Here is a 55,035-nt window from a genome sequence, read left to right as displayed (position 1 = left end):
TCGCCCCTGACGCGCCGGTATCCTTCGAAGGTCGCCTGATGCCCGATCCACAGGATTTGACTATTTCTCACGACGCCGGTCCAACCGGGCTAGCTGTGCTGAGTCTGCTGCTTTTTCTCCTTACCGATCTCCTGCGCTACGTGGAACGTCGAAAGACAAACGACCGCCGCCGAAACCATGACGAGCCAGAGCCCCCAACCGATCGAAGGGCCCACGGTGCGCCCCATGAACTCCGTGGCCTGGTCGGCGACGTCGAAGGCATTTGGAATCGAGATAAAGAGACACAAGGCGCCAACAACCGGGCCCGCCCAGCGGTCACCGTACTTGGGGCGTCCGTTCCTCGAAATGAGGCTGAAAATGCCGACCGCGGAGATAGCGCCGAGTATCAAGGTCAGGACCCCGTCTCCATCCACGCCAGCCTTGCTGATTGCGAAGATGGTGACCCACGGGCCGAGGCTGCCGATGCAGATGCAGATGCTTGCAATGAGCGCGACGACAAGCTTCGGGTAGTAGCTCGGCCTGGCCGGCGGCCCTGCAATGTACTGCGAAGGGTACGTCGGTGGAGGCTGCTGCGGCGGAGGGTAGAACGGCTGTTGCGGCTGATTTTGGCCGTATGACGATTGAGGCTGCGGCGGCGGCCCTTGCCAGCCTTGGGGTGGCGGATAACCGGGTCCGGGCTGTTGATTGTTCGGGTCTTGCGGGTCGGGTGGGACAGTCGTCACCGGATGATCCCTCTCTGAATCAGACGCCACTATCGGCGAAGTAGCCGCAGTCTAAAATCCACGTATCATCCACTCACGCAAGGCCTTTCCTTTGTCATTCAAATGATCGACATCGCAGCCGGGTGTACGGCACCGCAGCAACACGACTAGTGTCCTAAGCCGACCGAAGCCCCCACCTGCTGTTGCGGGAGGGGGCTCCGTCTGTCTAGTAGTGGTAGCGGGCCGCGATGATGACTAAGGACCCGTCGGCCACCTCGTACACCAGCCTGTGTTCCTCGTCGATCCTGCGAGACCAGTAGCCCTGCATGGCGTACTTGAGTGGCTCAGGTTTTCCTATGCCTGAGTACGGGTCGCGTTTGCAGTCTTCGATGAGGTCGTTGATGCGTTTGAGTTTCTTGCGGTCGGTGACCGACCAGTGGGTGTAGTCGTCCCATCCTTCGTCGGTGAAGGTGATGTTCACTCGATGAGTTCTCTTTCGGTGTATTCACCGCGGCGGGCCTTTTCCATGCTGGCGAGTAGTCGTCGGGCGTTGGCCGGCGACCTGAGGAGGTAGGAGGTTTCCACGATCGCGTCGTAGTCGTCTTTGGAGATGAGGACGGCGTTTCCGCGTTTTGAGACGATTTCGATGGCGGTGTGGTCTTCGTTGACCTGTTCTACCAGTGGGAATAGGTTTCGTCGGGCTTCTGTGGCGGTGATGGCGGACATGTGGACCCCTGGCTTACGAGAGTTGGTACTACTGCGACTGTGTGTGGTACTGGATTAGGTACCATGATAGTACCGCATCCGGTCCATGCAAAGCGTCTACTCCGTTTGACTAGAAAGTGTCTACCGCGCTAGACTAGAGTCATGATTGCGGAACAACCAACACGAAGAATCAAGAAGCTCCTACAAGAAGCGGGCTTCTCGCCACAACGCACCGTAGGTAGCCACACCTACTGGACCGGCCCCAACGGAACGGCCGTCTCCATCCCCGACGGACACAACACCATCTCCCCCGGCGTAGTCCGACAAGTCCACAAAGCCATCGAACAATCCAAGAACTAGCCCCACCGGTCCGGGGCCGCAAGGCCCCGGACCACCCCAGCAACACCGACCCAGACTCCCGAGCAAAGGAAGATTAGATGTCTACTTACAGGGTCGAGGTGACCCGAGAAGGCAAATGGTGGATGGTCGCCATCCCCGAACTTGACGGACTCACCCAAGCCCGCCGACTCTCCGAATCCGACTTGATGGCACGCGAATACATCGCCGTCACCACAGGAACCGCTCTAGCCGACGTCACCGTCGATATCACCGTCAAAGTCGACGGCATCGACGCAGGGAACAGAGCCGCCGAGATCAGACGCGAGCGCGAAGCAGCCGCGAAACTCGAAGCTCAAGCCCTCGCAGAGTCGAAGCGCCTCGCGCACGACCTCGCCGATCTAGAGGTTCCAGTCAGGGACATTGGCGAACTTCTAGGTGTGACGTTCCAACGAGCGAGCCAATTGGTCAACTCGTAACGCGCACGTTCTGCAATCATCGGACGCGCCCCCACCGCAATGGTGGGGGCGCGTTGCGTTGCGGCCGGTGCACGACCGCGACCAGCGGAAAGACGAGGATCCGGTACAAGTTGCGGGACTCCATAGAAGGAGGGACACGCAACACGTCCGCGAAACCACAAATGCCCCCTCCAATGGGATCGGGGGGGCATTTGCTCGGCTGCGACTCATGCAGGCAATGTGGACCAATCGCTCTGCACGGCGCGCACCCGAGGCCGTCGGTCAAACGAGCGCCGGCGGATTCACCTCGGGTAGATCATCGACGCAGATCAGCGGACGCGAGAAGCTCATCGAGCTGCCGCTGATCTGCGTCGATGCCGGCGAACTCGTCCAGATCGACAGGATTGAGACCGTCGGTCGCGGGTCGAACCGCTGAACCAGCACGTCGCCTCTTTGGATCTGGCCGACGCGCGCCGCAACCGGGGCAACGCTGCGTTGCGACCGCTACGAACCTGCCGCAACAGTCGCAACGCAGCCGTGTCATGCCGACGGTCCTGCCGTCAGCAAACACGTATCCGGGCAATGCGTCACGCGGCGAAGTCTCCCTCACCCTGCATCTCCCGAAGCTCTCGAAACCCCCCACGGGCCAACGCCCGACGCTCCGCCTGGCGTTGACGCTCCAACTCCGCTGCGGCCTGAGCGCGTTCGACTGTCGCCCGATGGTAGGGGTCAATCCACTCCTGAGACCGCTCGTAGTTTTCGCGTGCCTCCGCATTTACGGCTGCTTGCCTGGCGAACTCCTCCTCGAGTTCGGCAGCCTCACGCTCGCGACGGCGCCGCTCGTCAGCCTCCGCACGCTCAGCGGCTTCGCGTTCTTCGGCTGCCCAGCGCTCTCGGATGGCATCCACCGAGTCTTCGTCGAGTTTCAGGACATGATCGGCCTCCGCCTTCTTCGCCGCGGTGACTTCATGTTGCGCTGCTGCTGCGGCCTGGGCGCGCTCGACACTGGCACGGTGCCAGTCGCTTCGGTATCCCTCTGACATGCGTTGTCGTTCTCCTACTTCTGTTCAGTGGGGGGGGTGGCGTACTTCTCGAATCCCGGTGGAACTTCAGGGATGTCCCTATGACCTGCGCCCCTGTTCACGTACGGCTGGATCGACAGGAGCCGTTCGCGGCACACCCTGTACGCCCTCAGTGCGCCGGCGATCCGTTCAGGAGTCGCGGCGTTGCGTTCCACAAACCGGACTACGTCCTTGCATTCCCATATCGCGCTGTTCATGTTCTGCTGGGCGACGTTGAAATCGGGGATCGCGTAGTCGCTGCCGAGGTACTCGTACGCCGCCACCTACGCCGCCTCCTGCGACCCGCTGGTCGCCCGCGAGAGGAGATCGGCGATCTCATGCATCGCGCTATCCATGCTCTCCTGATAGCCAAAGGCCAGTTGCAGCTTCAGTTCATGGTCACGAAGCAGTGCGGGCGGTCGATACAAGGCGTCACCCAACCGCTGAACGATTGTGGTGCCATTCAGTGGCAGATCGCCATGCCGAGCGGCGAAGGCCCCGACGGCGGCAGCGACCCACGCACTGGGATCTTGCTTCTCGAAGAGCTGCCCACGACGTACGACAGAAGTGGGTCCACCGTCTTCAACGTTTGCTGTCCGTTCGGGGTCGAACGGAATCGCCCCCTCGACGACTTCACCGTCGTTGACGAATGGAACTCCGCCACCGACCAGTGCGCGTGCCGCCTGGTCAACGACGGAATTGTGCTCACAGATCGCATCGTGCAGGCGTTGGAGGCCGCCCATCGCGGAGACGTAGGCCGCCATGAGGTCGGTGTCGTCGTATCGCGCCAGTAGCGCCTCCACATCCTCGTGTGCTTGGTTGGCGCGCTGAGCATTGCCGGGTGCGTTGGTCATGCCACCTCCGGTTCGACGATGCGGTCTCGCATGTAGGCGAGGAGGTCGGACTTGGCGTATCGGACACGCGATCCGGGTCCGGACGTCCTCCAATATCGGGGCCCGGTCTTCTTGCAACGCCAGTAGGTCAATGTCGGTGGGCTGACGCCAAGAAACTCAGCGGCCTCAGCAGTGTCCAGTGAGTCGGACATGGGTGTCCCTCGCTCGGGTGAAAGTGACTTCGTCGGGCCAGCAGACGCCAGATGCCCGGTGCCTCCATTCTCCCAGGTTTCAAAGTCGGCTCTTTATGCACGAAGCGACGGCGTTAGACAGCGTTCGAGGCTGTTCACAAACGACCGAATGTGAACCGTCCGCGCGTTCAGCGGTTTCCGCAGGACCGAAGGTGTCAGAACTCTTTTCCGAAATCTATTGATTTTGGACATGGGAAGTGACACGATGGGTGCATGCCAAGGACATCCGACGAAGCCGCGAAGCTCTTCGAGCTCAACCCCGATGGCGATCCCGCCGTAGTTGGTTACGCCCGGATCAGCACCGGCGGCCAGGATCACGCTCTGCAACTTGATGCTCTTCGCGCAGCGGGCTGTGGGCGGATCTACATCGACACCGTCAGCGGCGCGACCGACAAGCGACCCGCCCTCGGCGCTTGCCTCGACCACCTCCGCGAGGGCGATACTTTGACCGTCTGGAAGCTCGACCGCCTCGGTCGATCGATGATTCACCTGGTTCAGACGGTCGAAGGTCTCCTGACCCGCGGTGTCGGATTCCGTGTCATCACTCAGTCAGGCATCGACACAACGACCTCTGACGGCAATCTGGTCTTCCAGATCTTCGCGGCGTTTGCCGAGTTCGAGCGGAACCTTATATCCGAGCGAACCCGCGCCGGCCTTGATGCAGCTCGAGCCCGTGGACGCAAGGGCGGACGGAAAGCGTCCCTCTCCCCCAACAAGGTCAAGGTGGCCCGGCAGATGCGCGACAACGGGCTGACTCTCGATGAGATTGCCGCCGAACTCGGCGTATCTCGCTCGTCCGTCTACAGGCACCTCCGAACAGACGCGGCAGAAGGAGAGGCGCCATGACATGAGCCAGCCACACCGCACGACCCGAATCCGAGATCATCACTGTTCAGGAGGAGTTCACATGGCCACCAACGTCTCAACCGTCCTGACACCTATCGCGGGCATCAGCACGATCACCATCAACACCTCTTGCGCGGCCCCCGCCTCGAGGACGTCCATCGCAGCCTCTCGGCCTAGCGATACACGCGCATGGCTGGCCGGGCGTGCGTACTTCCACAAGCTGGTCGCCGACGCGAAGTAGGGATCTGCACCCAGTCCGCCCTTTTGAAGCTCAACCAATCGAGGGTCACTCCCCTCTCGCCATCGAAGGAGACCACTATGTCCGCAGCTCTCGCTCTCGTCCCCTCCACCAACCTCCACTTCGAGTCTGTCGAGACCGTCAACCATGAGTTGTCCTTCGCGGTCGAGGATGGCCAGGTTCAGATCGGCATCGATTCCTTGGAGGACTTCTCGGGGGTCACCGTCTACTGCAACGCGACCGATGTCGACGCACTGATCCGCACGTTGCAGCAGGTCAGGAACACCCTGTAGTTCCCGCACCGACAAAACGAGACCCACCCGGAAGCTAGCCGGGTGGGTCTCGTTTTGTTTGTACCCCATGATCCCGACAAGGGACTAGGAATACCAGCCTGAACTGCGGTTACTACCTCAGGGTTCGTGTGTAGCCGCGGGCTGCCATGTCGTGGAGCCGTGCGAGGCGGGTCATCGCTTCCGGGACGTCCTGGGTGACGATCGTCCCGACGGACACCCCCAACCCCAGCGGGGACAGGGCGTCGTCGATCAGCTCGCCGGCGGTTTCCCGGCCCCAGTTCGCCCACTTCTGCGAATAGGTGTCCGCCCACTGCGCCATCCGCTGTTCCGGAGTGCCGCCCTCGGGGACGGTGGCGTATTCCTGGAACGTTTGGCGGGCTTCCGGCGCCATGTTCGCGAGCATGTCCGCCTCCGTTAGATGCCCGGGGGTGGACGCGAGTTGGGCTTCGTCGACGGCCTTGCGGGCGCCGTTGAGGACCACCTGACCTGCGGGTGCGACGGCCGGTTGCCCGAGCATCGTGGCGAGCGCCGGCAGCAGGTTCTCACCCATGTCGATGAGCTGCTTGAGCACCTCGAACCCCTCGGGGTTGAGCATGTACTCGTCTTTGCCGGTGCGGTTGCGGACGATGTGATCGCCCGGGGGGACGTTGCCGCCGGTGTCCCGATCCAACGGGTCGCCGTAGAGGCGGTTGACGATCTCGTCGGCCTCCGCCATACGTTCCGCGTACTTACCGGGGAACGCGGACACCTGCACCGCCTGCGCTGCTGCGCCGCGGTCCATGCTCTGCCAGTCCTTGGTCATCAACTGGTCGAAGAACATGCCGGCCGACGCGCGGGGGTTCATCCGCTGTTCGACCGTGCCCCACGCGCCGTTGTTCCGCTGCTGGAACAGGCCCACGGAGTCGAAGTCGGATCCGATCGCGTCGTGCGGGAAGTCCAGCGACTCCGGGACGGAGTTGTTGGCGTACATCCGCATCCCGGACTCCACCAACGCGGTCGCGACACCGATAGCAGCAGCATCCGGGGGTAGTCCGCGATCCTTCGCCGCAGCGACGATCTCGCGGGCATAGTCCTCCTGCGAACCTCCCCACTCACCCAACGCGGCACCCGACGACCCCGAGGACCCGTCCTTCGCCGCAGCCGAACCGCGAACCTTCGCGATCGCGGCCTTGGCGATCGTGTCGAACGCAGCCTTCGGAACCCGACCGAAATCCCCCAACCCGGGGAACGGATTCGGGATGGTTGACCCCAACGCGTTCAGCGGCTTCTCGAACAGATCAGCCGCAAGGTTCCGGAACTTGTTGGTCACAGCCTTCGCGGCACCAGAGACCATCGACCCCAGCCGGGCCAGCAGCCCCTTCTTCTCGTCCTCCGACAACTCCTTGAGGGGGTTGTGGGAGGCGATGTGAACGTGGTTGCGGTGCTCCGAGTTGGTTGGTTCCCCGAAGTTGAACGGCTGACCTTCGTCGATGTTCTGCCATCCGTTGAGGGGCCAGTGGATCAGCTCCGCCAGGTTCGAGCCGTAGTTCTCGTAGAAGAACCGGGCCGCCTCATCCATCTCCGGGGTGCCGGCGTCGCCGCCGTTGGAGATGTCGACCGCCTTACCTTGGCCGTGGAGGTCGTTGGTGTCCCGGAAGGTCGAGGTGATCGACATGCCCGGGAACTTGTCTTCGACGATGGAGACGATGGATTCGACGATGCCGCCGTTCGCGAAGCCGCCCATGAACTTCCGGGCACCATCAACGCCACCGGACCTGGCGGCTTCGTTGGCCTTGTCGACGAAGTCCGGGCCAACAGCACGCGTCCACTCCGGCCGCATCACCGCTTCACCGCCACCAACAGCGATCAAACGATCATCCACACCCGGGCTGTAGCCGGACATGACACCGACCGTGCCGCCCTTCGCGAACGCCGGAGTGTCGGACGGAACGTTGATACCACCGATCGTGGTCAGTTCCGGCAGACCGATCTTCGGCCCAATTGCGTTCCAGAACCGGACAATCCCGTCGTTGTAGACGGTGTCGATCACCCAGTTGATCGGCCCAGCGAGCTTCCCCTTCAGGGAATTCCAGATTTCACCGATCTTGGCGGTGCCTTCGTTGAACTTCGTACGGAGGGTGTCGAGGCCACCCGACAGGCCAGGGAAGTGGGTGGTGATGATGTTGCCGACACCTTCACCGATCTTCCCGGGCAGGTCCGTCCAGGAGGTGACCGCGCCGTCGGTGATGTAGCTGGTGAAGTCGTCGGCCAGGCCGCCGAGTCCCTCTGTGCGTAGCGTGTTCCACGCTGGTGCGATGGTGTTGTTCCAGCCGTCGGACACGCCGGAGGTGAGGCCGGACCAAGCGCCGGACGCGATGTTCCCGACGTTCGTCGCGAACCCGGATCCGATGTCACCGATCCGCCCGGTGAACCCGTCCCACGCTGGGCGGATGGTGTTGTTCCACCCGTCGCCGATGGAACCGGTGAGGTCCTCCCACTTCTCCCGCCAGGCGTCAGGGTCGCCGATCAGCGACGACCCCTCTGTCCTGGCTTCCTGCCAGCCGGTCGTGTCGATGCCGGAGGCGTCGCCCTGGAACACGCTGACCCCGGCGGGGGTGAATCCGTCCTTAGCGCTGACCTCAGGGCCCTCGAACGTGCCGCTGCGCGAGATGCGGCCCTCCGGTGCAGGGTCGTTCTTGGTGGAGTCCCCGGGTGCACCAGTGCCGTCCCAGGCGCCGCCACCTATCCAGTCAACGGTCTTTTCCCACCACGAGCCGTTCTTCTTGACTTCCTCACGCCGCTCGCGGTCGTCGGCGGCCCGCTCCTCAGGAGTGCGGGTGTCCCGGCGCGGGATGAAGCCGGCGACGGTCTTGATGGTTGCCGCGATGGCGTCGACGATCTCCTGGAGGTCTTTGAAGAACGCCCGGATGTTGCGTTGCCCTTCGGGGGTGCCCCAGGTGTCGGACCACCGTTTCGTGGCTTCCTCGATGGAATCGAGCCACGAAGCACCGACCTCGTCGGAGCCCCTGAAAAGGCCATTCGCCATGCCGCCGAGGTTCTTCGCGATCCGCCACAGCTGCGAGAAGGTGTCCACCGCGTCCTGCATGAACTTCTTGAGGTCGCCGCTTCGGCGCATCTCGGAGATCATGTCGGCCCAATTGCCTGTGCCGTCCTCGAACGCGCTGGTCACGTCGGGTAGCAGTTCGGACCCGACGGCGGTGATGTCGAGCAGTGCGCGGCCGAGGTTGCCGACACCGTCGAGTAGCGGCCCGAGTGCGGTGGTGGTGTTTTCCAGGATTGCGGAGATGTCGCCCTGGACCTGGTCCCCGTTCAGCCAGTCCATCGCGGCCCGCAGCCGGCCATTCAGGACATCAGCGAGACCGCCCAACCCTTCGGTCAGGATCGGCATGTAGGTCGTCGCCAGGCGCTCAAGGGTCGGCCCCATATCCGCGAACAGAGAATCCTGGACCGCGAACTTCAGCTCACGCCACGCATCCCGCATCCCCAGAATCGAGTTGACGAACGCCTGCGCGTTCGGCGACAGCCGCGCCATCGCCTCGTCGAACTCTTTGGCTTTCGTGCCCGATTCGGTGAGTGCTTCGTTCAGCGCCTCCTGGGCTTCAAGGATCCGCTGCTGCGCATCCGCGTTGGCGTCAGCGGCGTCACGGCGGGCCCGGTCCAGGTCGCGTTGCGCCTCAACCTCCGCGTCCGCAGCCGCGGTGACCTTCTCCTTCGCCGCGACAACCTGCTCCGACCCTTCGACGCCGGCCAAGGTGGCGGCCTGCGTCTCCTGCCGCAGGTCGGCGTTGCGTTCCCGCACCTCCGCCAGCCGCTGAACGGCCTGGTCGTAGTCGTTCTTCGCCTCACGACGATCCAGCCCGGAGACGGGGTCGCCGTCCTTGCCGAGGTTCCGGATCCGTTCGGCGGCCCGCTCCACCGCGATGATCGCCGATTCCTCGTCGACCGCGGACCCCTTGAGCGCGAGGTTCAGGTCCTCGATCTGCTCCTTCGCGTCCTTGCGGGCGCGGGTCAGGTCTTCCTGCGCGCGAACCGAATCGGCCTGCGCGGACTGCACACCCTTCTCCGCGCGACGGATCGACTCAGCACCCTGGTCTGCAGTCCGGGCGGCCTGCTTCCGGGCATCATCAACCCCACGCTGCGCCTTGACAGCGGCCTTCGCGGACTTCTCCGCCTCCTCGCCGCTGTCTTTAGCCTGGTCAAACCCAGCTTTGAGGGCGTCTTTGACGCCATGCGTCCCGAGCGCGAGGGTTCCGATTGTTGCCGCGGCAGCGGCACCCATCGCCGGCAGGAGCGCGACCACGCCGGCGGCCTTCACCAACTGCCCGACCAGCGGAATCAGGGACACACCCGCCAGGCCCATCAACCCGACCCTGGCGACACCAGCGAGGGACCCGAGGCGGCCGACGCTGCTGATCGTCCCAGACGGGATCGGCGGGAGTCCGCCGAGATCCCCGTGCAGGCCGGCGACCAGGGCTCGAAGCTGCAGCAGATGCGCAACAGCGCCAGCGGCGTCGAGTTCGACCGGGATGCGGATCGGCGCACCGGCGACCGCCCGGAACGCATGCAGCTGCCCCTGCGCGAAAACGGTGTCGAGGCGGAGCTCGGCGGTCAGATTTCCGCCGCTCAAGGCGGCCTTTTGGCCCTGAAGCTTGGAAGTGTCGAGATCCAGACGAACCTTCGTCGACAACGCCGGCATCCCCGCAAGCGCGGACCTCGCCTTGGTGCGGAACGCCGCGACGGATCCCGGTTCGAGCGGGATCTTCAACGCCGGGGCGTTGACGCCCTTAACCGCCGTCTTCAGATTGGTCCGGAACCCCGCCATGTTGACGGAGACTGGCACCTTCACCGCGGGCGCCTTGTGGGCCTTTACCCGCGTGTCGATCGTCTGGAAGACGTCGCCGAAGAACGGCTGGATCTCAAGTCTGGCAGTACCTGCCGAGAACGCTGGCCAGGACAATGGGCACCTCTGAGGTTCGTCACCCGCCCGCCGGGGGGGTACGTGGTGGCGCGCGACATCAGAGCGGGAGGCGTCTGGCGCGCGAAATGATGTGGTGGTTTGCCCGTGGCCGCGAGAAGCACCGAGAACCGGCACCACATGCCAAGAAGACGGGCATTATACGGACCAATCTTACCTTGTCAACCGGTCGGCTCTTTATGCGACGAAATGCGCGATTAGACACTGTTCGATACGTTTCGATTGTGGACAGCGGAAGATGTTCCAAGTAGGCCGTACCGTCAACGGCGGAGGAGGCAAATAGTGGGCCCGCCGACTCACGATCGTCTGGGTATGCGGCGTCGTGTTCCGCAGTCGCCACAGGAGATCACCGCGACCCGTCGTGAGACTGCTCGGATCATCGCCCCGTTCCCGCGAGAGATCCGCCTGTGCCTTGAGGCTGGTCTAGAACCACCAACCGACTGAACCCGGCACCGCGGCGTGGTTTCCTGGAACGCACCGGCGCACGATGGGGGCTCTGACATGGACGAACCCAAGTACGACAAGGCCACGCTCGCGTTACTCCGCGAACAGGCGAAGATCCGTGCCGAACATCCGGAACGCCCGCCAGTGACTTGGTCCAAGTTCTGGGATGACGAGTGCTTCTCTCCACCGGGGACTCCGCGGCCAGCGCCGCAAACGGTCTCCGGCCTGATCAACCGTCTACAGCTGTCCCGCGCCACGCAGGCCGAGAAGGAGTCCGGCATCCGCGAATGGCTCGCCAGCAATGAACCAACTGACTACTTCCGCCGCGACCTCGAGCGCAAGGGACTGCTCCACCTGCTCCCCGATTGACCACCCTCGCGCGCGCTTTGGCCTGAACTAGGACGCGACCGCCGGCCTACGACGGATGTCGAGCGTCTTTTGCGCTTCGATTGCCCAGTCGTCGGGCCGTTGCAGTTCGCCGACGAGGATCGGGCGGAGCTTCTCGAGTAGTCGGCGCGAGACCGGGATGCCGCGGGCAACAGCCGTCATCAGGCCGTTGTTCAGCCCCGACACGGGTTCCCCAATCTCGACCGAGTCGGTGACGATGAACTCGAATTCGGGGATCTTGTCCTCAAGCTCTGCCCGCATCAGTTCGTACGTCTCTTCGAGGTACTCATCCGATGCCATCACCCACTCCTCTCCGCCCCTTGAGGGCAAATTCCTTCGGCCACTTTGCATTAGAACTAATGCATGGTTCGGCATTGGTTGCGAAATACACGTTCGTCCATGCCATGCTACGTCGGTGCCTAAGCCTTACCCGCCGGAGTTGCGGCGTGCAGTTCTCCACGCACTCCGCCAACCAGGCGCCACCCAGAAGGATGTATCTAGGCAGTTCGGAGTGGCAGTGAACTCCGTCTGGAGATGGGCTCGCGAGGCGGACGAACTCGGTGCCACCAACGTAGATCCGACCGAACACGATCCTGGTGAGCTTCACCGCGCACGTATGAGGATCACCCATCTCGAGCATGAAGTGGACGTGCTGACAGAGGCGCTTGCACTACTCGCGAGACGGTCGCGGCGCGATTGGTAGCCGCTGTCGCTCATTCGATCGACGATCAGGTCCTTTTGGTATAGATCGCTCATCAATCACCACGCCTGAGCGAGCGGGCACAGACAGATCGGAGCCCTACGAAGTGAGCAATCCTCCGAATCGGTTTCCAGCACCTGACTCGACATTCGGCCGCGGCGACGTGGACAGGATCGACTAACGATGGTTGACGACTACCTCGCCCGGGTACAGCCTGCAACTGACCCCTTGGATGGATTCTCGAACGAACTGATCGCCCAGTTGGACGTCGACGGAGGGAACGGCTTTTCATGGTGGGCAGGGCAGTCGGACTGGAAGACGCTCACCCTCATCAGCGACTACCTCATCCAGTCTGTCCGCGGCACTTCGAAGGCACTGACTGCTGCCTCCTTATCAGCCACGGAGCTTTCTCACCTGCGGTTCAGCCGGCAGGCCAAGGTATCGGGCGCATTGTCGGTTCTCGATCGAGACCCGACAGCCACTGTCGACGACTACATCCGAGCCTTCACCGACAACGCGATCGGACGGAAGGCTGAGCTCAAGGCCGAGATGGCAGAGGAACACACGCTCTACCATCTCGCCCAGACACTCGACCGACTGGCAATCGTGCTGATCATTGTCGGAGGCTTCCAGCTGAAGAATGTTGTGAAGTCCGATTGGTCGACTCTTGATTCTCTCAAGTTTGAACTCGACGATGCCATTTCGCCGAATCGACCACGGGTTGAGCCAGCGGGGTCTGCAGCTCGAAAGCTCCAGTCCAAGCTGCTGGCACCGTTGGACGATCTCGACAAGTACGGGCCGCCAGACTGGCTTCCTTGGCTGCGGGAGAGCCGCAATGCACTAACGCATCGCGCACCCGGTACCAACTGGACGATACTGGCATCCAAGCGCCGTCTCGTCCGCCCTCTCTACCAACAGCCCAAGTGGAGCGATGTGCAAACCCACGTCTATGCAGACAATCCTGGGCCGAACGGCGCTCTCATTCAGGAGGACAGCGAGGTTACGCTTGACGGCCTCTGCGCATCGGTCACGCACTTTGTCACCGACCTGACACAGGCCGCGAGAGAATGCTGGACAGCACGCCAATCGGATCCGAGTTTGATCGTCCAGCACGGCACGCAGTGGGCAGACCGCGAACCCACAAACGAGCGGCTGAAATTTCGAGGATATGGCGACGGCAAGATCATCAAGCTCTCGAAAGGTACGGACGTGCGGGTGAACCCGAGTGAGGCGCGGCGACTTCAGGCGGCTCGTCTCCACGATTCGGGTCGTCAGCTCTGGCTGAGCTAGCCATCGCATGGGCCTGGCCTAGCGCCGCGGTTGATCGCTAGGCGGCCTTGCCGCGCTTGCTGGCGCGAACACACGAGGTACACCGTCCCTTCGCTTCGTGTCGGACAAAGCCGTCACGGAGATTGGATCGTGTCGTCATTGGACGCTGGCAATCAACGCAGCGCTCAGGAATCGCTGCGCGCAACCACACTTGAGACCCCTGCCGCCGCGCCTTGCTGTAGCAGCCGCGGCAAAGCGGGGAATTGGCTGTAGCGCGATGCACGGACCCTGCCCCCGAATCATCACCGACGCGGCGGAATTCGCGCTGGCAGCCGGAGCACGCGAGGCCACGTGCGGCTCGTGCCGGCTCGTCGGGGTATGCGATGGCGGTGAGTGCTTGGTGGGTGGCGATGTCGCCGCGACAGATGACGCCAGCCCAGATGCCACCGTCGGCGACCCGGGGACGCGTGTTGGGGTCGGCGCCGGCGAGCGTCCCGGCCGCGAGTGCGTCGCGGGCGCAGTCGACGATCCGGTCGCACTGGGTGCGGCAGGCGTGGGCGGCCCAGGTGGCGCCGAGCCAGGTGTGGGCTTCGCCGGGCTGCAGCCAGCGATCGGGGTTTTCAGTGCAGGGTGTCACGAAGGCCTTCCGGTTTTGCGGGTTCAACAGGAGCGAGGGAGCATCAGGCGGCCTGATTTGGCTGGCTGATTTCAACGCTGACGGCCGAAAACAGCCCACCAAGGCTTTCGATGCCTGGCGTCTCAGAATGGCTAGACACGCGTGAGTCCCCGATTTCCTGTGTGCCTTTCCGTTTGAAGCGATGCTCGGGCTCGACCGCCCGCCTCAGCCCCTGCTCTTGCTCAACCGCCCACTCAGCGCGGATCCGAGCAGCCTTTTGCTGCGGCGTCTCAGCGATGTGCAACCCGGCCACCACCTGCTTGGCGCGCTCCCGAGCCGACTCGCTCGCCGGCTGTCCACTGGGAAGGGCTCGTACCGTCGCAAATTCCCCAGCGAGGCCGTTCTTCTGATCGTTAGCGAGTTGCCTGGCCTCGCGCTCTGCGGCTGACTCTCGATCGGCCGCATCACGCCGAAGCTGCACTGCGATTCGATTCACGTGGGCTGGCATGATCCACGCTGTACTGTCCTCGAAGTGCAGCCTTGCCGCCTCCAACACGAGAACTGCATTGAGATCCGACTTCAGAGTCATGCACCAGGTGTCAACGGTCTTGTCGTCAACTGTGCGGTTGTCGTTCATCGCAATGAAGGTCAGCAGACCCTTCACATCAGCACGCGTCAACGGCATATCAAGCGACCGCCTTCCACTGAGTAGCCATGAACGACGTTCCCGGCTGAATTCCGTGCTCGTCTTCCGTAGAGTCGAGCGCCCGGATCGACTCGAGCCGTTTTGTAGCGGTTGACACCCCAACGCTCGAGGCCTGCCTGTGCGACTCCAACCAGCCAGCGTGAAGCTTGTTGTACTGCTTACGGAACTTTGGCATCGACAGCACATTCTTCCGCCAGAAGGTGTTGTTCTGACACCAATCAATGACGTCCAGAGCTTGCTGAAGCTCAATGCCGTCCTTGTCCAGCAGAAGCCTGGCCTCGTTCCGCCAGGCGTCGGTGAAGCTGTCCGCCCGGAACCCGTTCTCTTCGATCCGGCGGTAGAGACGCTGGACCATCGCCTCTACGTCGTCGCGCTCGCTCGGAGCTGATGGTGCGGAGGACGAGGACCTTGTTTTTGCTTTTGTCTTAAGAGAGTCTGGAGAGGAAAGATCTGCTGGATTCAGCATCAGCACAGGTGCGAGTTCTGACACCTCTGCTGATGCTGAATCTGACATCTCGAAGTGTGGCGCCTCAGTAGGCGCGTCACCCTGCATCACTACGCGGTATGACAAGGTCTGGTCCGAGATGTTGTTGTGCAGATGGTGCTTCATTGAAACGACCGCGCCGGCAGCTTCGAGGTTGCGCAATGCGGTGCGCACCGCCGACTTCGACAATCCCGTCTCACGCGCAATAACGTCGAGACTCGCGCGCCACCAGCGGCCGGTCGGGTCTTCGATCCTGTCCTTGCCCGGCTCTCCGCACCGGTACTGGATCCTCGTAAAGACGAGGGCCTGATTCCCTCCCCCGAGGTGACGCACCAGCGCCGCGCGCACCTGCATAAAGTCCAGGGCGGTGGTGAGCGAGATCGGCACTCCCTTCGGCCGCGAGGCCGTCCCGTCGGGTGTTGATGCGGTTGTCACAGAGCTGCAGTTCCTTTCGGTCGTGCAGCATCCCGGTAGCCCAGGAGGCTTCGCATAGACAGCCCAATCAGCCGTCTGCTAACCTTCTAATATCGTTGCGGGCCTTGGTAGGGACACTGCAAGTAGTTCGGGAGGCGCTCGGAGGCTGGAATCTCTGAGCGCTTTTCATTTCCACCCGAGGCTCGACGGACGTAGCCTCAAGTGTCAGTCACACTGACGGGCAACCCACCTGAGAGCTCGCCCTAGGCGGCAGTGGCCAACGGGTACAACATCGCGTCAATCTCCTCCAAGTCGACGCGGATCATTCGCGGTCCGAAACGAAATGCAGAGATCCTTCCCGCCGAGATGTAGCGGCGGATCGTTTTCGAGCACACTCCGTACTCTTCGGCCGCCTGGGCGATTGATGCGAGGCGCCGCGACGACTTCTGCGGCAAACCAACTCGCTGATGCTTGTGGACGTTCACGGACCCTTTCGAGCGACCATTCGACACGTCGCGAATCTTCCTTCCGCCGAGTGGATTTCGTTCCCCATAGATGACCTCAACTGGACATAGGTGCGACAGTAGCAGGCAAGTACGAAGATTTCCACCTAACCGATTGACATTCCTCGACATGTGTGTTACCTAAAAGCGGCCCACTACCCCTCAAGGAAACGAGCACAGCAAGGGGACGGCCCTGTTTCACCCGGTCAAGGCATCTCGACCATCGAGCTAAGTCGCTCCGCGATCTGCCGGTCTCGACCCGCCGCGACATGCTGATAACGAAGCGCCATCGCCGGCGTCGTGTGCCCGAGCCTCGCCATCAATTCAGCTGTCGTGCCTCCTGCCTGCGCAGCTAGGACCGCAGCAGAATGCCGAAGCATGTGAGGCGTCAACTCCGGTCGACCGATTCGCGCAGCGGCTGGCTTGAACGCCTTGCGATAGGCATAGTCGCCGAGATGCCCACCCTGCACACCAGGAAACAGCAAAGCGTCCCGGCCCGCCTGAACGTGGCGATCCAGATGCTGAACAATCGCAGGGATGACATGCGGCGGGATTGCCACATCGCGCACACCGGCCGCCGTCTTCGGCGAGTCGACGGTGAATACGCCTGACCGATACGTGACCGCCCGTCGCACATGGATGATCCCCGCCTCGGGATCCACATCCTTGCGCCGCAGTTCCGTCAGTTCGCCCCACCTCAACGAGCACCATCCCGCGACCAGGACAGAAGCGCGCAGTCCGGGAGGCATCTCCTCAGCAAGCGCGGAGATCTCGCCCGCAGACAGGACGGTAATCGTCTTGCGTCGCTTCGCCGTCATCGCCGACTTCACACGGCACGGATTCGCAGCAATCAGCTCGTCGTCAACGGCAGTCGCCAATATTGCGTGTAGGAGGCTGTAACAGTGGGCGTTCCTGGTGGGGGTCGCAGTGCCGAGACCGGCATGCCAACTGCGAACAACTGCGGCGGTGATCGCAGTTAACTCGGCGTCGCCGAGATCCGGAAGTATGTGCAATCGCAGCTGCCCCTCATAGAGAGAGCGGGTTCGGGGCTTCAGGTGACGCTCCGCAAGCCAACGCTCGGAATATGTGCGCAAGGTGACTGGCGCGGCCGCCGACGCGGCCTCGACGGCGGGTGGGCGCCACACATCCAGGTCGATCTTCCTGCGCTCTGCCGCAAGCCAGGCGACTGCGTCATCCTCGGCAGCGAACGTCCGTGGAGCTTTGTACAGAAGTCCGTCAGGTGCGGTGTAGTTCGCCTGCCATCGTCCAGACGGTAGCTGCCGCAATCCGCCAAAACTGCGCTTCGCACGCTTCGCCATCGTCACCCCTCATGCAGAATTCGTGCAGAACAGGGGTTATCGCGTGTCCCCTTGTGCTCATCCAAGTCTACCGGTACATTCCCCATTTGACCGGCTCTAACACGCGGTTTTCGCTGGTCAGATACCAAATACAGTCCGTCAATCCAGACAGGTTCGATTCCTGCCGGGGGCACAGAACATTCGCAGGTCAATGCAAGGTTCCTGTGTTTCAGACTGCCGAGGTTCCCGACCGCCGGTAAGCCGCCGGTGCTGCCGAGGGGCCGCCCGCGTCCACCGGAGCCACTCGGCCGGGATGTTCCTGACCCCCACCGCCCCGGCTGCCCGGAACACGGCGGGACGCCCCCCCGGCGGCCGCGCGCAGAGGAGTCGAAGGGCGGTCCGCCGAGACACCGTTCCCTCGGATCCGCGATCGAGGGTGCCCGCCACGGCGAGGCGGGTGGGCACCGCCCCCTAGGGGCGTCGCCGGTATCCCCTATGCCGCCGGGTTCCCCACACCTTCCCCTAATCTCGGCGCCGGGTGTTCACCTCGGGGCGTCGGTCGGGTACGAATGTGGTGATGGCGCTGCTGGACCCCCGACCCGGCAGCGCCATTTCCATGCCCGGGCAAGGTCCCGTCGTTCCGAGCTCGATGTGATGTGAAACACTACCGGCCCGGGTGTCGATACATCCGGTTGAGGTGAGTTCCATGCCCACACATCACACCGGCCGCCTCGGTCGACACATCTTCGAGAACCTCCACATCGGCGAGAGCCTCCACGGCCTCGTCAACCGCCCTTCGGTGCCGTGCCGCTCCCCTCCCTCGTGACGAGGGACCCCGACCATGCGGCGAGGACCGGACGCATCACGTGCGTGAGGCCGGTGCGTCCGCTCCGTCGCCGCCGATTCCCCCATTCCCACAACGAAGGCTCGAACGATGGAATTCATGACCCAACTCATCACCGTGCTCGGCCAGCTGCTCGACGTGATGGGCAAGATGAACGGCCCGAACGGCCAAGGCGGCGGCACGAGCCCCCTCGGCAGCCTCGGCGGCACCGGCAGCCTCGGCTCGTAACCCCGACGTCGACGACCCCCGGTCTCCACCCCTGACCGGGGTCGTCGACCCCTGCCCGCCCGCGTTCAACGCGCCGGCGTCGTCCCGGTTTCGGCCATCTTCGCGTAGAGCCGGGCGTGCATCGTCGCCTGCAGATCCGGCCTGTGGTGCGCGACGTTCGCCGGGTTCGCGAGGTTGTGCAGCTCGTGCGGATCGGCGCCGAGGTCGTACAGCTCGTACTGGGTGGGACGATCCCGGCGGGGTCGAAGTACAGCACGTACTTGTAGCGGCCGTCCCGGATGCACCTCAGATGGCTGGGCTGCTGGACGATGACCTGCCCGTCCGGGACAGCGCAGTTCTGGTCGTCGTAGGTGAACAGCACCTCGTCCTGAACGGTGACGGTGGGCGCCTCGGGATGCGCGACGGCGTCGTCGATCACCGGCGTCAGGTCCGTGCCGAGGAACCGCCACCGGTCGCGGTCCGGGACGTCGCCGAGCGTGGCGAGCGTCGGCAGCAGGTCGATCAACGACGCCAGCGCACCGGTCCGCGCGGCCCGCGGGAACATCACCGGATTGCTGACCACCAGCGGCACCCGCAGTGTCTCCTCGTAGGCGTTGAAGATCTTCTGCCGCAGTCCGCCGTGCGAGAGTCCCATCTCGCCGTGATCTGCCATCCGGATGACGATCGTCCGCTCGGACAGCCCCGGCTTGGCGTCGAGCGCGTCGAGGACGCTCCCGATGTGCACGTCGACGACCTTCTGCAGGTACGCGTAGAAGTTGACGTAGTTCGACGCCTCCCGCGGACCGAGCAGTGGTCCGAGGCCCGCCGCCAGCAGCAGCTGGGACTGCACCTGCGCGGAGGGTTTGAAATTCGCCAGCAGGTTCTCGTCGATCGTCGGCGGCAGGGCGATCCCCTGTTCGAAGCACGCCGGCGCGACGGAACCGTAGTTGTCGCACTCCCCCTCCGGCAGGTTCCACGTCCGTGGGTAGGAGAGCAGGTCGTGCGGGTTGGCCATCGACACCACCAGCGCGAACGGTGCGTCACTGTGCGGGTCAACGGAATTGAGGAAGTCGACCCCCTCCTGCGCGATTCTCGCGTCGTGGTTCGCGCAGCCGCCGCCGAAGTTCGCGGGGTTGGTGTCCTGACCGGCCTCGGGCGGCTGCCACCCCGCGAACCCGTACGCGGCGACGTCCTCCGTGCTCGGGTCACCACCGTCGGCGCCCTTGCTCATGTGCCACTTCCCCCGGAAATGCACGTCGTACCCGGCGGAGGCGAGGACGTGCGCCATGTTCTGGACTCCCAGCGGCAGCACCGGTTCCGTCGGCGAGACGGTGCCGCCGGTGGTCAGCGTGGCCACCACGCCGTGCTGAGCCGGATACAGGCCGGTGAGGAACGTGCTCCGGCTCGGTGAACACATCGCCGCCGCACAGAATGCGTTGTCGAAGGTCAGCCCCCGATCGGCGAGGCGCTGCCGGTTCGGCAGGTTGTGCCGCGCCCAGCCCTCGGGCCAGAACATCGGCGGCCGTTCCTGGTCGGTGATGAGGATGACGATGTTCGGCCGGACCGGACGCGCGACCGCGGCCCGCGCCGGATTCGTCTGGGTGACGCCACTCGCTGCCAGTCCGGCGAGCACGAGCGCGACGGCGCCCCCGATGAAGGTCCGCCGGGGCACGACGGCGGGCGCCGGACCGGCCTGGACGGTGCCGCGGTCGGTGGATTCGACGGCGGCGGGCTCGACGGCGGCGGGCCCGGGGGCGGCGGATTCGGTCTGCACTGGTCACCTCGGTCTGCGCGACGAGAGTGCCGGGCGCCGACGGCACCCGGACACATGGACGGTCGATCGAGACATGCAGGCACCCTCAGGCTAACAATCCGGTGCGCAGGTCAGGGCGAATTCCGGCCGGCGCACCGACCGGCAGGCGAAAAACACGAGGACGGAATCCCTCACTCGCAGGACACGATTCGGCCTGTACACGCGACGAAACGGCGGTAGAGTCGGTGCTTGGCTTCGCCGACCCTCGACCGAGGGCCATGGAAAACGTCCCAGGGGCGATTCGTGGTACGCAGGCAACCGCGAATCCCAGATCGCAGTCGTGCCCGTGCCGTCCAGATCAAGTGGGGATCGCCATGAAGATGGCCAAGACTCTCGTCATGCCCGTGCTCGTCGTTGCCGCGGTCGGGTCCGGGATCGGAACCGCGGCCGCGCAACCGGGGTTGCCGCCGTTGCCCGCGATGCCGCAGCCACCGGCTCTGCCGCAACTCCCCGCGCCGCCCCAGATTCCCACCGCGGACGAGGTCAGCGGAATGATCGCGGACCGCTCCTGGCCCGACAACCCGGCCAAGCGCGAGGCCTTCCAGACGATGGCGAACGAGGTCAACATCGGCTGGGCCAACGGCGGTCAGCAGAAGATGATGATCGGCTCCCTCGTCGGCGCCGCCATCGGCTGCGTGTCGATCTTCCCGAACTTCATGGCCGGCTGCATGATCGGCAACGTCGTCGGAGCCGGCGTGGGCGCGGCCATGGGCATCGACGAGGGCAACCCGAACGCGCGGCCCGCGGTGGAGAAGTTCTTCGCCACTCCCTGACGGGACCGGCCCCGACGTTCGTCGACCCGGTCGATCGGGCACCCAGCCGACAGGACAGCGAGGCTAGGCGGCGCCACCCTTGCGCACGACGGTCAGCTTCGACACCCGTGAGGAGATGCGCCGATCCTCGCCGTCCCGCAGCAGTGCGATACCGGACCGGATCTCCTCGACCACCCAGGTTCCTGCCGTGTCCGAGATGTGGACCAGATCGCCCGCCTGCACCGCCTCGCTCATGATCGTCTCCGCTCGTGTCGCGACGCGCCGGTCACGGTGCGCCGAGTTTGTCGTCGCCGACAATTATCACGCGCCCCGCTCCGCCGGCGAGGCGTCGGGGCGCGGTTGGGCTGTGAGTCGCGGGTCCATGTCGGGCCACGATCGTCGACCAGCAGCGACGCCACCGGTCCGCCCGGACGCCCCCATCGCCTGGGCCGCAGGTATCGACGAATCCGGGGACACCGCCCCACTCGCATCCGCGAGGCGCTCTCCGGCACACCCCTGAAACCGAATGGCCCGCAGTGGCGTGGCGAGCCGGGCGTGCGGCGACCCGGCCGACACGTCAGCGATGTCGGTCCACGACATGCCGGCCTGCACCCACGGCCGGAGCGGCTGATCCGCTCCGTGGTGCGCGGACCTCGAACCGGTCGCGTTGTTTCGTGCGGAGCTCCGGGAAACCGGTCGACGGGTGTCTCGGATCAGTAACGCGAGTTCCGCCGGAACACCGATCTTGGTTTAATCGAATGCACAGAGACATAAAGGATTTCAACACCGAGAAACCTCACCCAAAGTCCGTCGGTCACCCGCTCCGGTCCGGTGCAAACCCGCGCGGGAGGCCATAGAGTTTCGGGATGCGCGATGATCGAGGTAGTGACAGGGCTCCGGACGAGAAGGCGTGAGCCGGTGCAGCCCCGATCCAAACCGCCCGACCCGACCGACGACGACGCAGGCGGCGGCGGTGTCACGCTCCGCAGACTGCTCACGGTTGCGGGGTTGACACCGGCGCAGGCCGCGCTGCTCGTCAGCGACGTGATCCACCAGCTCGAGCCGGCGGGCAGTCAGGGGCGCTTCCCGGTGCGCCTCGAGGACCGTGCGGTGACGGTGTCCGACCGGGGACTGCTCACGATCGAGTGCAGCGGCAGCGCGGCATCCTGGCACGACGCGCACGAGGTGGCGGTGGGCCTGCTTCGCGACATCGCGAGCACCTGTCGCGACGCCGCATTCGCCGACCGGTTGCGCGAATCGATCACCGGAACAACAGATCTGGCCGGCCTGACGCAACGAGTTTGCCGCGTGGTCGCGGCCGAACTCGACCCGGCCACGGGGGCAAGGACGCGGCGCCAACTGGCCGAGCTCGTCTCGGCAACACGCGGACTCGTCCTGTCGGATGATCGGGTGCCGAAGGATCACGTGACCGCGCCGATGCCGCCGCCCCAGGCGGCCGAATCTTCTCTCGCCCCGAGCGACTGGCACCCACCTGCAGGGAGGGTGTGGCATCGCAGGAGCAGGCGGCCGTCGTGGCGGCAAGGTGTCCTCGGCGTGATATCGATCCTGGTCCTCATCGGGCTGCTGTGGACCGCCCCGCAGGCGTGGTCGCAGCTGCGCCGAGGCTGGGACGCCGTGCTCCATCCGACGGATACGTCGGAGCAGAATCAGATTCGTCCGGTCTCGCCGCCGCCACCTGCGCCCGAAGCCGCACCCCCACCGACCGAGCCGGGAGCCACCGGGGCGGGTCCCGTCCACACCGGTCTTCCGAGCAGTGCGGGGCCGATCACGCGCGTCACCGCCACCTTCGCCAATGGGGAATGCGCAGCGGGTGCGCCCTGCACCATGCGGGTCGACGTCCACCTCGATCCCGGGTCGAATGTCGGTGCGGTGACCTGGAAATTGAGCGTGTACGACCGATGCTCGGGAGCGGTCCACCCGGGTGCCGACGTCACGATGCCCGTGCCGCCGGGCGGGCAGGAGGTGTACGGCATCGGTACCGCCGTCCTGCCGGCCGGGTCCGCGCTCGCCGTCGCCGCGCTCACCAGCGCCCCGGCCGGAGCCGCGTCAGAGCCGGCATACGTGCCCGCCGAGAACGCAACCTGCCCAGGCGGGGGTCCCCATGCAGGCGGGTAAGCAGCAATCCGATCCCTGGCTCGTCACCGCGGCGGTCGTCCTGGTCGTTCTCGGCCTGCTCAACCTGCTCTCGACGGGAATGACGTCGTATGCCGTGCGTCACGCGGTGCTCGCCGCCGTCGGCCTCGGTGCGATGTGGGCGACCTCGCGTCTGCGGTCGAGTGGCTTCCGCCGGGTCGGTTGGGTGTTGTTCGCCGTCTCGGTCGTGCTGCTCGCGGCGGTTCCGCTGATCGGGGTCGCGACCAAGGGCGCCCAGCGCTGGCTGGACTTCGGTGTGTTCACCCTGCAGCCCTCCGAACTCGCCAAGCTGGCTTTGGTCCTGGTCCCCGCCGCGATCCTGGCCCGCGGGTACACCCTCGGCAGGTTCGGTGCGGTCCTGGCGGTCGCGGCCGTGCCGGTCGGTCTCGTCGCGCTGCAGCCCGACCTGTCGACCGCCGTCGTGCTCGTGGCGACCGTGATGCTCATGCTGATCCTGGCCCGGGTGCCGCTGCTGCCGATGCTCCCCCTGTTCGCACTCGGGATCGCCTCGCTCCCTCTGGCGGTGCTGTTTCTCCGCCCCTACCAGCTCGAGCGGATTCACGTGTTCCTGTCGAACAACGCCGACCCGCAGGGGTCGGGGTGGGCAGCGTGGCAGGCGGACATCGCGATCGGCAGCGGCGGCTGGTGGGGCCTGGGGCGGGAGCCGCAGTACGGCCTGAGGGCGGAGTACCTGCCCGAATCCGAGCACGATCTGTCCTTCGCGAGCATCGTGTACGGATGGGGTCTGGTCGCCGGTCTGGCTGTCGTGGTCGCCGTCGTGATCATCGTGTGGCGCTCGGCGCTGGCCGCCCGAACGGCGCGAACCCGGGAGGCGGCACTCGTCGCGGCCGGCGTCGGTGGGCTGTTCGGCATTCACGCCGCGGTCTCGATTGCTCAGAGTCTGTCACTGATGCCGCACACCGGCATGCCGATCCCGCTGTTCAGCTATGGGGGCACGGCCGCGATCGTCGGATTCGTCGAGATCGGGCTGGTGCTCGCGGTGCGCCGCGACGGTGTCACGCGGCCGCTGTGGGCCACCGAGACCAGGCGGCGGAGGCTCCCGCGAGGCGTTTCGGCAGGCGCGGTCGCGCTCACGGCATCCCTCGTCGCGATGTCGGGGTTCGCCTGGCACCTGCAGAGCGATCAGGGTGCGGAGTTCCGCACGACGAGCGACCAGCAAATGATGCGCTGCATCCGCCTGCCCGCCGAGCGTGGCCGGATCCTCGACCGGGGCGGTGCACCGCTCGCGGTCAACGTCCCGGAGTACACCGTCGCGGTGGTTGCCCGGATGTTCGCCGAGAGCGACGCGGCGGTGCGCGGCGAACTCGCCGCGTTGCTCGGCATCACCCCGGACGAACTCTCGGACAACCTCCGGAGCGGTGACGGGGAGCTGCAGGTCGTGCTCGGACGGGTCGGTTCCGAGCAGGCTCGGCACATCGTGGAAGCCCACCTGCCGTGGGTACTCGTGTACCCGACCGGGCGCAGGCAGTACCCGCAGGGCGCAGCGCTGGCATCGACCCTCGGGTATGTCGGGATTGCGGACCCGCAGGACATGGCACTCTGGCCGACCCTCGAGCTCGGATCACGGGTCGGCAAGGCAGGACTCGAGAAGCAGTACGACGCGTTGCTCCGCGGCACCGACGGCAAGCAGTGCGTGTACGTCGATCCGTCCGGGCATCCGGTGGGCACCGGCGAGCGGGTGGACCCGATACAGGGGCACGATCTGTGGTTGCACCTCGACCTCGGGTTGCAGCAGCTCGCGACCGATGCGCTGACCGAGGCGGTGCGCACCAGCGGGGGCGACCTCGGCGCGGCCATCGTGATGGACGCCCGCACCGGAGCGGTGCTGACGCTGGCCAGCGTCCCCGGATACGACAACAACGTCTACGGTCCCCCGGTCGACCCGGTCGCGCTGGCGGCGCAAACCGAGGGACCCGGGCCGGGACGGATGCTCAACCACGCAGCCCAGACGGCGGCGCCGCCGGGCTCGACCTTCAAGATCGTCGTCGCGTCGGCCAATGCGGAGTCCCATGTGCTGTCGCCGGACGCCCTGCTCGCGGGTGGCGCTTCCTACACCTACGGAGGGCACACGTTCGCGAACTGGCAGCCGATGGGCCCGAACAGTCTGATCGGGGCGATCCAGTGGTCGGACAACGTCTACTTCTACCAGCTCGCCGAGCTCCTCGGCCCCGAGCGGATCGCGGCGACCGCCGGAGAGCTGGGGGTGGGCCAGCGGTCGGGGATCGATCTGCCGGGCGAGTCAGAGGGTTTCCTGGGCACACCCGAGAACGTCGGAAGTATCGGCGGAACCTGGTACCCGGGGTCGACGCTGCTGATGGGCATCGGTCAGGGCACCGTCAGTGCGACCCCGGTGCAGGTGGCTCGGTGGACGTCGGGCATCACGACCGGAGCGATGGTCACCCCCCAGCTCGCGGCGGCGTACGGGCCGGGGGAGGACTTCTCCATTCCCACCGCGGCGCCTCGTCCGCTTCCCTTCGCGGACCAACTCGGACCGGTGCGGGCGGGGATGCGGGCGTCCGCCGCGGCCGGCACCGCCGGGCAGCTCGCCAGCCTGCCGGTGCCCGCCGCCGCCAAGACCGGCACCGCGGAGGACCCGTCGGCACCGGGAGGCCTCAATGCCTGGTTCTCCGCCGTGGTGCCCTTCGACGCACCCGAAGTCGTGGTGACGGCGTTGGTGCGGGGCGGTGGTTTCGGGTCGGCAACATCCGGTCCCGTGGTCAAGAAACTCCTCGAGCGCTACCTCGCGCAAACACGGGGCACGGCGCCGAACCGCTGATCAGCCACCCGAACCGCTGATCAGCCACCCGAACCGCTCAGCCACCCGAACCGCTGATCAGTCACCGTATGCGGCAACCACCTCGGGGTGGTCCAGGCACGCGGTCGCACCCTCGGCGACGCAGGTGAGCGGGCGTTCGGCCGTCTTCACGCCGAAGCCGAAGGACTCTTCGAGCAGCTGCGACAGACCGCGCATCATCGACCCGCCGCCGATGGCGAGGAGCCCTTCGGACATCACGTCACTGATCGCCTGGGCGGGAAGGTCCTCCAAGCACGCGGTCAGGGTCTGCACGATGCCGGTTGTGGTCGGCCGCAGCGCATCCACGATCTCCTCGGTCTCGAGGGTGACCAGTCGTGCCCGGCCGGTCACCGCGTCGCGGCCTTCAACGACGAGCGACTGCCCCTCGTCGGTCTCCGGCACGCCGACCTTCGCCCGCTCGGCGGTGAGTTCGCCGACGATGATCTTGTGCTCGGTCCGCAGGTACTGATAGAGCGCGTCGGTCAGTTCATCGCCCGCGAGCCGGCAACTGCGGTGCGCGAGAATGCCGCCGAAACAGAAGGTGGTGACTTCCGAAGTGCCACCGCCGATGTCGACGACGAGGTGGGCGCGGGGTTCCATCGGGTTGATTCCGCAGCCGAGCGCCCCCGCGACCGGCTGCGGTATCAGCCCGATCTTGCGCAGACCGGCCTCATGGCCGACCTCCACCAGTGCCCGGCGCTCGAGCGATGTGGCGCCCGCGGGAACCGCGATGACGGCCTTCGGCCGCAGACCGTACTGCCTGTGCGGGGCCGCGCGCTTGATGACGGCCGTGACGAATGCCCGGGCCGAGTCGAGGTCCACGATCACCCCGTCGCGCATCGGGCGAATGGGTGTGACTCCGATGGGAGTGCGGCCGACCAGGTTCCGCGCTTCCGCGCCGATCGCGAGAGACCGGTGCGGATCCTTCGTGCGGACCAGCATGAACGATGGCTCGTTCAGGACGACGCCGTCGTCGGGTGTACCGACGACGGTGTTGGCAGTTCCGAGATCGATACCGAGTCCACGCACGTCGGCCTCCCAGGGGGATTCGCGAGATGACTTAGATGGTACGCAGCGGCACCCGGTTTCGGTCAATACCGCGGTGCGGAACCCGCCCACGACACAACAACATTGACGAATCACTCAGGTGGACGCATGCAGGTGCATCCGGTCCTTCACGCTCACCGTGACGGCCGCGACGACCACCCCGACGACCACGCCGATCAGGTTGTCGAGGACCCGGCTCAACCCGATCTCGGGACCGACCGCCGTACCGAGACCGACCACCAGCAGGGCCATCGGTGTCACGAACAGCGAGCACAGCGCGTAGTTCCGCGTCGCGGTGATCTCGGCCGCGACCTGCAACACGACGACGATCGCGATGGTCGGCCAGTAGCCGAGCGAGGCCGAGAGCACCGCGGCCGCGAGCACCGCGCCGCCCACGTTGCCGAGGAGTCGTTGGATCGCGCGCTGCACGGTCGGCGCGTAGCCGACACCCTGCATGGCGGCCATCGCGCCCATCGACGCCCACAGCGGGTGGCCGAGTCCGGCCGCGGCGGCGAGCCATCCGGCGAGCGCTGCGGCGACGGCAATGCGACCACCGTGGTGCGCGATGCTCCGGGCGCGCAGGCCGGCCGCGCCCGCGGCGAAGAACCCGGAAGGTCGCGGGAGGTCGGCCGGGGCGCCCGGATGGCCGACGATGACCGTGTGCTGCTTGACCCTTCGCAGTTCCTGCCCGTGTCGGACGATGGCGGCCAACCGGGTGCCGTCGCCGCGGCGCCAGTCGGCGAGTGCCGCCTCCGCCTCCGCGAGCAACGCGGCGAGGTCCCGCAGGTGGGCGTGGCCGTCGGCCCCCGTGGTCAGTGCGAGCTTCTCGCGGGCCGCCGCGATCGCCGCCTCCGCGGCGTCGACGCGACCGCCGTCCGGCACCGCCGCGGCGGCGGCCAGCGCCCGCGCCACCGCCAGTCGGGCCGGTCCCCACGGGAGGAACACGAACGGAATCAGCGCGGTCACGAATCCGACCGCGGCACCGACGGCGGCGGCGACGGTCGCGGCGCGCAGGTCGGCCGGGCTTCCGGTGCTACCGACGGCGGCCGTCGCGGCGAAGATCAGGATCACCGGCCCCGGGCCGCCCACCCGGAACGCCGTCAACACCGCGGCGGCGAGCCCCGACAGAACGGCGATCACGGCGATCTGCCCCCACATCGGCGGCGCGGCGAGCGCGATCAACCCACCGACCACGACCGACACGACCACGAGCGCCCCGACGAAGCCGACCTTCGCGGCGGTGCGACGCAGCGGCTCGTGCCGCGAGAAGGCGATGGACAAGGCGCCGAGCACCGCGAACCCGGCCAGCGAGGACCGGCCGGTGAGTCCGAACGCGACGAGCACCAGCGCCGCGCCCAGCGCGACACGCATCGAGATCGCGATCGTCGCGTCCGCGGCATGCACGTCGAACGCACGACGCCAGGTCGCCGGAGACACCGAGTGGACGAGGGCGCCGCGGGAGTGACCGAGCCGGGTCGAGTCGGTGAGAACGGGCATGGTTCCACGGTAGCAATACTTCACTAGTAAAATACATATGAAACACTGTGAACCCGGTCGCTACGATGAGCCCATGCCGACCAGCAGTGCGCCCGGAGAGGACTTCGTCGACCACGTCCGGCACCAGTGGGCCGCGGCCTACCCCGACGTGGACGCCGAGCCGATCGAGGTACTCGGCCGGATCACCCGGATCGGCGCGCTGGCGCTGCACCAACTCGACCGCGCCCTCGCCGGGAGTGGTGTCTCCCGCGTCGAGTTCGAGATCCTGTGCGCCCTGGCCCGCAGCGACCGACCCCTGCGAGCCTCCGAGGTCACGACCGCGACGATGACGAGCGGCGCGTCGACGACCAAGCACGCCGACCGGCTCGCCCGGGTCGGTCTCGTCGAGCGGTTGCCCTTCGAACGGGACGGGCGCGTCGTGCTGCTGCACCTGACCGACGCCGGACGCGCCGTCGTCGACCAGGAGTTCCCGGCGCGCGTCGACCGCGACCGCCGGATGCTCGAGGGGCTCACGTCCGACGAACAGGCGACCCTCGCCGCGCTGCTCCGACGGGTCGCCGCCAACCTGGAGCCCGGCGGCTGGCACTAGCCGGATCGCCGAAACGCTGTCACCGGGTGGTGTATCCACCGTCGATCGCGAGCGCGGCACCCGTGACGAACGACGCCTCGTCACTGAGGAGGAACGCGACGAACGGAGCGATCTCCGCGGGCTGCGCAATGCGGTTCACCGGATGCAGCGACTCGATGTACGCGAGCGCCTCGTCGGTGGTCGCCATCGATCCCCGCGCGAGCGGGGTGTCGACTCCACCGGTGGTGATGGCGTTGACCCGCACCCCCTGCGCCGCCACCTCGAGCGCCACCGACCGGGTCAACCCCACGACCGCGTGTTTGGCGGCGACATAGGGACCCACCTCCGGAAGCGCCACCACCCCCATGTTGGAGGCGTTGTTGACGATCGCACCCCCGGTCTCGAGCAGCACCGGGATCTGATGCTTGAGGCAGTTGAAGACGCTTGTCACGTTCTGCGCCAGTTCGGCGTTCCAGGCGTCCGCCTCGATCGACGAGATCGGCCCCGCTGCATTCACGCCGCCGGCATTGTTGAAAGCACCGTCCAGTCGGCCGAATTCACCAATCGCGGTCGTCACCAGCCCGGCGGCGTCGGCCTCGACCGTCACGTCCGCCGGGACGAAGACCGCCGCGCCGCCGGCCGCGCGCAGGCTATCGGCGGCCTGCTCGCCGACGTCCTTGCGCCGACCGCCGATGACGACCGCGGCGCCCTCCGACGTGAGCCGGCGGGCCACCGCGAGGCCGATACCGGACGAACCGCCCGTGACGATGAAGACCTTCGATTCCAGACGTGCGGACATGTGCGATCCCTTTCGTGAAGATGACGCTGATCGGCGCCTTCATCAGGGTGCGTGCCCGGGCCGGCGTGCGCTGGCGGATATCGGACGTGGGCATCGGCTGGCTCGGCCTGGGCACCGGCTCCTTCCCGCCGAGCCCGGCTTCCCCTGGGAGGGCAGCGAAGAGTGGCCGCGCGCCGACTCGCGCGGGCGGCAGCCACCCTCGTCAGCCGAAGCGTCGTCGTCCGGAATGCCCGGTGCGCCCGGTGGCCGGGCGTGCCGATCGGGAGTGCGGGACCCGCGTCAGCTCTCCGGGTCGGGCGTGTCCGTGTCGTCGTCGGCCGACGTCCGCCGCGCGTCCTCGCGGGCGCGTCGCGACGCCTCCTGCATCTCGATGCCGTCGCTGATCCAGTCACCGATCTCGCGGGTGATGTCCCGGACGGCACCGGCGATGATCATCGCGATCCGGCCGACGTGTTCGGCTCCGGACTCCGTCAGCTCCTGCACGGTGTCCTTGCGTCGTTCGAACCTGCTCACCATGCGCCATTCACCTCTGCTGCCGCGGCCGGGGATCGCTCGACGATAACACCGGCGGGCGTGCTGGGACGCACGAGGAACGGCGGCAGCGCGAGCGTGACGATCTTGCCCCACACCGAGCCGATCTGGCGGAAGAACCCCCCGGTGTTGTAGGGCAGCCCGTGCCGCGCGCACAGCGCCCGCACCTCGGGCGCGATCTCGGGGTAGCGACCCGCCGGCAGGTCCGGGAACAGGTGGTGTTCGATCTGGTGGGAGAGGTTGCCGGACATGATGTGGAACAGGCGTCCACCCTCGATGTTGGCGCTGCCGAGCATCTGCCGCACGTACCACTCCCCTCGCGTCTCCGCGGCGGTCTCCTCGCGGGTGAAGGTCTGCACACCGGACGGGAAGTGTCCGCAGAAGATGATCGAATAGGCCCACACGTTGCGCACCAGGTTCGCGGCAGCGTTGCCCAGCAGCGTCGTCACGAACAGCGGCCCGGTCAGCGCGGGGAAGACCACGTAGTCCTTGAGCACCTGCCGGCGGGCCTTGCTCCACATCCCCTGCAGCAGCGGCTTGACGTCACGCCAGGATCGCTTGCGCGCCAGGATGTTCTCCGCCTCGAGGTCGTGCAGCATCACGCCCCACTGGAACAGCAGCATCAACCCGGTCGCGTACACGGGGTTGCCGAGGCGGTACGGGCGCCACGGCTGCGCGTCGTCCATCCGCAGGATGCCGTAACCGATGTCACGGTCCATGTCGACGATGTTCGTGAAAGTGTGGTGCATGTAGTTGTGCGAGTGCCGCCACTGGTCGGCCGGGCACACCGTGTCCCACTCGAACACCCGCGAGTTCAGGCCCGGTTCCCGCATCCAGTCGTACTGACCGTGCATGACGTTGTGGCCGATCTCCATGTTGTCGAGGATCTTCGAGATCGACAGCGCCCCCACCGCGGCGAGCCAGAACGGCGGCAGGAACCCCACGTACATCAGTCCGCGGCCGGCGACCTCGAAGCCGCGTTGCGCCCTGATGATCGAGTAGATGTAGTCGCGGTCCCGTGCGCCGAGGTCGGCGACGACACGGTCGCGCAGGGCGTCGAGCTCGCGGCCGATCTCCTCGACCTGCTCGTGCCGCAGCACCACCGGCTGCGGGTCGGCAGCGGGGCGGCCGAACAGCGCCGGCAGCGACAGGGAAAGTCCGAACATGATGCGCTCCTTTCGACGTGAGCGTCAGAGGGAAAGGGTCACGTCGCCGACGGCGGCGCTGACACACAGCTGGATCGGGGTGTCGGGGTCGGAGTCGAGTTCACCGGTCCGCAGGTTCCGCGTGCAGCCCGACGCCCGGACCGTCGTGCAGCTGAAGCAGATGCCCATCCGGCACCCGTACTCCGGTGTCAGGCCGGCGGCTTCGGCCTGCTCGAGCAGGCTGACCCCGGTGTTCTCGGCGGTGACCCCGGACGCCCGGAACGTCGTGGCTCCCGCGGCTCCCGGGTCGGGGGACGCGACCACCGGTGCGAATTCCTCGACGTGCAGGCGGTCGCCCGGGGCGTGCCGGTCGTACTGCTCGCGGACCGACCGCATCAACGACGCAGGCCCGCACAGGTAGGTCTCGGCCTCCCGCCACCACGGCGCCGCGACGTCGAGGTGCTCGGCCCCGAACCGGCCCCGCAGGTCACCACCACCCGAATCCGTGTACGCGAGAACGATGTTCACGTTCGCGTTGCCCGCGGCGCACGCGCGGAGCTCGGCGAGGTACGGCACGCCCTCGGCACGGTTCGCGTAGTGCAGGAACGTCACGTCGCCGCGGTACCCCTCCGCCACCAGGGTCCGCAGCATCGACATCACCGGCGTGATGCCGCTGCCGCCGCTGATCAGCAGCACGCGCGGTGGTCGCGGCGTCGGCAGCGTGAACGTGCCCGCCGCCTGCGAGAGCGTCACGACGGTGCCGACCTCGACGCGCTCGCGCAGGTGACCCGAGACCAGGCCGTGCGCGTGCGCCTTGACGGTGAGCTCGATGTCGGTGTCGCGGTCGGCACCGGCCGGCGAGTAGCAGCGGGTGTGCCGCACCCCGTCGACGACGACACCGACCTGCACGAACTGCCCCGCCCGGAACCCTCGCCACTGCCGGGTGGGCCGCAGCGTGATCGTGACGGTGTCGGCGGTGGCACGGCGGACCGCGACGACCCTGGCACGCAGGTCGCGGACGGTGGTCATCGGGTCGACGAGTTCGAGATAGCGGTCGAGCGGATGCGGGGTGGCCATCGCCTCGAGCAGCGACAGCAGACGGGTTCGAGCGGTCACAACGAGCCCCCTGGCTGAATTTCAGTGAACACTTGTACACCAATGAGTGTGACAGAAAGTTCCAGGCAGTTGTCAAGAGAGCCGCGCCTGTGATGCCGACAACAGCCCGCACGGACCGAGTAGGGTGTACACGCATACACTCGACGGGTGACCGCACCCGAGAGCCGAGCCGAACGCAAGGAACGCACGCGCGCCGCACTCCTCGACGGGGCGCTCGACCTGCTCGCCGACCGCAGTCTCGCGAGCCTGAGCCTGCGCGAGGTCGCCCGCACGGCGGGCATCGTCCCGACCGCGTTCTACCGGCACTTCGCCTCGATGGACGAGCTCGGTGTCGCGCTCGTCGAGGACGGGATGAGGATGCTCCGGCGGATGCTGCGCGAAGCCCGCCGCGACGGGGCCGCGCGGGATGCGCGCGCGTCTCTCGAGATCCTGGTCCGGCAGGTCCGGGCGAACGAGGGGCAGTTCCGGTTCCTCAGCCGCGAGCGCTACGGCGGGGTCGCCGAGGTGCGGCGCGCCATCGCATCCGAGCTACGCCTGTTCTCGAGCGAACTGAGCACCGACCTCGGCCGGATCCCGGCACTGACGCAGTGGTCGGGCGCGGACCTGGACATGGCCGCCGACCTGATCGTCGGCGTCATGATGACGACCGTCGTCGACCTGCTCGAGACCGAACGGCGCGACGAGGCCGCGGTCGTCGACCGCGCGGAGCGGCAACTGCGGCTGATCATGGTCGGGATGGCCGGCTGGCGTCCCCGCCCCACCGAGCCCGCGAAACAGTAGACGGGCCCGGAAACAATGAACGGGGGTTCAGGGGCCGGGTTTCGGTCGAAACCGGCCGCTGAACCCCCGTTCAACGCAGGGACGGGTCAGCAGGAGGCGAGCTGGGTCCTGATCGCGTCCTTCTCCGCCTGCGTCACCCACAGGTGATAGGCCGCCTTCACCTCGACCTGCTTGCCGACGTACGTGCAGCGGTAGGACTTGTTGGGCGGCAACCACGTTGCCGCGTCACCGTCGGACTTCTGCCCGTTCGTCGGGCCGTCGACCGCGAGCAGGTTGCGCGGATCGTTCGCCAGGTCGCGGCGGGTGGCGTCGTCGAGTTGCTGCGCACCCTTCTGCCAGGCGTCGGACAGCGCGACGACATGGTCGATCTGCACTGCGGTCGACGTGCCCTGACCGCGGACGAAGTCGATGCGGGTGGCGGTGTACGGGTCGTGCAGGACCCCGGTCGCGACGACGCAGTCCCGGGTGCCGGGCCTGAACGTCTCGTCGACCAGGTCACGGGCGAGGATGTCGTTGCGGGTGTCGCAGCCGTTGTGGCCGCCGGCGACCCGGACGTCGTCCGTCCAGGCGGGGCCGAACTTGTCGCGGTCGTACCCGGTCTTCGGGGCGCGCCCCTTGACCGGAAGCGTCTCGAGCGTTGCCAGGGCCTGGGCCGTGCCGGACTCCGGTGCGGTGCCGCTGCTACCGAAGTCGGAGCTGCCGAGGGACTCGGCATCGGCGGTCTGTGCGCTGCAACCGGACAACGTCAGCGCCGCGGCGACGGCGGCGATCATCGCGAGCCTCGTGCGCGCGAGAGTGGGGGAACTCAACGGGAATCTCCTGAACTCGGGGGTGACCCGCCGAGTATCGCCCGCCCCGGGCCGGTGTCCGGGACGCCACGCGGGCCGAACCCCCTTGTGGTGACGCAGATTACCGGTGCGCAGCGGCCACCTGCAGGTCGCCGGCGGTCGATGCCGCCGGTGCGCCCGCTCGGCCGCTCTCGACGGGCACGAGGATCACCGGTCCCGACAGGACGGTGGCGCCGACAGCGGTGGCATCCGACCCGGCCGGCCGGCCGAAGTCCGGCGGCGGGGCGATGACGACCGCGGCGGGCGGACCGGGGTGCACCGCGAGTGCGACCACGCCGACACCGCCGAGCGTGAGCGCAGCGGCCGCCGCGCCCGCGACGAGAGCGATCCGGGTGGTGACAATGCCGGCCATGACGGGCCTCCGGGCTGGGTCGACGATTCCTGTCCTCCCAGATTCGCGCGGTGGCCTCGCCGCCGACACCCACCCTCGGGTGGAATCGGGCCACCCCCACCGGTCACCGCTGTCCCGGGCCGTCGCCGAACTCACGCTCCGGCGTACCCCGGCACCGCGATGCGGGCGACGACGCCGCGATGGTCGGACCCGGGCAGGTCCACGACGTCCACACCCGTGGCCGTGGCCCCGGAGACGAGGAGCCGGTCGATCGACAGGACCGGCGGCCACGTCCGGTCGGCGGGATAGGTGCGCAGGATCCCGGCACCGGCCTGCTCGGCGGCGTCGCGGACGCCGTCGCCGAGCAGCGCCCGGAACTGCGGGTGGTCCCACGTCGCGTTGAAGTCCGCGGCCATCACGACCGTCTCGGAACCGGAACGCAGCCGGTCGAGGATGTCGTGGAGCCGCGCGAGCTCGTCGGCCCAGATCGGTGTCTGCTGCGGCGGCCACGGCGGAAGCGGGTGCGCCGCGAACACCGTCACGGTCCGGTCGCCGGGGACCTCCACCCGCGCGGACAGCGCCGCCATCGCGAAGCCGGGGTGCTGCACCCGGTCCGTGAGCGGATGCCGACTCCAGATTCCGGTACCGTCGGCGCCCGTCGCCGCGGGCCGGACATAGCGGTGCGGCAGCAGGTCGTCGAGGCCCGCCGCGGTCAGCGCGTCGACGGCGGGCACGGTCAGCTCGTCGACCGTCAACAGGTCGACCCCACGCGAGCGCACCTGCGCGACAACGGCATCCGGATCACCCTTGCCGAACTCGATGTTGGCCTGCAACACGGTCAGCTCACCTCCGGACGCGTCCGGGCCACCGGCCCGGGTCCCGAGGTACAACGGCGCCTGCGTCCAGGCCGCGAGACCGGCGACGAGCGCGGCGACAGCCAGGCCAGTGCGGTACCGGGCGGCCAGGAACAGAATCAGCGCGACGACGGCGCCGCACATCAGGTACGGCGCCGCCGATGCCGCCACCACCACGAGTGGCGAGGTGAACCGGATTCCGTGCGCGGCCACACCCACGGCGGCGGCCGCGACCCCGAGCCAACCGAGAGCGAGTGCGACCCACCGTGTTCCACGCGCGATCCGGCCGCGCCGCCGCGACACGGGAGCCTCGACGGCCGTGCTCACCCGAGCGACCGGCGCGCGACGAGTGCGGCCCCGATCCGTGGCAGGTCCGCCGGATCCGCCGGGTTGAGCCCGGTCAGCTCGAACACACGACGCATCCGGTAGTCGACCGTGTTCGCGTGCACGGCCAGCGCGGCCGCCGTGTGGCGCCGGCTGAGACCACCGGCGACATACGCCTCGAGCGTCTGCATCAGCTCCGGCTTGCCTGCCAGCGGGGCGAGCAGCTTGGCGAGCTCGGCTCGGGCCGGGCTGGGGCGACTGAGCTGGTACTCGAGCAGCACGTCGGCCAGACGGTACAGCCCGGGCGGACGTTCGGACCGCTCCACCAGCGCGACGATCTCGGCCGTCTGCGCGACCGCGTCGGGCACCTCCGACGGGGTCGCGACCGCGCCGGCGACGTACAGGTCGGCACCCACCGTGTCGGCCAGCCGGCCGACGACCTCCCGGAGCTGCTCCCAGTCCGGCGGGCTCGACGGGCACGGCACCAGCGCGGTGCCGCCGCCGCTGTCGATCACCGTCAACGCCGGTTCGCCGGTGATCCGGTCGAGTTCGGCCTGGAGGCGGCGCAGTTTGCGACGGCCCGCGACGGTGGCGCTGACGCCGAACCCGCGCTCGTCGTCGTTCTCCCCGATCGCCAGGCTCAGCGCCAGGTAGTGCGGCGCCAGGCGCAGCCCGGTGCGGTGCACGACGGCGTCGAGGTCCTCCCCGGCCACCAGCGCCGACATCAGCGACCGGCGGCCCGAGTTCTCCTGGCTCTCCATGATCTGGCGTTCCTCGAGATACGCGGCACTGACGGCGATCGTCAACCGGCGCAGGAAGTCGAGGATCATCACGGTCACGACCTGCACGTCGGCCATGTCGTCCGGGCGCGCGCCCGCGAACAGCTCCTCGGAGGCCATCCCGATCCCGACGTGGTAGGCGTGCAGCACGGCGTCGAGCGGCAACCCCTCCTCGGCGCGCCGGGCCGCCGAGTTCCGCTGCTCGGCCAGTTCGGAGTCCCGCGCGGCGCGACGTTCGAACACGAGCGTGGCGAACAGTTCGATGTTGCGGTGCACGACGTCGGCGATCTCGCCGTACACCTCTTCCCGAGGCAGGGACCGGTAGATGGGGAGGTCGTCGACCAGGCGGGCGATCACCCGGGCCGTCAGGTCCGTGGCGGACGCGGACAGCCACTGGGCCACCGGCCGGCCCGCAACGCGCAGCGGTGGTGCGACACGCTCGTCACTTGTCACGATGACCCTCCACAGAACCGGACAATACGGGATGTGGCCGCCCGCCTCCCTGTCTGGTTATCACGCAGCGACACCCGTTGTCACAGGAAATACGACCGGCATGTCCGGTATCACAGTGCCCCGGCGGGTCACCCCGCTGACGTAGGGTTTCCCGGATGGGTCGCGGCGGCATCCACGACGCGACCACGAGAGACGGTGGTGGGACATGAACCCGGTCGACACCGCGGCGGTCGCCGTGGGTGAGTACACCTTCGACGTCGAGATCGCCGGGCCGCCGGACGGCACCCCGGTCGTGCTGTTGCACGGATTCCCCGAGACCTCGCACTGCTGGCACCCGGTGCTGCCTGCGCTGACCGCCGCCGGATACCGGACCATCGCGCCGAACCAGCGCGGCTACTCCCCCGGTGCCCGGCCGGTCGGTGTCGAGCACTACACCGTCGACCGTCTGGTCGACGACGTGCTCGGCCTGCTCGACACCCTCGGGATCGAATCGGCCCACCTGGTCGGTCACGACTGGGGCGCCGCGGTCGCGTGGTCGACCGCCGCCCACCATCCCGACCGGATCGACACCCTGACCGCGGTGTCGGTACCGCACCCCGCCGCGTTCGGGTGGGCGCTGCGCGAGGACGCCGACCAGCAGGCCCGGTCGCGGTACATCGGGGTGTTCCGCCAGGGCGACTCCGCCGAGCGGATCCTGCTCGCCGACGACGGGAGACGGCTGCGCGAGGTCTACGCCGGCGTCGACGCGTCCCTGGTCGACGCCCACGTCGGGCTGCTGACGCAGCCGGGCGCGCTGACCGCGGCACTGTCCTGGTACCGGGCGATGGGTCGCGGGTTCGCCTCGACCCCGGCCGTGTCGGTACCGACCACCTACGTCTGGAGCACCGGCGACGAGGCCCTCGGCCGGGCCGGCGCCGAGCGCTGCGGCGAGTTCGTGACCGGCCCGTACCGCTTCCTGGAACTCGACGGCGTCAGCCACTGGGTGCCGGAACAGGCGCCCGCCGTGCTCGCGGACGCGATCATCGACCGGGTGGAGGGCACCCGGCCATGAGCGGCTCGATCGCCCGGCGCCGGCCGTTCCCGGTGACCCGGATTCAGCCCGCCTGCTCGACCCGCCCCTCGGTCGGCGCCCGCACCGCGAGCAACGCCGCCAACCCTGCCGCGAGCACGACCAGCAGCCCGAAGATCCCGGCACGATCGCTGGCGAACAGCCACGCGAACAGCCCGAACAGCGTCGGCGACAGGAACGACACCGCCCGTCCGGTGGTCGCGTAGAGGCCGAACATCTGCCCCTCCCGGCCGGGAGGGCTCAGGCGGGCCATGAAGGTGCGGGCCGCGGACTGCGCCGGTCCGACGAACAGGCACAGCAGCAGCCCGAGGATCCAGAACGCGACCGCCCCGCTCACCGCCGTCAGCGCCACCCCGACGACGAGCATCGACCCGAGCGACGCGACGATCACCGCTTTGGGACCGACCCGGTCGTCGAACCGGCCCGCCGCCAGCGCGCCCAACGCGGCGACGACGTTCGCGGCGACCCCGAACAGCAGCACGTCCCCCGACGCGATGCCGTACACGTTGACGGCGAGGACGGCACCGAACGTGAACACCCCGGCGAGGCCGTCCCGGAACAGGGCGCTGGCCATCAGGTATCCGACCGTCCGCCGGTCCTCGGACCACAGGTCGCGCAGGTCGTTCCACAACACCCGGTAGGACCCGAGGAACCCGGGACCCTCGGCCGCGGCAACCGGCGGGAGTTCGGGTACCGCGAACAGCACCGGGACGGCGAACACCGCGAACCACACGGCCGCCAGGACCGCGACGACCCGGATGTTCAGGCCGCCGTCGGTCGCGACACCGAGCAGCCCGCGACTGCCGCCGTCGCCGGCGATGAACCCGAAATAGCACACCAACAGCAGCACGATCCCACCGAAATAGCCCATCGCCCAGCCGAACCCGGAGACCCGGCCGATGTTGGCCGGGACGGACACCTGGCGCAGCATCGCGAAGTACGGCACCTGCGCGAGTTCGAACAGCACGGACCCGACCGCGAGCAGCACCAGCCCGAGCCAGAGGTAGTGGTAGTCGTCCTGGACGAAGAACATCGCCAGCATGCAGCCGACGACGGTCGCGGTGAGCAGCGCCAGCGACCGCTTGCGACGGCCCGCGGCGTCGGCGCGCTGCCCGGTGACCGGGGCTAGCAGCGCGATCAGCAGTCCTGCGGCGCCGAGCGACCAGCCGAGCCAACTGCTCGCCGACACGGAGCCGGGCAGGTCGTCGCCGACCGCGTCGGTCAGGTAGACCGAGAAGACGAACGTGACGATGACCGCGTTGAAGGCGGCCGATCCCCAGTCCCACAGTCCCCAGGCGAAGACCTGGCTCCGCGTGGGAGCGTCACCGACCACCGCTGTGCTCACGGCGCGAGCCTAGCCTCGACGGCTCCGTTCCGACACAGGCCGACACCCACGATGCGCGACACGAGCCGCCCGCCGTCACCGGCCCGCGCGGGGCCCTGGCGGCCTGATGTCCATCGGCACGACGGCGGTGCTGAAGCCGTGCGGATCGAGCAGCCGGCCCAGCAGCTTGTACGGCCGGATCACGAGGCTGCGGTCGGTGATCGTCACCGCACTCAACCGCCGGGTGATCTGGGCCTCGAGCCGCTGGACGTCCTCGAGCCGCCGCAGCCAGGCGGCGACGAGGAGGTTGTGCGGTCCCGCGGTGGACACGACCGCCCGCACCTCGGGGATCGGCAGCAGGGCCGCGGCGACGTCGTCGAGTTCGGAGGGCGGCGTCTCGGCGAAGAACCACACCGAGATCGGCCAGCCGGTGAGCTCGCGGGCGAGTTCGCAACGCAGCCGAATCTGTCCCGCGCCGATCAGTCGTCCGAGGCGGCGCCGTGCCGTCGCGACACTGACGTCGGCCGCGGCCGCCAGTTCGGCCAGCGATGCGCGGCCGTCGGCGGCGAGTGCGGTGGCGATGGCCCAGTCCGCACCGGTCGGTGCCTGCCGTGCCGAGTCCGTGGGGGTCCGGTCGCCGAGGTCGGCGGTGAGTTGACGCACCTGGCCGCGCTCGAGCGACCGCAGCCGCCATCGGCTGGCGTCGGTGTGGAAGCGAACCACCGGGTGGCTGCGGACCCGTGTCACATGGGCGAATCCGCCGGCCCGCTCGAGCAGATAGGACGACAACGCGGGCAGGTCCGGGGCGACGACCGTGACCACCAGGTCGCGTCCGCCCGCGGTCAGGTCGATCGTGACGGCCTGCGGATCGTCCGAGAGCTGGCGCGCGACGGCGAGGTTCCGCCCCGGCTCGCATTCGATCTCGACCAGTGCCGCGCTGGTGTCCGCGGTGCCCAGCGGCTGGCAGGTCACCCAGGCCGCCCCGGCGCGGGTGAGCCGCTCCCAGCGCCGTGCCGCGGTCACCGGGTCGACCTGCAGGACCTCGCCGATCAGGGTCCACGATGCGCGCGGGTTGATCTGCATGGCGTTGATGACCGCCAGATCCAGTTCGCTCAGGTGGAACGAATCCTGCGTGCCGATGCCGATCATGATTCGATCCTGCATCGTGGCGGACGTCACGGTCGAGTGCCGCACCCTCGACGCGTCCGACGAAGCACTGCCATGGGAGCCTGATGACCACCGTCCACGAGCGCCTCGACGGCACCGCCGTCACCGTCAAGAACCGGGTCCGCGAGCAGGTGGACGCCGCCCGCGACCGGCTGCTGGCCCTGAGCCACACGATCCACGCGCACCCCGAGCCGGCGTTCGAGGAGACCCGGGCGGCGTGGTGGGTGATCGAGGTCCTCACGGCGGGCGGGTTCGTCGTCGAACCGGGCGTGGGCGGCCTGGACACCGCCTTCTCCGCCGTGTGCGGGTCCGGCGACCTCACGGTCGGGATCTGCGCCGAGTACGACGCGCTGCCGGAGATCGGTCACGCGTGCGGGCACAACGTGATCGCCGCCGCCGCGGTCGGTGCCGCGCTGGGCCTCGCGGCCGTCGCCGACGAACTCGGCATCCGCGTCAAGGTGATCGGCACACCGGCCGAGGAGCACGGCGGCGGCAAGATCCTGTTGCTCGAGCGCGGCGTCTTCGACGACGTGACGGTGGCGATGATGGTGCACCCGGCGCCGTTCGACGTCCACCCCGCGGACTCGGCCAGCCAGGCGGTGACCAGATTTGCGGTCACCTACACCGGCCGCCCCGCGCACGCCGCCGCCGCGCCCCATCTCGGTGTCAACGCCGCCGACGCCGCCGTGATCGCGCAGGTCGCGATCGGCCTTCTGCGGCAACAGGTCACCGGCGACTGCCGGATCGGGCTCTTCGTCCGCAAGGGCGGCGAGGTCACCAACATCATTCCCGACGAGACCGTCGTCGACTGCGAGGTCCGCGCGTTCGACGGGGAGGAACTCGACACCCTGTATCGCCGGGTGGTCGCCTGCTTCGAGGCCGGCGCCCACGCCAGCGGCGCCACCCTCGAGATCCACGAGACCGAGCCGACCTACGCTGCGCTGAAACAGGATTCGACGCTCGCCGAGTACTACGCCGAGAACATCACCGGTCTCGGACGCGACCTCGGCGAACGCGGCCGGCTCAGCGGCGGGTCCACCGACATGGGCAACGTCTCGCAGGTGCTGCCCAGCATCCACCCGATGATCGGCCTGCGCACCGAGAACACCCCCCACACCCGGGGATTCGCCGAGGACGCCGCGTCCCCGGCCGCGGACGACGCCGTCGTCGACGGCGCGCTCGCGATGGCCTTCACCGGCGTCGACGTCGCCCTCGACACCGCTGCGCGGATCCGGTTCGTCGACGCGCACCGGGAGCGGTCGCGTCGCACGCTGGGGCGCTGAGATGACCGTCGCCGGCGTACACGAGTTGTTCACCGTCGGGCTCGGGCCGTCGAGCTCGCACACCGTCGGCCCGATGGTCGCGGCCCGCGCCTTCGCCGCCCGGCTCGCCGAGTCCGGTGACCTCACGCGGATCTCGCGCGTCCAGGTCGACCTGCTCGGGTCCCTCGGCGCCACCGGACGCGGACACGGCACCGACCACGCGGTGATCCTCGGGCTCGCCGGGGAGGATCCAGCGGTGCTCGAGCCCGCCGACGGCCGCCGGATCATCGCCCGGGTCGGGGCCACCGGGGCACTGGACCTGCTCGGTGAACACCCGGTCGCGTTCGACCCGGACACCGACATCGCCCTGCACCCGAGGCTGCGCCCGGAGCGCCATCCGAACGCGCTTCGCCTGCGGGCACTCGACCCCGACGGGGGCGCGGTCGCCGAGCGGACCTACTACTCCGTCGGCGGCGGCTTCGTCGTCGACGAGCAGGACCACCCCGTTCGAGGCCGCCGCGCACCGGCGACCACGGTCCCGTACCCGTTCACCACCGGGGCGGAGCTGTTGCGGCGCACCGCCTCCACCGGCCTGCCGATCAGCACGGTGATGCGACGCAACGAACTGGCCGCCCACACCGACGATGAACTCACCGACCACCTGCGGCGGGTCTGGCAGGTGATGCGCGAGTGCGTCGCCCGAGGGCTGTCCACCCGCGGCACGCTGCCCGGCGGGCTGGGTGTGCGGCGGCGGGCGGCCGACCTGCACGCGCGGCTCACCGACGGACGGGCCGACTGGGCCGTCGCCGCGGTCGACCGCGTCTCCGCGTGGGCGATCGCGGTCAACGAGGAGAACGCCGCCGGGGGACGTGTCGTGACGGCGCCCACGAACGGCGCCGCCGGGGTTGTGCCCGCGGTGCTGCACCACTTCGTCCACCACGTCGCCGCCGACACCCCACCGGTCCGGCGTGCCGACGCGGTCGAGCGATTCCTGCTCACCGCGGGCGCGATCGGCGGGATCATCAAGGCCGGGGCGTCCATCTCGGGCGCGGAGGTCGGCTGCCAGGGCGAGGTCGGTTCGGCCTGTGCGATGGCCGCCGCCGGGCTCTGCGAGGTGCTCGGTGGGACCCCCGAACAGGTCGAGAACGCCGCCGAGATCGCACTCGAGCACCATCTCGGGCTCACCTGCGACCCCGTCGCCGGACTCGTACAGATCCCGTGCATCGAACGCAACGCCGTCGCCGCCGTCACCGCGATCCAGGCGGCTCAACTGTCACTGAACGGCGATGGGACACACCGGGTCTGCCTGGACACCGCGATCCGCACCATGCGCGAGACCGGCGCCGACATGAGCACGAAGTACAAGGAGACCGCCGAGGGCGGTCTCGCCCTCAACGTCGTGGCCTGCTGACCGCAGCACCACCATGCACCCCGAGGAACCCGTCATGCGAACCACCACCTCCCCCGCGGCCACCGTCACCCGGCCGGCACTGCGCCTGTCGTTGCCGCGCCGCCCGCTGTTGTTGTTCTGCGCCACCGGGATCGTCCTGGCGGCGATCGCGCAACTGATCGGGGCGCACATCCTCGCGCTCGGCGTCGGCAGCGTCACCTTCTATCCACTGATCTGGGGAATCCTGCTCGGCGGCGCCGTGAGCCTGCAACGGGTCCGGCCCGTCCCGCTGACACTGCAGAAGGCCGCGCCCCACCTCGTCGAGGCCGGCGTGTTCCTGCTGGCCGCCCGGCTGAGCCTGACGGTGGGGCCCAATCTCGGTGTGTTGCTGCACGCCGGGCCCGCGATGCTGCTCCAGGAGGTCGGGCACCTGCTCGGCACCGTGCTGTTCTCGCTGCCGGTGGCCGTGCTGCTGCGGATGGGCCGGCCGGCGGTCGGCGCGTGCTTCTCCATCGACCGGGAGAGCTCGTTCGCGATGGTCTCCGAGAAGTACGGTGCCGACTCCGACGAATACCGCGGCGTGCTGGGCATGTACGTCTTCGGGACCGTGTTCGGTGCCCTCTACGTCGGACTGCTCGCGTCGGTCCTGTCCAGCCTGCACGTGTTCAACCCGCTCGCCCTGGCCATGGGGAGCGGCGTCGGATCCGGGTCGGTGATGGCCGCCGCCTCCGCCTCCATCGCCGCGGCCCACCCCGAACTCGGCAGCCAGGTGCTCGCCGTCGCCACGGTCAGCAATCTCATCACCAGCATTCTCGGCGGATTCGTCGGGATGTTCATCGCCCTGCCGCTGGCCGACCGCTTCTACCGACTGCTCACCCGCCGCCGGTCCGCCCGGGGTGCGGCCCTTCCGGCCCCCACCGCCATCCCCGCGGAGCCGGTGGACGAGACGCCCCAGGCCGCCCCGGCACGGTGGATCACCCTGCCTGTCATGGCATTCGCGATGATGCTGTCGAACATCCTCTTCCATCGCGGCATCGACCTCACCGAGGTGCTCGGCTTCGCGGCGATGATCGCCGTCGTCGTCGTCGCGCTCGCCGTCAAGAAGCTGACCCGCCTGCCCGCGATCGTCGGCGTCGCGGTCCTGGCCACGGCACTCACCACACCGATCTCGCCGGTGGCCGACCTCCTCACACGCCTCGTCGCGCCGATCGACTTCCTGTCGCTGACGGTGCCCGTGCTCGTCTTCGCCGGACTCGGCATCGGCAAGGACATGCCGGTGCTCAGGCGAGTCGGCTGGCGCATCGTCCCGGTCGGGCTGGTGTCCTTCGCCGCGACCTTCGTCGCCGCTGCCGCCATCGCGCAGTTCGCGCTCCACATGTAGCGCCGCACCCCCACCGGAACCGACACGACCACGCGGTCCCGGATCGAACCGGCCCACGCCCCGGGCCGACTCGATCCGGGGCCGCTTCCCGTGATCCACCCGCGGACCGACGCCGCCGACCCGATGCGCCGCTCCGTTCAGCTATATGAACCTGGTTGCATAGTCATCCAGTTGCATACATACTGACGCGGTGGCCCTCGAACACGCACTGCTCGTCTCGCTGTCGGAACAGTCCGGCTCGGGCTACGAGCTCGCGCGCCGCTTCGACCGGTCCATCGGCTTCTTCTGGAACGCCACCCACCAGCAGATCTACCGCGTCCTCAAGCGCATGGACGGGTCCGGCTGGGTGACCGGCGAGACAGTCGGTCAAGCGGGCCGCCCCGACAAACGGGTGTACCGGGTCTCCGACGCCGGACGCGCCGAGTTGGCCCGGTGGATCGCCGAGCCCACCGACGCCGGGCACCTGCGCAACGAGCTGGCGGTGAAGATCCGGGCCGCCGCGTACGGTGACCTCGACGACGTGCGCGCCGAGGTCACCCGCCACCGCGACGCCCACACGCAACGGCTCGAGGTCTACCGGATGATCGAGAAGCGCGACTTCCCCTCGCCGGACCGGCTGTCCGGGACCGCCCTGCACCAGTACCTCGTCCTCCGCGGCGGCATCCGCGTCGAGGAGGGCTTCGCCCAGTGGTGCCAAGAGGTCCTCGACGCACTGTGACCCCTTCCCGCCGTCCCCGAACCACAGCCCGGTTCACCGGCTCCGATCGACCTCCCGGAAAGGCCTGACCGAAGTGACCACCCCGTTCCCGCACCTGATGTCCCCGCTGGACCTCGGATTCACCACCCTGCGCAACCGCGTCGTCATGGGCTCGATGCACACCGGGCTCGAGGACCGCACCCGCGACATCCCGAAGCTGGCCGCGTACTTCGCCGAACGCGCCCGTGGCGGTGTCGGGCTGATCGTCACCGGCGGCTACGCGCCGAACCGCACCGGCTGGCTGTTGCCGCTCGGCGCCGACCTGATCACCCGCAAGCAGGCGGCGCGGCACCGCGAGATCACCGACGCCGTGCACGCCGAGGGCGGCAAGATCGCACTGCAGATCCTGCACGCCGGCCGTTACTCCTACCAGCCGCTGAGCGTGTCCGCCTCGTCGATCAAGGCTCCGATCAACCCGTTCCGGCCGCGGGCACTGACCCGGCGCGGCATCGAGTCGACGATCGACGACTACGTCCGGTGCGCGCGCCTGGCCCAGGAGGCCGGCTACGACGGCGTCGAGATCATGGGCGGCGAGGGCTACTTCATCAACCAGTTCCTCGCCGAGCGCACGAACCGGCGCACCGACGAGTGGGGCGGCTCGGCCGAGAACCGCCGCCGTCTCGCGGTGGAGATCGTCCGACGCACCCGCGCCGCGGTCGGCGAGAGGTTCGTCATCCTGTTCCGCCTGTCGATGGCCGACCTGGTCGAGAAGGGCCAGACGTGGGGCGAGATCGTCATCCTCGCACAGGAACTCGAGTCCGCAGGCACCACGATCCTGAACACCGACATCGGCTGGCACGAGGCCCGCGTCCCGACCATCGTGACCTCCGTGCCGCGCGCCGCGTTCGTGGAGTTCACCGAGCGGCTCGCCCGGGAGGTGAGCATCCCGGTGTGTGCGTCCAACCGGATCAACATGCCCGAGACCGCCGAGGAGATCCTCGCTCGCGGTGACGCACAACTGGTTTCGGCGGCGCGGCCGTTGCTCGCCGACCCGGAGTGGGTGACCAAGGCCGCCGCCGACCGCCGCGACGAGATCAACACCTGCATCGCCTGCAACCAGGCCTGCCTGGACCACGCGTTCGCGAACAAGCAGGTTTCCTGCCTGCTGAACCCGCGCGCCGGCCGCGAGACCGAGCTGGTGCTCTCCCCGACCCGCCGCCGCAAGTCGATCGCCGTCGTCGGCGCCGGCCCGGCCGGGTTGTCCGCGGCGCTGAACCTCGCGCAGCGCGGCCACGAGGTGAACCTCTTCGAGGCGGGCGACGAGATCGGCGGCCAGTTCGCGATCGCCCGCCGGATCCCCGGCAAGGAGGAGTTCGCCGAGACCGTGCGCTACTACACGCGCAGCCTCGAGGTCGCCGGCGTCAAGGTGCACCTGAACACCCGGGTGGACGCCGCGACACTCGTCGACGGCGGCTACGACGAGGTCGTGCTCGCGACCGGCGTCACCCCGCGCATCCCCGCGATCGACGGCATCGACCACCCGAGCGTGCTCTCGTACGCGGACCTCGTCCGCGACGGCCGGCCGGTCGGGTCGACGGTCGCGGTGATCGGCGCAGGCGGCATCGGCGTCGACGTCTCCGAGTACCTCACCCACGCACACTCCCCCGCCCTCGACCTGGCCGAGTGGAACCGGGAGTGGGGTGTGACCCACGACGAGTCCGCCCCCGGCGCGCTGACCGCGCCGGTGGTCTCGCCGTCGCCGCGTCAGGTGTACCTGCTGCAGCGCAAGACCACCCCGATCGGCGCCGGGCTCGGCAAGACCTCCGGGTGGGTGCACCGCGCGTCGTTGAAGAAGAAGGGCGTGCAGCAGATCTCGGGCGTCAACTACGAGCGGATCGACGACGACGGCCTGCACATCAGCTTCGGTGAGAAGCGGGAACGGCCGCGGACCATCGCCGTCGACAACGTCGTGATCTGCGCCGGGCAGGAGTCGGTGCGCGACCTCGAAGCCGACCTGACCGCCGCCGGCGTGCCCGTGCACGTGATCGGCGGTGCCGACGTCGCCGCCGAACTGGACGCCAAGCGGGCGATCGAGCAGGGCACCCGCCTCGCCGCGGCGCTGTAGTGGGAGCACGGCCCTCCGGGCGACCGGCTAGCCTGACCACCGTGAGCCTGCCTACCCCCACCCCCGACGCCCGCGCGGTCGTGACCGGCGCCTCCTCCGGAATCGGCGAGGCGCTGGCCACCGAACTGGCTGCCCGCGGCCACTCGCTGATCCTCGTCGCCCGTCGCGAGGACCTCCTCGACGCGCTCGCCGCGAAACTGTCGGCGGCGCACGGCGTCACCGTCGAGGTCCGTGCGGTCGACCTGTCCGACCGGGACCGGCGGGCACCGCTGGTCGAGGAGCTGTCCGGCCGCGAGATCTCGATCCTGTGCAACAACGCCGGGATCGCGACGTTCGGCCCGGTCGCGGAACTGGACCCCGCCTACGAGCGGGCCCAGGTCGAGCTCAACGCCATCGCGGTGCACGACCTCACCCTCGCGGTGCTGCCCGGGATGCTGGCCCGCCGCTCGGGCGGGATCCTGATGGTCGGGTCCGTGGCCGGCAACATGCCGATCCCGAACAACGCCACCTACGCGGCGACGAAGGCGTTCGTCAACACCTTCTCCGAGTCGCTGCGCGGCGAGGTCAAGGACGCGGGTGTGCACGTCACGCTGCTCGCCCCCGGCCCGGTCCGGACCGACACCCCCGCCGCGGAGGACGCGTCGATCGTCGACCGCCTGGTCCCCGACTTCCTGTGGACCTCCAGCGAGTACACCGCGAAGCTGTCCCTGGACGCGCTCGCGAAGAACAAGATGCGCGTCGTCCCCGGCGTCCTGAGCAAGGGCATGTCGGTGGCCGGGCAGTACAGTCCGCGCGCCGTCGTCGCGCCGATCGTCGGCACGTTCTACAAGAAGCTGGGGGGCTGACGCTCCGGGAGTCGCGTGCCGAGAGCGCGTGGAAACCCAGCGTCGTCACCGGACGGCTCGGCTAGGTTCACGGCTACGCCGGACAATCGGCGATGAGGAGAGTCGGAGGACACCGTGGAATTTGTTGGCTCTGTCGCCGGAATCGCACAGATGGTCATCGGCACCATCCTCGCCAACACCGGATCGGGCGGTTCCGGCTCGGGCTGGTGAACGCACGACGGGATTCGGTTCGCTGCCCGCGAGCCGAATCCCGTCGCTCTCTTACCGCGCATCGTCACGGCCGCGGAGCCGACCCCGTCAGACCCGCGTCAAACCGGTCGGTGACGGCGTCAGAGGATCGTCAGGGTCTCGTTCGACGGCCCCGCGGCCGCGTACTCCGGTAGGTGCAACCCACCTTCAGGAGACCACCGTGACCCTGCTCGACATCCTGCCCTCGCTGCGCGCGGCGATGACCCCGCGGCTCGATCCCGCCCTGTGGCCGGCCACCACCCACGTCGACGAGCGCGGCCGCATCACCGTCGGCGGGGTCGCCCTCGCCGACGTCGCCGACCACTTCGGCACCCCGGCGTACGTCCTCGACGAATCCGACGTGCGGCACCGGTGCCGCACCTACCGCGACACCTTCCCCGAGGCCGAGATCGCCTACGCGGCCAAGGCGCTGCTCACCCGGGCCGTCGCCCGATGGGTCACCGAGGAAGGCCTCTCGCTGGACGTCTGCTCGGCAGGCGAACTCGAGACCGCGTTGTCGGCGGGAGCCGACCCGCGCCGAATCATCCTGCACGGCAACGCCAAGACCAGTGCCGACCTGTCCGCCGCCCGCGCCGCCGGGGTCGGTCGGATCGTCGTCGACTCGCACACCGAGATCACCCTGCTCGCGGCGTCCGGTCGCGGCCGCCAGAACGTGCTGGTGCGGGTGACCCCGGACGTCGGCGTGCGCACCCATCGCGCGCTCACCACCGGTGTCCACGACCAGAAGTTCGGGTTTCCGATCTCCGGCGGGCACGCCGAGGACGCGCTCCGGCGGGTACTCGGGCAGCCGCGACTGAACCTGATCGGCCTGCATTGTCACCTGGGCTCCCAGATCACCGATCCCGCACCGTTCGCGACCGCGATCGACCGGCTCGTCGGCACGATGGCACAGGTCAGGCACGACCACGGCACCATCCTCACTCAGCTGAACATCGGCGGTGGACACGGGATCTCGTACACGACCGGCGACCCCGCGCTGGATCCGTCCACGCTGGCCGCCACCGTCGAGGACGCCCTCGACGACGCCTGCGCCCGCCATCGCTTCCCCCGTCCGCGGGTCACGCTCGAACCGGGCCGCGCAATCGTCGGCCGGGCCGGGGTCACGGTGTACCGGGTGCTGTCCGTCAAGCGCATCGAGGGTGCACGGACGTTCGTCTGCGTCGACGGCGGCATGAGCGACAACCCGCGCGTCGCCCGGTACGGCGCCCGCTACGGCGTCGCGGTCGCGAACCGGCACTCGACGGCACCCGCCACGGTGGTCACGGTGGCCGGCCGGCACTGCGAGGCCGGCGACGAGCTGGCCGTCGACGTGTCCCTGCCTGCCGATCTGCGGCCCGGCGACGTGCTCGCGGTACCCGTCACCGGCGCCTACCATCACAGCATGGCGTCGTCGTACAACGCGGTGCCCCGGCCGCCGGTCGTCGCGGTGGCGCACGGGGTTCCGCGTGAACTGGTACGGCGGGAGACGGTCACGGACCTGCTGCGACGCGACGTGGGAGCGTGACTCCGACCCTGGCGCCTATCCTTACCGGCAAGTAAGTTGTCGGGTGTCGCGGTCGACGCGACACCCGACCGCCAGGAGGACACCCGCATGCCGCGCCTTTCCGACGCCACCGACCTGATCAAGGGCCTGCTTCCGATCACGAGGGCCGGCATCGTCGGGCCGATCGGGCCGACAGCGCTCGCAGGCGTCGCCTCCGCCTGGTACCAGTGGGACTTCACCGCCGGCGGCCTGCTCGCCGTCGCCGCCCGCCGCGCCGGGGACCGCGTCGCCGTCGTCGACGACCGCGGCCCGGTCACCTATCGTCAACTCGACGCCGATGCCCAGGCGTTGGCGCTCGCCCTCCACGACCGGGGCCTGCGGGAGCGCGGCCGGATCGGGGTGCTCGCCCGCAACCACCGCGGATTCCTGATCGCGATGGGCGCGTCGGCCCGGCTCGGCACCGACCTGGTGTTCCTGAACACCGGCGCGTCCGCCGCCCAGTTCTCCGACATCGTCACCGAACAGCAGCTCGACTGGCTGCTCGTCGACCCCGAGTTCACCGCGCTGATCCCGGATTCGACGCTGCGGGTCGCGGTGTTCGAGGACCCGGAGACCCCCGCCGGCGGCGGCTCCGGCGCCGAGGGGTGGGCCCGCTTCGACGGACTGCTCGAGGACGGCCACGGGACGAGCACCGCGTCCCTTCCCCGACGCCCCCGACGCGGCCGGCTCGTCGTGCTGACCTCCGGCACCACCGGCACCCCGAAGGGCGCCTCCCGGCCCGAGCCGCGCAGCTGGATGCCGGCGTCCGCGGTCCTGTCGCGGCTGCCGCTGCGCAGCCAGGGGACCACCGTTGTCGCGTCGCCGATCTTCCACACCTGGGGTCTGGCCGGCACCCAGATCGCGCTCGCCCTGCGCTCGACGATGATCCTCACCCGCCGCTTCGATCCGGCCGTGGCCGTGGAATCCGTTGCGCGGCACCGGGCCGATGCGCTGTGGGTGGTCCCGACGATGCTGCAGCGCATCACCGACCTCCCGAAGGACCGGCGCGACGTGGACCTGTCCTCCCTGCGGGTGATCGCCGCCAGCGGTTCCGCGATCCCGACCGGCGTCGTGCAGAAGACCTTCGACGTGTTCGGCGACGCGCTCTACAACTTCTATGGCTCCACCGAGGTCAGCTGGGCGTCGATCGCGCAGCCCGACGAACTTCGCCGGCATCCGACGACCGCGGGCCGGCCGCCGCTCGGCACCGTCGTGAAGATCCTCGACGAGGGCGGTCGGGAGGTGCCGGCCGGCACCGTCGGCCGGGTGTTCGTCGGCAACGGCATGCTCTTCGAGGGCTACACCCGCGCCGGTTCCGAGAAGGAGATCGTCGACGGAATGATGGCGACCGGCGACGTCGGCCATTTCGACGACGAGGGACTGCTGTTCCTCGACGGCCGCAGCGACGACATGATCGTCTCCGGCGGCGAGAACGTCTACCCGCGCGAGGTCGAGAACCTGCTCTCCGAACTGCCCGGGGTCCTCGAGGTCGCGGTGATCGGTGTCGACGACCCCGAGTTCGTCGCCCGCCTCGCCGCGTTCGTCGTCCGCACCGACGACGCCGCCGGTGCGGGTCTGACCGTGGACGGCATCCGGGACCACGTCCGCGGGCACCTCGCGCGGTTCTGCGTGCCCCGCGACGTGACCTTCCTCGACGAGCTCCCCCGCAACGCCACCGGAAAGGTCGTGCCCGGGCTGCTGCGCCGCCGGTGAGTGGCTGTCATCCCGGGCGGGGTGACAGCCACTCACCGGGCGGGTCAGCGTCGGCGGCGGCCCGTGCCGAAGATGGATCGGGAGATCTCCCGGCCCGCGACGGTGGCGGCCGACCGCAGGAAGCTCTTCACCGCCGTGTTCTGCAGGATCTTCTCCACCGCGCTCGGCTCGTCCGGTGCGGGCGGCGGCAGGTCGGGCAGGTCCGGTAGTGCCGGCGGCAGGTCCGGAGCCGGCTGCGACGGCGGCGCCAACCGCGCGGTGAGCAACTCGTACGCGGACTCGCGGTCGAGGGTCTGCCCGTACTTGCCGTGCAGCGGACTCGCCGCGGCGGCCGCGCGGATCGCCTCCTCGCCGATCGTGTCCATCAGCGACCGCGGCGGTGGAATCTTCGCCCACGCCACCGGGGTCGGCGCCCCCTTCTCCGACAGCACCGTCACGATCGCCTCGCCGGTGCCGAGCGACGTCAGCGCCTTCTCGAGGTCGTAGTGCGCGGTCTTCGGGTAGGTGCGAACGGTCTTGTTCAGCGCCTTCTGATCGTCCGGCGTGAACGCGCGCAGCGCGTGCTGGATCCGGGCACCGAGCTGCGAGAGCACCGCGTTCGGCACGTCGGTCGGCAGCTGCGTGCAGAAGAACACGCCGACGCCCTTGGACCGGATCAGTTTGACCGTCTGCTCGACCTGCTGCAGGAACGCCTTCGACGCATCGGTGAACAGCAGGTGCGCCTCGTCGAAGACGAACACCAGCTTGGGCTTGTCGACGTCCCCGACCTCGGGCAGCGTCTGGAACAGGTCGGCCAGCACCCACATCAGGAACGTCGAGAACATCACCGGCCGCGCCGCCTGCGCCCCGAGTTCGAACAGCGTGACCACGCCGCGCCCGTCCGGCGCGACCCGCAGCAGATCGGCGGTGTCGAACTCCGGCTCCCCGAAGAATGTGTCACCGCCGTCGGCCTCGAGATTGACCAGGGCCCGCAGGATCACGCCCGCGGTCGCCGACGACACCCCGCCGATGCCCTTGAGGTCGGCCTTGCCCTCGTCGGACGTCAGGTGCGCGATGACCGATCGCAGGTCCTTCAGGTCGAGCAGCGCGAGTCCCTGCGTGTCGGCCCAGTGGAAGATCAGCCCGAGCGTCGACTCCTGGGTCTCGTTGAGCCCCAGCACCTTGCTGAGCAGGATCGGACCGAAGCTGGTGATCGTGGCCCGGATCGGGACACCGATGCCCTCGGTGCCGAGGGAGACGAACTCGGTCGGGAACGCGGTCGGCGCCCAGTCCGCGACCCCCGTCTCGACGGCCCGTGCGGCCATCTTCTCGCTCGCCTGCCCGGGCGCCGACAGGCCGGAGACGTCGCCCTTGACGTCGGCCATGACCACCGGCACCCCGGCCGCGGACAGCTGCTCGCAGATGCCCTGCAACGTCTTCGTCTTGCCGGTACCGGTCGCTCCGGCGACCAGGCCGTGGCGATTCAGGGTGGCCAACGGAATACGCACGCGTGCAGACGGATCCACGACATCGTCGACGATGACCGTGCCCAGTTCGAGGGCGCCACCGGCGAACGCGTAGCCGGCGGCGATCTCCTGCGCGGCGGCGGAGGCGGGCCGACCGGGCGTCTCGGAGGCGGGCCGACCGGGCGTCTCGGCGACCGGGGCCTGTGCGTTCTCTGCGTCCGCAGCGGCCCGCGCGGCCGCCTCCGCCGCGACCGCTGCCTCCGCCGCGGCCGCTGCCTCCGCCGCGACCCGGGCCGCCTCCTCGGCCGCCGCCTTCGCGGCCGCGGCCCGTTCCGCGAGCGCCGCAGCATTCGAACCCGGATCCCCGGATGCGGTCGGATCCACCGTCATTCAAGCCCTCCCTCGATCACGGTCGTGCACCACTTCGACTCCTCCGCGAACACTATCCGAGGCCGTGCTGACTACTGTGGATGCTCGTGCAGGACAAACTTGTGTGGATCGATTGCGAAATGACCGGGCTGCGGCTCGGCTCGGACAAGCTGATCGAGGTGGCCGCGCTCGTCACCGACAGCGAGCTGAACATCCTCGGGGACGGAGTGGACATCGTCATCCACGCCGACGACGCGGCCCTGGCGGACATGCCCGACGTCGTCAAGGAGATGCACGCGAAGTCGGGGCTCACCGAGGAGGTCCGGGCGTCGACCGTCAGCCTCGCGGAGGCCGAGCGCCTGGTCCTGGACTACATCCGCGAGCACATCCCCGCCCCCGGCACCGCACCCCTGTGCGGCAACTCCATCGCCACCGACCGCGGCTTCATCTCCCGCGACATGCCGCAGCTCGACGAGTACCTGCACTACCGGATGATCGACGTCTCCTCGATCAAGGAGCTGTGCCGGCGCTGGTACCCCCGGATCTACTTCGGGCAGCCCGAGAAGGGCCTGGCGCACCGCGCCCTGGCCGACATCAAGGAGTCGATCCGCGAACTCGAGTACTACCGGCGCACCGCGTTCGTCGCGGACCCCGGCCCGTCTACCAGCGACATCGCCGCCGTCGTCAAGGATCTGGTCGCCGAATAGGAACCGATTGGCAATCTGAGCGCCGGACACGCTAGTATCGTCCTCGCTGCTGACGAGCGGCCCCGGTGGGGCGGAGCGTCGGACAGCGATGGTGACTGTAGTTCAGTTGGTAGAGCACCAGGTTGTGATCCTGGCTGTCGCGGGTTCGAGTCCCGTCAGTCACCCCGAAGAAAGGCCCCCGACTCCGGTCGGGGGCCTTTCTCGTTTCCGCATTCGTTTCCCGGGCCGATGCCCGACCCCATCCCCGCGCGAAGCGAGCCGATCCGAACGGCGTGTTGCGCATTGCGGAAGCAACTAGAACATGTTCTAGTTTGTTGGTCAGGGTTGGAGCATCCACAGAGAGGGGTACGTGATGGGGCGGGTCCTGGATCGGATCGAACAGCACGCGGACGAGATCCGTGCGGACGGCGTCGAGGGCGACAAGCTGATGCGCCTGACCGACGCCAGCGCCAAGCGGCTGAAGGACTCCGGGGCCATCCGGATGTTGCAGCCGACGCAGTACAGCGGCCTCGAGGTGCACCCGCGCGAATTCGCGGAGACCGCGATGGCGATCGGCGCGATGGACGGCGCCACCGGCTGGGTCGCCGGCATCGTC

The 55,035-nt window shown here is 68.3% G+C and carries 51 protein-coding genes, 1 tRNA gene and 2 pseudogenes; 26 read left to right on the top strand and 28 right to left on the bottom strand.

The window, feature by feature from the left end; all coding sequences use genetic code 11:
- Window positions 1-89 precede the first annotated feature (89 nt).
- The 3 genes from ABD951_RS04785 to ABD951_RS04775 form a co-directional block, all read right to left on the bottom strand.
- Entirely contained in the window at window positions 90-722 is a 633-nt protein-coding gene (locus ABD951_RS04785) for a hypothetical protein (RefSeq protein WP_345342602.1), read from the bottom strand.
- A gap of 205 nt (window positions 723-927) precedes the next feature.
- Complete coding sequence (locus ABD951_RS04780; RefSeq protein ID WP_345342601.1) at window positions 928-1,182, bottom strand: Txe/YoeB family addiction module toxin; 255 nt, start codon at window positions 1,180-1,182, stop codon at window positions 928-930.
- A complete protein-coding gene (locus ABD951_RS04775) occupies window positions 1,179-1,427 on the bottom strand; it encodes a type II toxin-antitoxin system Phd/YefM family antitoxin (RefSeq protein ID WP_345342600.1) in 249 nt (82 codons plus the stop codon). The genes ABD951_RS04780 and ABD951_RS04775 overlap by 4 nt, the downstream gene beginning before the upstream one ends.
- Before the next feature lie 141 nt (window positions 1,428-1,568).
- Between ABD951_RS04775 and ABD951_RS04770 the strand changes: the two genes are divergently transcribed.
- From ABD951_RS04770 to ABD951_RS04760, 3 genes are all read left to right on the top strand, one after another.
- Window positions 1,569-1,766, top strand: coding sequence for a type II toxin-antitoxin system HicA family toxin (locus tag ABD951_RS04770; protein WP_345342599.1), 198 nt, complete (start codon window positions 1,569-1,571; stop codon window positions 1,764-1,766).
- A 77-nt stretch (window positions 1,767-1,843) separates the two neighbouring features.
- Window positions 1,844-2,221 (top strand): HicB family toxin-antitoxin system, encoded by a 378-nt coding sequence (locus ABD951_RS04765; protein ID WP_345342598.1) that lies wholly within the window; start codon window positions 1,844-1,846, stop codon window positions 2,219-2,221.
- A 208-nt stretch (window positions 2,222-2,429) separates the two neighbouring features.
- Window positions 2,430-2,636, top strand: a complete 207-nt coding sequence (locus ABD951_RS04760; RefSeq protein ID WP_345342597.1) for a hypothetical protein — start codon at window positions 2,430-2,432, stop codon at window positions 2,634-2,636.
- 151 nt (window positions 2,637-2,787) lie between these two features.
- Here ABD951_RS04760 and ABD951_RS04755 read toward each other — a convergent pair whose 3' ends face one another.
- The 4 genes from ABD951_RS04755 to ABD951_RS28645 are packed head-to-tail and all read right to left on the bottom strand — an operon-like array spanning window position 2,788 to window position 4,306.
- Window positions 2,788-3,243 carry a hypothetical protein gene (locus ABD951_RS04755; RefSeq protein WP_345342596.1) on the bottom strand — a complete coding sequence of 152 codons (456 nt, stop codon included), beginning with the start codon at window positions 3,241-3,243 and terminating at the stop codon, window positions 2,788-2,790.
- A gap of 14 nt (window positions 3,244-3,257) precedes the next feature.
- Window positions 3,258-3,545, bottom strand: coding sequence for a hypothetical protein (locus ABD951_RS04750; RefSeq protein ID WP_345342595.1), 288 nt, complete (start codon window positions 3,543-3,545; stop codon window positions 3,258-3,260).
- The gene (locus ABD951_RS04745) at window positions 3,546-4,115 is read right to left on the bottom strand and encodes a hypothetical protein (protein ID WP_345342594.1); all 570 of its coding nucleotides are present in this window, start codon (window positions 4,113-4,115) and stop codon (window positions 3,546-3,548) included.
- Window positions 4,112-4,306, bottom strand: a complete 195-nt coding sequence (locus ABD951_RS28645) for a helix-turn-helix domain-containing protein (protein ID WP_425569774.1) — start codon at window positions 4,304-4,306, stop codon at window positions 4,112-4,114. The genes ABD951_RS04745 and ABD951_RS28645 overlap by 4 nt, the downstream gene beginning before the upstream one ends.
- 252 nt (window positions 4,307-4,558) lie before the next feature.
- Between ABD951_RS28645 and ABD951_RS04740 the strand changes: the two genes are divergently transcribed.
- From ABD951_RS04740 to ABD951_RS04730, 3 genes are all read left to right on the top strand, one after another.
- Window positions 4,559-5,191, top strand: a complete 633-nt coding sequence (locus tag ABD951_RS04740) for a recombinase family protein (protein WP_345342592.1) — start codon at window positions 4,559-4,561, stop codon at window positions 5,189-5,191.
- 61 nt (window positions 5,192-5,252) lie between these two features.
- Complete coding sequence (locus ABD951_RS04735) at window positions 5,253-5,432, top strand: hypothetical protein (RefSeq protein ID WP_345342591.1); 180 nt, start codon at window positions 5,253-5,255, stop codon at window positions 5,430-5,432.
- Window positions 5,433-5,509: 77 nt separating this feature from the next.
- Window positions 5,510-5,722: a hypothetical protein gene (locus tag ABD951_RS04730; protein WP_345342590.1), complete on the top strand. Its 213-nt coding sequence runs from the start codon at window positions 5,510-5,512 to the stop codon at window positions 5,720-5,722.
- A 112-nt stretch (window positions 5,723-5,834) separates the two neighbouring features.
- Here ABD951_RS04730 and ABD951_RS04725 read toward each other — a convergent pair whose 3' ends face one another.
- Window positions 5,835-10,817 carry a hypothetical protein gene (locus tag ABD951_RS04725; RefSeq protein ID WP_345342589.1) on the bottom strand — a complete coding sequence of 1,661 codons (4,983 nt, stop codon included), beginning with the start codon at window positions 10,815-10,817 and terminating at the stop codon, window positions 5,835-5,837.
- Window positions 10,818-11,198: 381 nt separating this feature from the next.
- Between ABD951_RS04725 and ABD951_RS04720 the strand changes: the two genes are divergently transcribed.
- Window positions 11,199-11,510 (top strand): hypothetical protein, encoded by a 312-nt coding sequence (locus ABD951_RS04720; RefSeq protein ID WP_345342588.1) that lies wholly within the window; start codon window positions 11,199-11,201, stop codon window positions 11,508-11,510.
- A 27-nt stretch (window positions 11,511-11,537) separates the two neighbouring features.
- On the opposite strand, the gene ABD951_RS04715 is transcribed toward ABD951_RS04720, so the two are convergent.
- Window positions 11,538-11,828, bottom strand: coding sequence for a hypothetical protein (locus ABD951_RS04715; RefSeq protein WP_345342587.1), 291 nt, complete (start codon window positions 11,826-11,828; stop codon window positions 11,538-11,540).
- On the opposite strand from ABD951_RS04715, the gene ABD951_RS28640 reads away from it, so the two are divergent.
- Window positions 11,746-12,231 (top strand): transposase, encoded by a 486-nt coding sequence (locus ABD951_RS28640; protein ID WP_425569773.1) that lies wholly within the window; start codon window positions 11,746-11,748, stop codon window positions 12,229-12,231. The two genes, ABD951_RS04715 and ABD951_RS28640, sit on opposite strands and share 83 nt — an antisense overlap.
- A gap of 180 nt (window positions 12,232-12,411) precedes the next feature.
- Window positions 12,412-13,518 carry a hypothetical protein gene (locus tag ABD951_RS04710; RefSeq protein ID WP_345342586.1) on the top strand — a complete coding sequence of 369 codons (1,107 nt, stop codon included), beginning with the start codon at window positions 12,412-12,414 and terminating at the stop codon, window positions 13,516-13,518.
- A 659-nt stretch (window positions 13,519-14,177) separates the two neighbouring features.
- Here the strand turns inward: ABD951_RS04710 and ABD951_RS04705 are convergent.
- The 5 genes from ABD951_RS04705 to ABD951_RS04685 all read right to left on the bottom strand — a co-directional run bounded on the left by ABD951_RS04705 (window position 14,178) and on the right by ABD951_RS04685 (window position 20,343).
- On the bottom strand, window positions 14,178-14,798 hold the full coding sequence (locus ABD951_RS04705) for a hypothetical protein (RefSeq protein ID WP_345342585.1): 621 nt from the start codon (window positions 14,796-14,798) through the stop codon (window positions 14,178-14,180).
- 1 nt (window position 14,799) lies between these two features.
- On the bottom strand, window positions 14,800-15,738 hold the full coding sequence (locus tag ABD951_RS04700; protein WP_345342584.1) for a hypothetical protein: 939 nt from the start codon (window positions 15,736-15,738) through the stop codon (window positions 14,800-14,802).
- A gap of 242 nt (window positions 15,739-15,980) precedes the next feature.
- A complete protein-coding gene (locus tag ABD951_RS04695; RefSeq protein WP_345342583.1) occupies window positions 15,981-16,352 on the bottom strand; it encodes a helix-turn-helix domain-containing protein in 372 nt (123 codons plus the stop codon).
- 74 nt (window positions 16,353-16,426) lie between these two features.
- On the bottom strand, window positions 16,427-17,539 hold the full coding sequence (locus tag ABD951_RS04690) for a tyrosine-type recombinase/integrase (RefSeq protein ID WP_345342582.1): 1,113 nt from the start codon (window positions 17,537-17,539) through the stop codon (window positions 16,427-16,429).
- Window positions 17,540-18,474: 935 nt separating this feature from the next.
- A complete protein-coding gene (locus ABD951_RS04685; protein WP_345342581.1) occupies window positions 18,475-20,343 on the bottom strand; it encodes a sulfatase family protein in 1,869 nt (622 codons plus the stop codon).
- A 353-nt stretch (window positions 20,344-20,696) separates the two neighbouring features.
- Here ABD951_RS04685 and ABD951_RS04680 point away from each other — a divergent pair, with 353 nt between their 5' ends.
- Window positions 20,697-21,155: a hypothetical protein gene (locus ABD951_RS04680; protein ID WP_345342580.1), complete on the top strand. Its 459-nt coding sequence runs from the start codon at window positions 20,697-20,699 to the stop codon at window positions 21,153-21,155.
- Between the two features lie 63 nt (window positions 21,156-21,218).
- Here ABD951_RS04680 and ABD951_RS04675 read toward each other — a convergent pair whose 3' ends face one another.
- Window positions 21,219-21,389 carry a hypothetical protein gene (locus ABD951_RS04675; protein ID WP_345342579.1) on the bottom strand — a complete coding sequence of 57 codons (171 nt, stop codon included), beginning with the start codon at window positions 21,387-21,389 and terminating at the stop codon, window positions 21,219-21,221.
- A gap of 663 nt (window positions 21,390-22,052) precedes the next feature.
- Between ABD951_RS04675 and ABD951_RS04670 the strand changes: the two genes are divergently transcribed.
- Both ABD951_RS04670 and ABD951_RS04665 read left to right on the top strand, forming a co-directional pair.
- Window positions 22,053-23,270 carry a hypothetical protein gene (locus tag ABD951_RS04670; protein WP_345342578.1) on the top strand — a complete coding sequence of 406 codons (1,218 nt, stop codon included), beginning with the start codon at window positions 22,053-22,055 and terminating at the stop codon, window positions 23,268-23,270.
- A complete protein-coding gene (locus ABD951_RS04665; protein WP_345342577.1) occupies window positions 23,257-26,085 on the top strand; it encodes an FtsW/RodA/SpoVE family cell cycle protein in 2,829 nt (942 codons plus the stop codon). The genes ABD951_RS04670 and ABD951_RS04665 overlap by 14 nt, the downstream gene beginning before the upstream one ends.
- A 57-nt stretch (window positions 26,086-26,142) precedes the next feature.
- Here ABD951_RS04665 and mreB read toward each other — a convergent pair whose 3' ends face one another.
- On the bottom strand, window positions 26,143-27,132 hold the full coding sequence (mreB, locus tag ABD951_RS04660; protein WP_345342576.1) for a rod shape-determining protein: 990 nt from the start codon (window positions 27,130-27,132) through the stop codon (window positions 26,143-26,145).
- Between the two features lie 114 nt (window positions 27,133-27,246).
- Window positions 27,247-28,647: an FUSC family protein gene (locus tag ABD951_RS04655; protein WP_345342575.1), complete on the bottom strand. Its 1,401-nt coding sequence runs from the start codon at window positions 28,645-28,647 to the stop codon at window positions 27,247-27,249.
- Between the two features lie 73 nt (window positions 28,648-28,720).
- On the opposite strand from ABD951_RS04655, the gene ABD951_RS04650 reads away from it, so the two are divergent.
- Window positions 28,721-29,236 carry a MarR family winged helix-turn-helix transcriptional regulator gene (locus ABD951_RS04650; protein ID WP_345342574.1) on the top strand — a complete coding sequence of 172 codons (516 nt, stop codon included), beginning with the start codon at window positions 28,721-28,723 and terminating at the stop codon, window positions 29,234-29,236.
- Window positions 29,237-29,255: 19 nt separating this feature from the next.
- Here ABD951_RS04650 and ABD951_RS04645 read toward each other — a convergent pair whose 3' ends face one another.
- The 4 genes from ABD951_RS04645 to ABD951_RS04630 all read right to left on the bottom strand — a co-directional run bounded on the left by ABD951_RS04645 (window position 29,256) and on the right by ABD951_RS04630 (window position 32,767).
- Window positions 29,256-30,014: an SDR family NAD(P)-dependent oxidoreductase gene (locus ABD951_RS04645; RefSeq protein ID WP_345342573.1), complete on the bottom strand. Its 759-nt coding sequence runs from the start codon at window positions 30,012-30,014 to the stop codon at window positions 29,256-29,258.
- A gap of 279 nt (window positions 30,015-30,293) precedes the next feature.
- Window positions 30,294-30,530, bottom strand: a complete 237-nt coding sequence (locus tag ABD951_RS04640) for a hypothetical protein (protein WP_345342572.1) — start codon at window positions 30,528-30,530, stop codon at window positions 30,294-30,296.
- Window positions 30,524-31,711 (bottom strand): fatty acid desaturase family protein, encoded by a 1,188-nt coding sequence (locus tag ABD951_RS04635; RefSeq protein ID WP_345342571.1) that lies wholly within the window; start codon window positions 31,709-31,711, stop codon window positions 30,524-30,526. The genes ABD951_RS04640 and ABD951_RS04635 overlap by 7 nt, the downstream gene beginning before the upstream one ends.
- Before the next feature lie 24 nt (window positions 31,712-31,735).
- Window positions 31,736-32,767 (bottom strand): ferredoxin reductase, encoded by a 1,032-nt coding sequence (locus tag ABD951_RS04630; RefSeq protein ID WP_345342604.1) that lies wholly within the window; start codon window positions 32,765-32,767, stop codon window positions 31,736-31,738.
- Between the two features lie 186 nt (window positions 32,768-32,953).
- Between ABD951_RS04630 and ABD951_RS04625 the strand changes: the two genes are divergently transcribed.
- On the top strand, window positions 32,954-33,586 hold the full coding sequence (locus ABD951_RS04625) for a TetR family transcriptional regulator (RefSeq protein WP_345342570.1): 633 nt from the start codon (window positions 32,954-32,956) through the stop codon (window positions 33,584-33,586).
- Between the two features lie 89 nt (window positions 33,587-33,675).
- Here the strand turns inward: ABD951_RS04625 and ABD951_RS04620 are convergent.
- From ABD951_RS04620 to ABD951_RS04605, 4 genes and pseudogenes are all read right to left on the bottom strand, one after another.
- Window positions 33,676-34,236: pseudogene (locus tag ABD951_RS04620) on the bottom strand (HNH endonuclease family protein); the annotation flags it as partial.
- Window positions 34,237-34,495: 259 nt separating this feature from the next.
- Window positions 34,496-34,786 (bottom strand): hypothetical protein, encoded by a 291-nt coding sequence (locus ABD951_RS04615; RefSeq protein ID WP_345342569.1) that lies wholly within the window; start codon window positions 34,784-34,786, stop codon window positions 34,496-34,498.
- 131 nt (window positions 34,787-34,917) lie between these two features.
- Window positions 34,918-35,946, bottom strand: a complete 1,029-nt coding sequence (locus ABD951_RS04610) for an endonuclease/exonuclease/phosphatase family protein (RefSeq protein WP_345342568.1) — start codon at window positions 35,944-35,946, stop codon at window positions 34,918-34,920.
- On the bottom strand, window positions 35,943-37,175 hold the full coding sequence (locus ABD951_RS04605) for a PucR family transcriptional regulator (protein ID WP_345342567.1): 1,233 nt from the start codon (window positions 37,173-37,175) through the stop codon (window positions 35,943-35,945). Before ABD951_RS04605 ends, ABD951_RS04610 begins: the two co-directional genes overlap by 4 nt.
- 205 nt (window positions 37,176-37,380) lie before the next feature.
- On the opposite strand from ABD951_RS04605, the gene ABD951_RS04600 reads away from it, so the two are divergent.
- Window positions 37,381-38,226, top strand: coding sequence for an alpha/beta fold hydrolase (locus ABD951_RS04600; RefSeq protein WP_345342566.1), 846 nt, complete (start codon window positions 37,381-37,383; stop codon window positions 38,224-38,226).
- Window positions 38,227-38,269: 43 nt separating this feature from the next.
- Here the strand turns inward: ABD951_RS04600 and ABD951_RS04595 are convergent, their stop codons facing one another.
- Complete coding sequence (locus tag ABD951_RS04595) at window positions 38,270-39,589, bottom strand: MFS transporter (RefSeq protein ID WP_345342565.1); 1,320 nt, start codon at window positions 39,587-39,589, stop codon at window positions 38,270-38,272.
- A 75-nt stretch (window positions 39,590-39,664) separates the two neighbouring features.
- On the bottom strand, window positions 39,665-40,717 hold the full coding sequence (locus ABD951_RS04590; RefSeq protein WP_345342564.1) for an Lrp/AsnC family transcriptional regulator: 1,053 nt from the start codon (window positions 40,715-40,717) through the stop codon (window positions 39,665-39,667).
- An 83-nt stretch (window positions 40,718-40,800) separates the two neighbouring features.
- Here ABD951_RS04590 and ABD951_RS04585 point away from each other — a divergent pair, with 83 nt between their 5' ends.
- The 8 genes from ABD951_RS04585 to ABD951_RS04550 all read left to right on the top strand — a co-directional run bounded on the left by ABD951_RS04585 (window position 40,801) and on the right by ABD951_RS04550 (window position 51,919).
- The gene (locus tag ABD951_RS04585; RefSeq protein WP_345342563.1) at window positions 40,801-42,018 is read left to right on the top strand and encodes a M20 family metallopeptidase; all 1,218 of its coding nucleotides are present in this window, start codon (window positions 40,801-40,803) and stop codon (window positions 42,016-42,018) included.
- A 1-nt stretch (window position 42,019) separates the two neighbouring features.
- On the top strand, window positions 42,020-43,408 hold the full coding sequence (locus tag ABD951_RS04580; protein WP_345342562.1) for an L-serine ammonia-lyase: 1,389 nt from the start codon (window positions 42,020-42,022) through the stop codon (window positions 43,406-43,408).
- 34 nt (window positions 43,409-43,442) lie between these two features.
- Window positions 43,443-44,768 carry a DUF3100 domain-containing protein gene (locus tag ABD951_RS04575; protein WP_345342561.1) on the top strand — a complete coding sequence of 442 codons (1,326 nt, stop codon included), beginning with the start codon at window positions 43,443-43,445 and terminating at the stop codon, window positions 44,766-44,768.
- A 190-nt stretch (window positions 44,769-44,958) separates the two neighbouring features.
- A complete protein-coding gene (locus ABD951_RS04570) occupies window positions 44,959-45,486 on the top strand; it encodes a PadR family transcriptional regulator (protein ID WP_345342560.1) in 528 nt (175 codons plus the stop codon).
- 97 nt (window positions 45,487-45,583) lie between these two features.
- Window positions 45,584-47,590, top strand: coding sequence for an FAD-dependent oxidoreductase (locus ABD951_RS04565; protein WP_345342603.1), 2,007 nt, complete (start codon window positions 45,584-45,586; stop codon window positions 47,588-47,590).
- 41 nt (window positions 47,591-47,631) lie between these two features.
- The gene (gene cmrA, locus ABD951_RS04560; protein ID WP_345342558.1) at window positions 47,632-48,435 is read left to right on the top strand and encodes a mycolate reductase; all 804 of its coding nucleotides are present in this window, start codon (window positions 47,632-47,634) and stop codon (window positions 48,433-48,435) included.
- A 409-nt stretch (window positions 48,436-48,844) separates the two neighbouring features.
- A complete protein-coding gene (gene lysA, locus ABD951_RS04555; protein ID WP_345342557.1) occupies window positions 48,845-50,188 on the top strand; it encodes a diaminopimelate decarboxylase in 1,344 nt (447 codons plus the stop codon).
- Between the two features lie 87 nt (window positions 50,189-50,275).
- Window positions 50,276-51,919 carry an AMP-binding protein gene (locus tag ABD951_RS04550; RefSeq protein WP_345342556.1) on the top strand — a complete coding sequence of 548 codons (1,644 nt, stop codon included), beginning with the start codon at window positions 50,276-50,278 and terminating at the stop codon, window positions 51,917-51,919.
- A gap of 44 nt (window positions 51,920-51,963) precedes the next feature.
- Here ABD951_RS04550 and ABD951_RS04545 read toward each other — a convergent pair whose 3' ends face one another.
- Complete coding sequence (locus ABD951_RS04545; RefSeq protein WP_345342555.1) at window positions 51,964-53,754, bottom strand: helicase HerA-like domain-containing protein; 1,791 nt, start codon at window positions 53,752-53,754, stop codon at window positions 51,964-51,966.
- A gap of 86 nt (window positions 53,755-53,840) precedes the next feature.
- On the opposite strand from ABD951_RS04545, the gene orn reads away from it, so the two are divergent.
- The 3 genes and pseudogenes from orn to ABD951_RS04530 form a co-directional block, all read left to right on the top strand.
- A complete protein-coding gene (gene orn / locus ABD951_RS04540; protein WP_345342554.1) occupies window positions 53,841-54,440 on the top strand; it encodes an oligoribonuclease in 600 nt (199 codons plus the stop codon).
- A 91-nt stretch (window positions 54,441-54,531) separates the two neighbouring features.
- Window positions 54,532-54,604, top strand: a tRNA-His gene (locus ABD951_RS04535).
- Between the two features lie 188 nt (window positions 54,605-54,792).
- Window positions 54,793-55,035 (top strand): annotated as a pseudogene (locus tag ABD951_RS04530) (hydroxylase); the annotation flags it as partial.

Origin of the sequence: Rhodococcus olei (assembly GCF_039540555.1) — a bacterium.
GTDB classification, from domain to species: Bacteria; Actinomycetota; Actinomycetes; order Mycobacteriales; family Mycobacteriaceae; genus Rhodococcus_G; species Rhodococcus_G olei.
The sequence above is the reverse complement of the archived record's forward strand: the minus strand, read 5'-3'. Positions and strand labels throughout refer to the sequence as shown.

Excerpts from the sequence above, each read along its gene's own strand:
- ABD951_RS04650 (WP_345342574.1), top strand. The coding sequence starts at position 28,721 with ATGCCGACCAGCAGTGCGCCCGGAGAGGACTTCGTCGACCACGTCCGG.
- ABD951_RS04565 (WP_345342603.1), top strand. The coding sequence starts at position 45,584 with ATGTCCCCGCTGGACCTCGGATTCACCACCCTGCGCAACCGCGTCGTC.
- ABD951_RS04695 (WP_345342583.1), bottom strand. The coding sequence starts at position 16,352 with ATGTCGAGGAATGTCAATCGGTTAGGTGGAAATCTTCGTACTTGCCTG.
- ABD951_RS04615 (WP_345342569.1), bottom strand. The coding sequence starts at position 34,786 with ATGGCCGGCATTGTCACCACCCGGATCGCTCTCGTCGCGGGCGCGGCG.
- ABD951_RS04745 (WP_345342594.1), bottom strand. The coding sequence starts at position 4,115 with ATGACCAACGCACCCGGCAATGCTCAGCGCGCCAACCAAGCACACGAG.
- ABD951_RS04655 (WP_345342575.1), bottom strand. The coding sequence starts at position 28,647 with ATGCCCGTTCTCACCGACTCGACCCGGCTCGGTCACTCCCGCGGCGCC.
- ABD951_RS04775 (WP_345342600.1), bottom strand. The coding sequence starts at position 1,427 with ATGTCCGCCATCACCGCCACAGAAGCCCGACGAAACCTATTCCCACTG.
- ABD951_RS04590 (WP_345342564.1), bottom strand. The coding sequence starts at position 40,717 with ATGATCGGCATCGGCACGCAGGATTCGTTCCACCTGAGCGAACTGGAT.
- ABD951_RS04635 (WP_345342571.1), bottom strand. The coding sequence starts at position 31,711 with ATGTTCGGACTTTCCCTGTCGCTGCCGGCGCTGTTCGGCCGCCCCGCT.
- ABD951_RS04755 (WP_345342596.1), bottom strand. The coding sequence starts at position 3,243 with ATGTCAGAGGGATACCGAAGCGACTGGCACCGTGCCAGTGTCGAGCGC.
- ABD951_RS04690 (WP_345342582.1), bottom strand. The coding sequence starts at position 17,539 with ATGGCGAAGCGTGCGAAGCGCAGTTTTGGCGGATTGCGGCAGCTACCG.
- ABD951_RS04765 (WP_345342598.1), top strand. The coding sequence starts at position 1,844 with ATGTCTACTTACAGGGTCGAGGTGACCCGAGAAGGCAAATGGTGGATG.
- ABD951_RS04630 (WP_345342604.1), bottom strand. The coding sequence starts at position 32,767 with ATGGCCACCCCGCATCCGCTCGACCGCTATCTCGAACTCGTCGACCCG.
- ABD951_RS04575 (WP_345342561.1), top strand. The coding sequence starts at position 43,443 with ATGCGAACCACCACCTCCCCCGCGGCCACCGTCACCCGGCCGGCACTG.
- ABD951_RS04740 (WP_345342592.1), top strand. The coding sequence starts at position 4,559 with ATGCCAAGGACATCCGACGAAGCCGCGAAGCTCTTCGAGCTCAACCCC.
- ABD951_RS04730 (WP_345342590.1), top strand. The coding sequence starts at position 5,510 with ATGTCCGCAGCTCTCGCTCTCGTCCCCTCCACCAACCTCCACTTCGAG.
- ABD951_RS04675 (WP_345342579.1), bottom strand. The coding sequence starts at position 21,389 with ATGAGCGAGGCGGTGCAGGCGGGCGATCTGGTCCACATCTCGGACACG.
- ABD951_RS04645 (WP_345342573.1), bottom strand. The coding sequence starts at position 30,014 with ATGTCCGCACGTCTGGAATCGAAGGTCTTCATCGTCACGGGCGGTTCG.
- ABD951_RS04715 (WP_345342587.1), bottom strand. The coding sequence starts at position 11,828 with ATGGCATCGGATGAGTACCTCGAAGAGACGTACGAACTGATGCGGGCA.
- ABD951_RS28640 (WP_425569773.1), top strand. The coding sequence starts at position 11,746 with ATGAACTCGAATTCGGGGATCTTGTCCTCAAGCTCTGCCCGCATCAGT.
- ABD951_RS04640 (WP_345342572.1), bottom strand. The coding sequence starts at position 30,530 with ATGGTGAGCAGGTTCGAACGACGCAAGGACACCGTGCAGGAGCTGACG.
- ABD951_RS04580 (WP_345342562.1), top strand. The coding sequence starts at position 42,020 with ATGACCGTCGCCGGCGTACACGAGTTGTTCACCGTCGGGCTCGGGCCG.
- ABD951_RS04770 (WP_345342599.1), top strand. The coding sequence starts at position 1,569 with ATGATTGCGGAACAACCAACACGAAGAATCAAGAAGCTCCTACAAGAA.
- ABD951_RS04665 (WP_345342577.1), top strand. The coding sequence starts at position 23,257 with ATGCAGGCGGGTAAGCAGCAATCCGATCCCTGGCTCGTCACCGCGGCG.
- ABD951_RS04705 (WP_345342585.1), bottom strand. The coding sequence starts at position 14,798 with ATGCCGTTGACGCGTGCTGATGTGAAGGGTCTGCTGACCTTCATTGCG.
- ABD951_RS04600 (WP_345342566.1), top strand. The coding sequence starts at position 37,381 with ATGAACCCGGTCGACACCGCGGCGGTCGCCGTGGGTGAGTACACCTTC.
- ABD951_RS04585 (WP_345342563.1), top strand. The coding sequence starts at position 40,801 with ATGACCACCGTCCACGAGCGCCTCGACGGCACCGCCGTCACCGTCAAG.
- ABD951_RS04545 (WP_345342555.1), bottom strand. The coding sequence starts at position 53,754 with ATGACGGTGGATCCGACCGCATCCGGGGATCCGGGTTCGAATGCTGCG.
- ABD951_RS04720 (WP_345342588.1), top strand. The coding sequence starts at position 11,199 with ATGGACGAACCCAAGTACGACAAGGCCACGCTCGCGTTACTCCGCGAA.
- ABD951_RS04550 (WP_345342556.1), top strand. The coding sequence starts at position 50,276 with ATGCCGCGCCTTTCCGACGCCACCGACCTGATCAAGGGCCTGCTTCCG.
- ABD951_RS04735 (WP_345342591.1), top strand. The coding sequence starts at position 5,253 with ATGGCCACCAACGTCTCAACCGTCCTGACACCTATCGCGGGCATCAGC.
- ABD951_RS04680 (WP_345342580.1), top strand. The coding sequence starts at position 20,697 with ATGAAGATGGCCAAGACTCTCGTCATGCCCGTGCTCGTCGTTGCCGCG.
- ABD951_RS04710 (WP_345342586.1), top strand. The coding sequence starts at position 12,412 with ATGGTTGACGACTACCTCGCCCGGGTACAGCCTGCAACTGACCCCTTG.
- ABD951_RS28645 (WP_425569774.1), bottom strand. The coding sequence starts at position 4,306 with ATGTCCGACTCACTGGACACTGCTGAGGCCGCTGAGTTTCTTGGCGTC.
- ABD951_RS04760 (WP_345342597.1), top strand. The coding sequence starts at position 2,430 with ATGCAGGCAATGTGGACCAATCGCTCTGCACGGCGCGCACCCGAGGCC.